Source organism: Arthrobacter sp. B055-34 (assembly GCF_059090425.1).
The window spans coordinates 443514-500234 of the sequence record NZ_JBNHFQ010000003.1 but is presented as its reverse complement, the minus strand read 5'-3'; the positions used below and the strand labels follow the sequence as shown (position 1 = coordinate 500234).

The 56721-nt window shown below is 64.9% G+C and carries 52 protein-coding genes, 1 pseudogene and 3 riboswitches (2 of these 56 running past the window's edge); of the genes and pseudogenes, 30 read left to right on the top strand and 23 right to left on the bottom strand.

Annotation, left to right across the window (positions count from 1 at the left end; translation table 11 throughout):
- The 5 genes from AC5RWO_RS08330 to AC5RWO_RS08310 form a co-directional block, all read right to left on the bottom strand.
- Window positions 1-47, bottom strand: the 5' end (the start) of a protein-coding gene (locus AC5RWO_RS08330; RefSeq protein WP_498730849.1) for an IclR family transcriptional regulator. 772 nt of this gene lie to the left of the window's left edge; only the first 47 of its 819 coding nucleotides appear in the window; its start codon is at window positions 45-47; the stop codon falls past the left edge of the window.
- Window positions 48-145: 98 nt separating this feature from the next.
- Window positions 146-1402: an aminopeptidase P family protein gene (locus tag AC5RWO_RS08325; RefSeq protein ID WP_498730848.1), complete on the bottom strand. Its 1257-nt coding sequence runs from the start codon at window positions 1400-1402 to the stop codon at window positions 146-148.
- A 51-nt stretch (window positions 1403-1453) separates the two neighbouring features.
- Window positions 1454-2854, bottom strand: coding sequence for an MFS transporter (locus tag AC5RWO_RS08320; protein ID WP_498730846.1), 1401 nt, complete (start codon window positions 2852-2854; stop codon window positions 1454-1456).
- A gap of 161 nt (window positions 2855-3015) precedes the next feature.
- Window positions 3016-3489, bottom strand: coding sequence for a nucleoside deaminase (locus tag AC5RWO_RS08315; protein ID WP_498730844.1), 474 nt, complete (start codon window positions 3487-3489; stop codon window positions 3016-3018).
- A 174-nt stretch (window positions 3490-3663) separates the two neighbouring features.
- Window positions 3664-5211 (bottom strand): purine-cytosine permease family protein, encoded by a 1548-nt coding sequence (locus AC5RWO_RS08310; protein WP_498730843.1) that lies wholly within the window; start codon window positions 5209-5211, stop codon window positions 3664-3666.
- A gap of 108 nt (window positions 5212-5319) precedes the next feature.
- Here AC5RWO_RS08310 and AC5RWO_RS08305 point away from each other — a divergent pair, with 108 nt between their 5' ends.
- Window positions 5320-6828, top strand: a complete 1509-nt coding sequence (locus AC5RWO_RS08305) for a PucR family transcriptional regulator (protein ID WP_498730841.1) — start codon at window positions 5320-5322, stop codon at window positions 6826-6828.
- Window positions 6829-6870: 42 nt separating this feature from the next.
- Here AC5RWO_RS08305 and AC5RWO_RS08300 read toward each other — a convergent pair whose 3' ends face one another.
- The gene (locus tag AC5RWO_RS08300) at window positions 6871-7542 is read right to left on the bottom strand and encodes a GntR family transcriptional regulator (protein WP_498730839.1); all 672 of its coding nucleotides are present in this window, start codon (window positions 7540-7542) and stop codon (window positions 6871-6873) included.
- A gap of 136 nt (window positions 7543-7678) precedes the next feature.
- On the opposite strand from AC5RWO_RS08300, the gene glyA reads away from it, so the two are divergent.
- The 10 genes from glyA (at window position 7679) to AC5RWO_RS08250 (ending at window position 20042) form a co-directional block, all read left to right on the top strand.
- Window positions 7679-8977 (top strand): serine hydroxymethyltransferase, encoded by a 1299-nt coding sequence (gene glyA, locus AC5RWO_RS08295; protein ID WP_498730837.1) that lies wholly within the window; start codon window positions 7679-7681, stop codon window positions 8975-8977.
- Entirely contained in the window at window positions 8977-10194 is a 1218-nt protein-coding gene (locus tag AC5RWO_RS08290; protein WP_074699704.1) for a sarcosine oxidase subunit beta family protein, read from the top strand. Before glyA ends, AC5RWO_RS08290 begins: the two co-directional genes overlap by 1 nt.
- Before the next feature lie 14 nt (window positions 10195-10208).
- Window positions 10209-10538 carry a sarcosine oxidase subunit delta gene (locus AC5RWO_RS08285; protein ID WP_498730836.1) on the top strand — a complete coding sequence of 110 codons (330 nt, stop codon included), beginning with the start codon at window positions 10209-10211 and terminating at the stop codon, window positions 10536-10538.
- Window positions 10535-13462: a sarcosine oxidase subunit alpha family protein gene (locus tag AC5RWO_RS08280; RefSeq protein WP_498730835.1), complete on the top strand. Its 2928-nt coding sequence runs from the start codon at window positions 10535-10537 to the stop codon at window positions 13460-13462. Before AC5RWO_RS08285 ends, AC5RWO_RS08280 begins: the two co-directional genes overlap by 4 nt.
- On the top strand, window positions 13455-14084 hold the full coding sequence (locus AC5RWO_RS08275; protein ID WP_498730833.1) for a sarcosine oxidase subunit gamma: 630 nt from the start codon (window positions 13455-13457) through the stop codon (window positions 14082-14084). The genes AC5RWO_RS08280 and AC5RWO_RS08275 overlap by 8 nt, the downstream gene beginning before the upstream one ends.
- On the top strand, window positions 14084-15484 hold the full coding sequence (locus AC5RWO_RS08270) for an L-serine ammonia-lyase (RefSeq protein ID WP_498730831.1): 1401 nt from the start codon (window positions 14084-14086) through the stop codon (window positions 15482-15484). The genes AC5RWO_RS08275 and AC5RWO_RS08270 overlap by 1 nt, the downstream gene beginning before the upstream one ends.
- Entirely contained in the window at window positions 15474-16367 is an 894-nt protein-coding gene (gene purU / locus AC5RWO_RS08265; RefSeq protein WP_498730919.1) for a formyltetrahydrofolate deformylase, read from the top strand. The genes AC5RWO_RS08270 and purU overlap by 11 nt, the downstream gene beginning before the upstream one ends.
- Window positions 16368-16557: 190 nt before the next feature.
- Window positions 16558-17184: a TetR/AcrR family transcriptional regulator gene (locus AC5RWO_RS08260; protein ID WP_498730829.1), complete on the top strand. Its 627-nt coding sequence runs from the start codon at window positions 16558-16560 to the stop codon at window positions 17182-17184.
- Complete coding sequence (locus tag AC5RWO_RS08255) at window positions 17181-18791, top strand: MDR family MFS transporter (RefSeq protein ID WP_498730828.1); 1611 nt, start codon at window positions 17181-17183, stop codon at window positions 18789-18791. The genes AC5RWO_RS08260 and AC5RWO_RS08255 overlap by 4 nt, the downstream gene beginning before the upstream one ends.
- A 93-nt stretch (window positions 18792-18884) precedes the next feature.
- Window positions 18885-20042: an LOG family protein gene (locus AC5RWO_RS08250; RefSeq protein WP_498730826.1), complete on the top strand. Its 1158-nt coding sequence runs from the start codon at window positions 18885-18887 to the stop codon at window positions 20040-20042.
- Window positions 20043-20082: 40 nt separating this feature from the next.
- Here the strand turns inward: AC5RWO_RS08250 and AC5RWO_RS08245 are convergent, their stop codons facing one another.
- Window positions 20083-21198, bottom strand: coding sequence for a VIT1/CCC1 transporter family protein (locus tag AC5RWO_RS08245; RefSeq protein WP_498730825.1), 1116 nt, complete (start codon window positions 21196-21198; stop codon window positions 20083-20085).
- Window positions 21199-21577: 379 nt separating this feature from the next.
- Here AC5RWO_RS08245 and AC5RWO_RS08240 point away from each other — a divergent pair, with 379 nt between their 5' ends.
- On the top strand, window positions 21578-21985 hold the full coding sequence (locus AC5RWO_RS08240) for a YidH family protein (protein WP_498730824.1): 408 nt from the start codon (window positions 21578-21580) through the stop codon (window positions 21983-21985).
- A 2-nt stretch (window positions 21986-21987) separates the two neighbouring features.
- Window positions 21988-22338: a DUF202 domain-containing protein gene (locus tag AC5RWO_RS08235; RefSeq protein ID WP_074699694.1), complete on the top strand. Its 351-nt coding sequence runs from the start codon at window positions 21988-21990 to the stop codon at window positions 22336-22338.
- Window positions 22339-22379: 41 nt separating this feature from the next.
- Here AC5RWO_RS08235 and AC5RWO_RS08230 read toward each other — a convergent pair whose 3' ends face one another.
- Complete coding sequence (locus AC5RWO_RS08230; RefSeq protein ID WP_498730822.1) at window positions 22380-23903, bottom strand: sodium:solute symporter family protein; 1524 nt, start codon at window positions 23901-23903, stop codon at window positions 22380-22382.
- Window positions 23904-24053: 150 nt separating this feature from the next.
- On the opposite strand from AC5RWO_RS08230, the gene AC5RWO_RS08225 reads away from it, so the two are divergent.
- A complete protein-coding gene (locus tag AC5RWO_RS08225) occupies window positions 24054-24629 on the top strand; it encodes a helix-turn-helix domain-containing protein (protein WP_498730821.1) in 576 nt (191 codons plus the stop codon).
- Window positions 24630-24651: 22 nt separating this feature from the next.
- Here AC5RWO_RS08225 and AC5RWO_RS08220 read toward each other — a convergent pair.
- Both AC5RWO_RS08220 and AC5RWO_RS08215 read right to left on the bottom strand, forming a co-directional pair.
- Window positions 24652-25295: pseudogene (locus AC5RWO_RS08220) on the bottom strand (MDR/zinc-dependent alcohol dehydrogenase-like family protein).
- 77 nt (window positions 25296-25372) lie between these two features.
- Window positions 25373-25603: a hypothetical protein gene (locus AC5RWO_RS08215; protein WP_498730820.1), complete on the bottom strand. Its 231-nt coding sequence runs from the start codon at window positions 25601-25603 to the stop codon at window positions 25373-25375.
- A gap of 164 nt (window positions 25604-25767) precedes the next feature.
- Here AC5RWO_RS08215 and speB point away from each other — a divergent pair, with 164 nt between their 5' ends.
- The 3 genes from speB to AC5RWO_RS08200 all read left to right on the top strand — a co-directional run bounded on the left by speB (window position 25768) and on the right by AC5RWO_RS08200 (window position 29398).
- Entirely contained in the window at window positions 25768-26889 is a 1122-nt protein-coding gene (gene speB, locus AC5RWO_RS08210) for an agmatinase (protein ID WP_498730819.1), read from the top strand.
- Window position 26890: 1 nt separating this feature from the next.
- Window positions 26891-28606 (top strand): thiamine pyrophosphate-binding protein, encoded by a 1716-nt coding sequence (locus tag AC5RWO_RS08205; RefSeq protein ID WP_498730817.1) that lies wholly within the window; start codon window positions 26891-26893, stop codon window positions 28604-28606.
- A gap of 114 nt (window positions 28607-28720) precedes the next feature.
- Window positions 28721-29398 carry a hypothetical protein gene (locus AC5RWO_RS08200; protein WP_498730816.1) on the top strand — a complete coding sequence of 226 codons (678 nt, stop codon included), beginning with the start codon at window positions 28721-28723 and terminating at the stop codon, window positions 29396-29398.
- 113 nt (window positions 29399-29511) lie between these two features.
- Here AC5RWO_RS08200 and AC5RWO_RS08195 read toward each other — a convergent pair whose 3' ends face one another.
- Window positions 29512-30327, bottom strand: coding sequence for a FadR/GntR family transcriptional regulator (locus AC5RWO_RS08195; protein ID WP_498730814.1), 816 nt, complete (start codon window positions 30325-30327; stop codon window positions 29512-29514).
- 159 nt (window positions 30328-30486) lie between these two features.
- Between AC5RWO_RS08195 and AC5RWO_RS08190 the strand changes: the two genes are divergently transcribed.
- From AC5RWO_RS08190 to AC5RWO_RS08165, 6 genes are all read left to right on the top strand, one after another.
- Complete coding sequence (locus AC5RWO_RS08190) at window positions 30487-31776, top strand: ABC transporter substrate-binding protein (RefSeq protein WP_498730812.1); 1290 nt, start codon at window positions 30487-30489, stop codon at window positions 31774-31776.
- Window positions 31777-31854: 78 nt separating this feature from the next.
- The gene (locus tag AC5RWO_RS08185; protein WP_498730811.1) at window positions 31855-32808 is read left to right on the top strand and encodes a carbohydrate ABC transporter permease; all 954 of its coding nucleotides are present in this window, start codon (window positions 31855-31857) and stop codon (window positions 32806-32808) included.
- Window positions 32808-33722, top strand: a complete 915-nt coding sequence (locus AC5RWO_RS08180) for a carbohydrate ABC transporter permease (RefSeq protein WP_498637464.1) — start codon at window positions 32808-32810, stop codon at window positions 33720-33722. The genes AC5RWO_RS08185 and AC5RWO_RS08180 overlap by 1 nt, the downstream gene beginning before the upstream one ends.
- Before the next feature lie 23 nt (window positions 33723-33745).
- A complete protein-coding gene (gene dgoD, locus AC5RWO_RS08175) occupies window positions 33746-34891 on the top strand; it encodes a galactonate dehydratase (protein WP_498730809.1) in 1146 nt (381 codons plus the stop codon).
- Window positions 34891-35550 carry a bifunctional 4-hydroxy-2-oxoglutarate aldolase/2-dehydro-3-deoxy-phosphogluconate aldolase gene (locus AC5RWO_RS08170; RefSeq protein WP_498730808.1) on the top strand — a complete coding sequence of 220 codons (660 nt, stop codon included), beginning with the start codon at window positions 34891-34893 and terminating at the stop codon, window positions 35548-35550. The genes dgoD and AC5RWO_RS08170 overlap by 1 nt, the downstream gene beginning before the upstream one ends.
- A gap of 2 nt (window positions 35551-35552) precedes the next feature.
- Window positions 35553-36506 carry a sugar kinase gene (locus tag AC5RWO_RS08165; protein ID WP_498730806.1) on the top strand — a complete coding sequence of 318 codons (954 nt, stop codon included), beginning with the start codon at window positions 35553-35555 and terminating at the stop codon, window positions 36504-36506.
- Window positions 36507-36541: 35 nt separating this feature from the next.
- On the opposite strand, the gene AC5RWO_RS08160 is transcribed toward AC5RWO_RS08165, so the two are convergent.
- Window positions 36542-36970: a very short patch repair endonuclease gene (locus tag AC5RWO_RS08160; RefSeq protein ID WP_498730804.1), complete on the bottom strand. Its 429-nt coding sequence runs from the start codon at window positions 36968-36970 to the stop codon at window positions 36542-36544.
- 140 nt (window positions 36971-37110) lie between these two features.
- Between AC5RWO_RS08160 and AC5RWO_RS08155 the strand changes: the two genes are divergently transcribed.
- Window positions 37111-37977, top strand: coding sequence for a methylenetetrahydrofolate reductase (locus tag AC5RWO_RS08155; protein ID WP_498730803.1), 867 nt, complete (start codon window positions 37111-37113; stop codon window positions 37975-37977).
- A 115-nt stretch (window positions 37978-38092) separates the two neighbouring features.
- Here the strand turns inward: AC5RWO_RS08155 and ligM are convergent, their stop codons facing one another.
- The 5 genes from ligM to AC5RWO_RS08130 all read right to left on the bottom strand — a co-directional run bounded on the left by ligM (window position 38093) and on the right by AC5RWO_RS08130 (window position 44122).
- Entirely contained in the window at window positions 38093-39499 is a 1407-nt protein-coding gene (gene ligM / locus AC5RWO_RS08150; protein WP_498730801.1) for a vanillate/3-O-methylgallate O-demethylase, read from the bottom strand.
- Window positions 39500-39520: 21 nt separating this feature from the next.
- Window positions 39521-40738 carry a formaldehyde dehydrogenase, glutathione-independent gene (gene fdhA / locus AC5RWO_RS08145; protein WP_498730799.1) on the bottom strand — a complete coding sequence of 406 codons (1218 nt, stop codon included), beginning with the start codon at window positions 40736-40738 and terminating at the stop codon, window positions 39521-39523.
- A 92-nt stretch (window positions 40739-40830) separates the two neighbouring features.
- Window positions 40831-41232, bottom strand: coding sequence for a GlcG/HbpS family heme-binding protein (locus tag AC5RWO_RS08140; RefSeq protein ID WP_498730797.1), 402 nt, complete (start codon window positions 41230-41232; stop codon window positions 40831-40833).
- A 206-nt stretch (window positions 41233-41438) separates the two neighbouring features.
- Complete coding sequence (locus AC5RWO_RS08135; RefSeq protein WP_498730795.1) at window positions 41439-42260, bottom strand: M23 family metallopeptidase; 822 nt, start codon at window positions 42258-42260, stop codon at window positions 41439-41441.
- A 5-nt stretch (window positions 42261-42265) separates the two neighbouring features.
- A riboswitch (cyclic di-AMP (ydaO/yuaA leader) is annotated at window positions 42266-42438 on the bottom strand.
- A 307-nt stretch (window positions 42439-42745) separates the two neighbouring features.
- Window positions 42746-44122 (bottom strand): MBL fold metallo-hydrolase, encoded by a 1377-nt coding sequence (locus AC5RWO_RS08130; RefSeq protein WP_498730794.1) that lies wholly within the window; start codon window positions 44120-44122, stop codon window positions 42746-42748.
- Between the two features lie 183 nt (window positions 44123-44305).
- On the opposite strand from AC5RWO_RS08130, the gene AC5RWO_RS08125 reads away from it, so the two are divergent.
- Window positions 44306-44929, top strand: coding sequence for an FMN reductase (locus tag AC5RWO_RS08125; RefSeq protein ID WP_498730792.1), 624 nt, complete (start codon window positions 44306-44308; stop codon window positions 44927-44929).
- A gap of 87 nt (window positions 44930-45016) precedes the next feature.
- Here the strand turns inward: AC5RWO_RS08125 and AC5RWO_RS08120 are convergent, their stop codons facing one another.
- From AC5RWO_RS08120 to AC5RWO_RS08110, 3 genes are all read right to left on the bottom strand, one after another.
- Entirely contained in the window at window positions 45017-45442 is a 426-nt protein-coding gene (locus AC5RWO_RS08120) for a pyridoxamine 5'-phosphate oxidase family protein (RefSeq protein WP_498730791.1), read from the bottom strand.
- A gap of 49 nt (window positions 45443-45491) precedes the next feature.
- Window positions 45492-49055, bottom strand: coding sequence for a TM0106 family RecB-like putative nuclease (locus tag AC5RWO_RS08115; protein WP_498730789.1), 3564 nt, complete (start codon window positions 49053-49055; stop codon window positions 45492-45494).
- A 129-nt stretch (window positions 49056-49184) separates the two neighbouring features.
- Window positions 49185-49511 (bottom strand): hypothetical protein, encoded by a 327-nt coding sequence (locus AC5RWO_RS08110; protein ID WP_498730787.1) that lies wholly within the window; start codon window positions 49509-49511, stop codon window positions 49185-49187.
- 10 nt (window positions 49512-49521) lie between these two features.
- Window positions 49522-49689, bottom strand: a riboswitch (SAM riboswitch).
- A gap of 163 nt (window positions 49690-49852) precedes the next feature.
- Window positions 49853-49975: riboswitch (SAM riboswitch) on the top strand.
- Between the two features lie 67 nt (window positions 49976-50042).
- Between AC5RWO_RS08110 and AC5RWO_RS08105 the strand changes: the two genes are divergently transcribed.
- The 3 genes from AC5RWO_RS08105 to AC5RWO_RS08095 all read left to right on the top strand — a co-directional run bounded on the left by AC5RWO_RS08105 (window position 50043) and on the right by AC5RWO_RS08095 (window position 51697).
- Window positions 50043-50168, top strand: a complete 126-nt coding sequence (locus AC5RWO_RS08105) for a hypothetical protein (RefSeq protein WP_498730785.1) — start codon at window positions 50043-50045, stop codon at window positions 50166-50168.
- On the top strand, window positions 50165-50626 hold the full coding sequence (locus tag AC5RWO_RS08100; protein ID WP_498730783.1) for a PIN domain-containing protein: 462 nt from the start codon (window positions 50165-50167) through the stop codon (window positions 50624-50626). The genes AC5RWO_RS08105 and AC5RWO_RS08100 overlap by 4 nt, the downstream gene beginning before the upstream one ends.
- Window positions 50627-50725: 99 nt before the next feature.
- A complete protein-coding gene (locus AC5RWO_RS08095) occupies window positions 50726-51697 on the top strand; it encodes a LysR substrate-binding domain-containing protein (RefSeq protein ID WP_498730782.1) in 972 nt (323 codons plus the stop codon).
- 49 nt (window positions 51698-51746) lie between these two features.
- Here AC5RWO_RS08095 and AC5RWO_RS08090 read toward each other — a convergent pair whose 3' ends face one another.
- The 3 genes from AC5RWO_RS08090 to AC5RWO_RS08080 form a co-directional block, all read right to left on the bottom strand.
- Window positions 51747-53072: an MFS transporter gene (locus AC5RWO_RS08090; RefSeq protein ID WP_498730781.1), complete on the bottom strand. Its 1326-nt coding sequence runs from the start codon at window positions 53070-53072 to the stop codon at window positions 51747-51749.
- A gap of 11 nt (window positions 53073-53083) precedes the next feature.
- A complete protein-coding gene (locus AC5RWO_RS08085) occupies window positions 53084-54142 on the bottom strand; it encodes an MBL fold metallo-hydrolase (protein WP_498730779.1) in 1059 nt (352 codons plus the stop codon).
- 139 nt (window positions 54143-54281) lie between these two features.
- Window positions 54282-55121: an EamA family transporter gene (locus tag AC5RWO_RS08080; RefSeq protein WP_498730777.1), complete on the bottom strand. Its 840-nt coding sequence runs from the start codon at window positions 55119-55121 to the stop codon at window positions 54282-54284.
- Between the two features lie 179 nt (window positions 55122-55300).
- On the opposite strand from AC5RWO_RS08080, the gene AC5RWO_RS08075 reads away from it, so the two are divergent.
- The gene (locus tag AC5RWO_RS08075; RefSeq protein WP_498730775.1) at window positions 55301-56512 is read left to right on the top strand and encodes an amidohydrolase; all 1212 of its coding nucleotides are present in this window, start codon (window positions 55301-55303) and stop codon (window positions 56510-56512) included.
- A gap of 31 nt (window positions 56513-56543) precedes the next feature.
- Window positions 56544-56721 carry the 5' end (the start) of a YchJ family protein gene (locus tag AC5RWO_RS08070; protein ID WP_498730774.1) on the top strand. Its footprint extends 203 nt past the window's final position, so 178 of the gene's 381 nt are visible here — the first part of the coding sequence; the start codon lies at window positions 56544-56546; its stop codon lies beyond the right edge, outside the window.

Genomic DNA, 56721 nt, shown 5'->3' with positions numbered 1-56721 from the left:
CCGTCGTTTGCGGGTGCAGCTGAACCGGATGCAGATGTATTACTCATGGTGGTGTCCATTCTGGCCCATGGAACGCGTGAATGCGGCGCAGACGGGTGTCCGTCTGCGCCGCATTCACTCCACTTCCGCCTTCGAATGTGTTGTATTAGGCGTTGATGATGTTGTTTTCGGGGCCGAAGCCGAATTTGGTGATGTTTTCGACGGTGCCGTCTTCGCCGATGACGAGGATGTCGTGTTCGCGGTAGCCGCCGGCGCCGGGTTCGCCGTCTTGGACGGTGATCATCGGTTCCATGGAGACGACCATGCCGGGTTCGAGGACGGTGTCGATGTCTTCGCGTAGTTCCAGGCCTGCTTCGCGGCCGTAGTAGTGGGAGAGGACGCCGAAGGAGTGGCCGTAGCCGAAGGTGCGGTTCGGGAGCAGGCCGTGGCCGATGTAGATTTCGTTGAGTTCGGCGGCGATGTCCTTGCAGACGGCGCCGGGCTTGATCAGTTCCAGGCCGCGGCGGTGGACTTCGACGTTGACGTTCCACAGTTGCAGGGAGCGTTCGTCGGGCTGGCCGAGGAAGAGGGTGCGTTCGAGGGCGGTGTAGTAGCCGGAGGTCATCGGGAAGCAGTTCAGGGAGAGGATGTCTCCTTGCTGGAGTTTGCGGGTGGTGGCCCAGTTGTGGGCGCCGTCGGTGTTGATGCCGGACTGGAACCAGACCCAGGTGTCGCGCACTTCGCGGTGCGGGAAGGTCTTGGCGATTTCGTGGACCATGGCTTCGGTGCCGATGAGGGCGACTTCGTATTCGGTGATGCCTTCGCGGATGGCGGCCTTGATGGCTTCGCCGCCGAGGTCGCCGATGCGGGCGCCGTGTTTGATGACCTCGATCTCCTCGGCGGATTTGATCATGCGCTGGCGCATCGCGTCCTGGGAGACGTCCACCAGGGTCGCGCCGTCGAAGGCGGCGGCAATGGACTGGCGGGTCATCAGCGGCAGGGCGTCGTCTTCGACGCCGATGCGGGCAGCCTTCACGCCGTCGCGCTTCAGGGCCTCCTGGAGGCCGTAGTAGAAGTTGTCGCGGCGCCAGTCGGTGTAGACGATGTTTTCGCCGTAGCTGGTGCGCCAGGGCATGCCGGCGTCGATGTTCGCGGTGATGGTGGTCGAGTTGTTCGCGGTGACCACCAGCGCGTAGTTGCGGCCGAAGGTGGTGTAGAGGAAGTCGGAGTAGTACTTGATGCCGTGGTAGCTGGTGAGGATGACGGCGTCGAGTTCCTTCGCGGCCATGATCCGGCGCAGTCCGGTCAGGCGGCGTTCGAACTCGGCGTCCGAGAAGGTGAGCTTCTGCTTGGTGCCGTTGTGGAGGGTCTTCAGCCGTTCGAGTCCGGCGACGGAGTTGGCGGGAGCAGCTGCGATGGTCATTGAATCTCCTAAAGGATGTTGTGTCGTTTTTGACGTGTGCGAGGGAAGCATCTATTCGTGCCGCAATGGCTGATTGCTGGTTTCGCGGGACAGCGCGACGGCGACCAGTGAAATGACGGCGGCGGCCACGAGATAGAACGCCGGCGCCAGATCGTTCGCGGTTGCGGCGATCAGCAGTGTCGCCATCATCGGTGCGGTTCCACCGAAGAGGGCGTTGGAGAGATTGAAGCTCACCGCGAAGCCGCTGTAGCGCACGCGGGTCGGGAACATCTCGGCCAGGAAGCTGGGAAGCGTGCCGTCATTGAGCGTCAGCATGGCGCCGAGCAGGATCTGGACCAGGACTATGACCAGGAAGTTGCCGGTACCCAGCAGGCTGAACGCGGGAATGGTCAGCAGAATGAACAGCACGGAGGCGGAGATGAGGACCTTCTTGCGGCCGAAGCGGTCCGAGAGCATGCCGGTCAGGAAGATGAAGCCGATGTAGGTCAGCAGGGCGATCGTCGTCGCGATGTAGGACTCGGTGGCGCCCAGGCCCAGCTCTTCTGACAGATAGGTCGGCATGTAGCTGAGGATGACGTAGAAGCCGACGGCGTTCAGCAGCACCGCGCCGACAGCCTGCAGCAGCTGGCGCCAGTGAGTGCGGAACATGTCCTTGACCGGTGCCTTGACGGCGTGGTCTTCCTCTGCCAACGCCCGGAAGGCCGGGGTGTCCTCCAGCTTGGTCCGGATGTAGCGGCCGATCAGGCCCATGGGGGCGGCCAGTAGGAACGGCAGGCGCCATCCCCAGTCCTGCATCTGGCTGTCGTCGAGCAGACCGGTCAGCAGCGCTGCGAGGAGCGAACCGAGCAGCAGCCCGGTGGCGGTGCTGGCAGGAACGACGGCGGCATAGAGCCCGCGTCGGTTCGGCGGTGCGTACTCGACGAGGAAGGCGGATGCACCGGCATATTCGCCGGATGCGGAAAAGCCCTGCACAACCCGGATGATCAGCAACAGGATGGGGGCCCAGATGCCGATGGTCGCGTAGCCGGGGATCAGCGCGATGCAGAAGGTAGCCGCGGACATGATCAGGATCGACCAGGACAGGGCGGTACGCCGGCCGATCCGATCGCCGATATGCCCCCAGACAAAGCCGCCCAGAGGGCGCACCAGGAAGGAGATGGCGAAGAGGGCGAAAGTCAGCAGGAGTCCGGTCTGGGGATCAGATTCAGGGAAGAATACGGCGGTGATGGTGACGGCGAGGTAGCCGTAGACGGCGTAGTCGAACCATTCGACGAAGTTGCCGATAAAGCTGGCGGCGATGACTTTGCGGCGGGTATCCCGGCCGACTTTTGCCTCAAGCCGACGTTGGCCGCTGAGGGAGGGGCGGCCGTCGTTGGAGAAGGCCACTGCGGGTGCGTCTTTCGTTCCTGGAACGGGGGCGCTATTGCCTGCCCGAGTTTTGCTCAGTTTCATGGGGAAAACCATCCAGATTTGGTGAAGTTGCATTCACTGCAACAGTGTTGCGTCAACCATAGATGTGCTGTGTGTCACTGTCAACCGTGTCAGACATAGAAAAAGCGCGCCCTTCCCGGAGTTTCCGGGAAGGGCGCGCAACAGCGTTGCTTAACGGCAATCTATTTGAGGTGGTTCATCTGGTTGTCGGTGAGTTCGCCGATGTCTTCCGCCCACAGCTCCGGCTGGGCCCGCTGGAAGTCCTGCATAAGCTGTGCGCACCGCTCATCGTTGAGGACGATGACCTCAACACCCCGTGACCGCAGCAGGTCCAGTTCACCTGGGAAAGTGGCGGATTCGCCCACGACGACGGTTGGAATTTTGAACTGGATGATCGTTCCAGCGCACATCGCGCAGGGGGCCAGTGTGGTGTAGAGAACCGTGTCGGTATAGGTGTTCTGGCGGCCTGCTGCCCGAATGCAATCAATTTCTCCGTGGGCAGTTGGGTCCCCTTGCTGAAACCGCTGGTTGTGTCCCGTGGCGATCAACTGGCCGTTTCGCTCAAGGGCGGCACCGATGGGAATGCCGCCCGTTGACATGCTCTTGCGTGCAGCTTCCACGGCGGCTTCGAAATTGGGTTGTGACAAGGTAGGCATGATGCTCCGGTTCGTTAGTGGGTCGAGGATCTTGTGTTGCGTCTTTAGCGCGGAACGCCTGTACGGCCCGAGCTGGGTGTCAGCTCCGGCCGTACCGGGGGAGAGCGTCAAGTAACGGCAAGCAATAGCCCGCACTCCAAAGGATTACTCAGTGACTTGCTGATGGGAAGGCCGTCAGGATACGCCGCCATAGGTGGCGTCCAAGTGGCGGCCCCGCTCTTGGTCCTTCACTGCGGCGGCGGGCTCCGGCGTGGAGATGCTGGAGATGCTGGCGGCGTAGCGGCGATGAATACGCGGGCCGAGAATTGAGTACACCGTGGCGCTCGTCAGTCCGCCGGCGAGCCAGGACAGGTCCAGTCCGCCCATTGCGACGGCGATGGGTCCCTGCGTGGCGGGGAGGATGCCGTACATGAACAGCCAGGTGGCGAAGATGCCCGCGAACAGGGCGGTAACGCCGGCCCAGTTCACGACGGGCAGCCGGTGGGTGCCGATGGGATCGAAGAGGCGAGTCGGGTCCTGCGGGTGGCGGCGCTCGATGCCGTAGTAGTGGACCAGCATGATGCCTCCCCATGATGCAACCCAGGCGACGAGGCCGATGAGCCAAGAGTCGAGCACAGCTGCGAAGTTGGTCTGGTAGATGAAGAAGATAACGGCGATCAGGGCGAAGACGCCCACAATCAGGTTCAGAACGCGCCGCTTGATACGGACATCGAGGGCCTGGGCTGCCACTGAGAACGTGTAGATGTTCAGGATGTTTGTGGCGATGGGGCCGTGCAGAACCATCAGCAGGACGGGGATGGCCAGGGCTCCGTAGTTTTCCACGATGAGCTGGCCGGGATCGATGCTTCCGCTCTTCGTAGCGAGGCTGGCGCCAAGTACACCGAGCCAAACGACGGGGATGAACTGGCCTAGCACCGAAGCCAGGTACAGGCGCTTCTTCGATGTCTTGGTGCTCACGAAGCGTGAGTAGTCCGCGGCGTAGGTGAACCAAGTGATTCCCCAGCCGATGCCGATGGCGGTCATGACGGCGCTCATGGCAGCGATGCGTTCGGTGCCGGTGAGGATTTCTCCTGCCGGACCGGCGTAGCTCCAGTCGATATCCATGCCGAACCACGCGACAGCGGACATGGCGATGAGGACCAGGATCGTGGGCGGAACGGTCCAGCGTTCGAAGGCAGCGATGGCCTTGTAGCCGAAGAACGCGATCAGGACCTGCAGTCCCATGATCAGTGCGGCAACACCGATCTTCCAGCCGTAATTTTCCTGAGTCGGGTCAACCCAGCCGATGCTCCCGAACAGGGCCATGACCAGGTCGAGGATGATCCAGGTGTTGACTGCGCACCAGCCGATGCCCAGCGTTGCCTGAATGGCTGCCGGTATGTAGTTGCCGCGTCGGCCGAATGCTGCACGTGCGAGGACCATTCCGGTTGCCCCGGTTTTCTGTCCGAGCAGAACGAAGAAACCGAACAGCACCATGCCGATCAAGTTTCCGAGGACGAGAACAGTGATTGTGTCGGCGAAGCCGAGGCCAAGGTTAATTCCGAGTGCTCCGAGAACCCAGTTGATGGGTGCGAGGTTCGCGCCTGCCCAGATCCAGAACTGGCCTGAGACTTTTCGCGTGCGGGAGGACTCGGGAATGCACTGCAGGTCTTGCTCCACATCGTCGTGGGACGAAGAGCCTGCTGCGGGGGAAGAAGGGGTGCCCTGTTGGTTCTGAATCATTGGATTCCTCCGGTGAGTTTTGGGACTGCGTCAATGTTATGTGTGCTGAGTCACATGATCTATATTCGATATGTCGCATAAGCGCTAACGGAAATGGACAGATCGTCAATGAATATCGAGCTCGAAGAGGTGCTCAGCCACGAGGCGTTCCGAAGGGCTGGTCCCCTTGTCCGTGCTGGCGCCGCATCTGTGCCTGGACGTCAGGTGCGGTGGGTCCATTCGAGCGAAGTTATGGATATCGCTCCGCTGCTCAGCGGCGGAGAGCTGCTCCTGACAGGCGGTGTGGAGCTCGCGGCTGCATCCGCGGAACAGCGGCGGCAATACATCCGTGACCTCGCTGCCCGCAGTATCGCGGCCCTCGGCATCGAATCAGGCGGACCATTGAAGACAATTCCCGCCGATCTGATCCAGACTGCCGAGGCGCATGATTTGCCCTTGATTGAACTGAGGAAAGTTGCACCCTTTGTGCAGATCGCCCAGTCAATTAACAGCCTCCTGGTCACCCGGTCGGTGGATCTTCTGCGCCAAGCGGATGTTCTGTCCCAAAACCTGGCAGCAGAACTGGCGAACGGCGGCGGTTTGAAGGAGCTCCTGCAACTCCTGGCCAAGCAGATCCCTGCCGATGTGGCTGTGATGGACGGCGCGGGAACGGTCATTGAGGAGGCGGCGGCGCCGGCTGCCGCCGAACCTCAATCCGAGGTTGAGTTCCCACCGCTCGAATTCGATATCTCCCAGCGCGGTACGGTGACGGCTTCCTTGCGCCTCCGCCCCAAGACGGATGGCGACAGCTCCTGGGCGCAGGTTGTTGGTGAGCGGGCAGCGAGCATCCTGGCGCTGGCGCTGCATGGACGGCACGCACCGGATCTTGTAGACGTAGCGGGCAAGGAGTTGGTGCGATCAATTTTGAGCGGAGTCCAGGGCCAGCGGCTAAGGCAGCTTTGCCGAACCGCTGGCATGGATCCTGACGACCAGTTTGTGGTCGTTCTCGGCAGGCCGCTGGGTGCCGGCTGTCGCTGGGCCGGCGTCGAGAGGCTGGTCCGCAAATACCGGACAAAGGCCATTGTTTATGTCCAGCAGCAAGAAATGGTCGCTGTCGCAGCCCTTCCCGTCAAGGGGTCACGTGCCCGTCGGGCGACGCTATTGTCGGAGCTGAAAGCGGGTGTCGTCGACCAACCCCAGGTGTTGGTGGTCGGTCCTGTGTCGGCGGGGATCGCCGATGCGGCGCGGTCTCTTGCCGAGACGAGGCTGACTTTCGATCTGGCCCCCGCGGGGACGGGCCCTGGTTCCGTTATCGACGCCGATGCCTTCGTGATAGAACGCTTGGCGTCTCAAGCTTCCGGGGATGAAGCAATTCACCACGTGGTGGATGAACTCCTCGGCGGGCTCATTGCACACGATGACGCCCGACGTTCGCGTTTACTCGAAACGTTTGACGAATGGTTGGCCTCCGGCTGCAATACCGCTGAAACTGCGCGGGCCATGCACCTTGAGCGCCAGTCGTTGTACAACCGGCTGGAGAAGATCTTCGAGCTCATCGGCGGGGACCCGCGCGGTACCGACAGGCTGGCCGGGCTTCATTTGGCTGCACGGTTGGGGCGCTACCTCCGTTCGTCCTGAAGCGGATAGGTGCGACCCGCGGATGCCGGCCTTCCGTTGAAACTAGAGAACCTTGCGGATGGTCTCTTCGAAGCTGGTGACGTGTTCCAGCGCCAGGGTGCTGGCTTTGTCTGCGTCGCCGGCAACAATCGCGTCCAGCAGTTCCACATGTTCGGTGATGTGTCCGGCGATCGATGGTACTCGGTCCAGCACCAGGCACCAGATCCGGGTGGCGAGGTTGTCCAGCCGGATGAGGGTTTCTTCCAGATGCTGGTTGCCTGCCGCTTTGTAAATTAGCCGGTGCACGCTCAGGTCGTAGCGCATCAGCGCGTGCTTCTCGGGCTTCTGGCCGTCGAGGCGTTCAATGTCCCGGGCCAGGTTGTGCAGTTCTTCCTTCACCTCGGGGCCGGCCATGCGCGCCGCCCGTCGAGCTGCCAGCGGTTCCAGGGCCTGCCTTAGCTCGGAAACATCGGCCAGAGCGGTGATGTCAACGATGGTGGCAAAGGTTCCTCGGCGCGGGTAGGAGGTGACCATGTGGTCGATTTCCAGACGCTTGAGCGCCTCGCGGACGGGCGTGCGGCCGATACCCATCTCAGCCGCCAGCTGCCCGTCATTGATCGGTTCCCCGGGGCGGATGTCCAGCATGATCAGTTTGTCCCGAAGTTCACGGTAGGCGCGCTCGGCCAGCGAGAGGGACAGGTCGGCGCTGTGCGCCGACTCAGCAATGATGCTCATGGGCTCGCTCCTTGGCTGGGCGGGTTGATTCGGGCTAAATCTTACTGCTGTTGACAGTGTGTGATCACCATCATACTATTGCAATCAGTTCTGATATATCAGATACACATTAGTTGTTGTTCAAAGGAGAGAACGAATGGTGTCTACCCTGACCACCACGCTGGCAACCGCTGACCCAGAGGTTGCCGCAGCCATAGGCCAGGAGTTGGATCGCCAGCAGTCCACGCTGGAAATGATCGCTTCCGAGAACTTCGCCCCGACCGCAGTGATGGAAGCCCAAGGCTCAGTCCTGACCAACAAGTACGCCGAGGGCTACCCCGGACGGCGCTATTACGGCGGCTGCGAGCACGTCGACGTGATCGAGCAGCTGGCCATCGACCGGGTGAAGGAACTCTTCGGCGCCGAGGCCGCCAACGTGCAGCCGCACTCCGGTGCACAGGCCAATGCGGCCGCAATGTTCGCGCTGCTTAACCCGGGCGACACCATCCTCGGCCTGGACCTGGCCCATGGTGGCCACCTGACCCACGGCATGAAGATCAACTTCTCCGGCAAGCTCTACAACGTTGTTTCCTACGGAGTGTCCGAGGAAGACCACAAGATCGACATGGCCGAAGTCGAGCGGCTCGCCGTCGAGAATAAGCCGAAGCTGATTGTGGCCGGCTGGTCCGCTTACTCCCGGCAGCTGGACTTCGCGGAGTTCCGGCGCATCGCCGATCTGGTCGGCGCCTACCTCATGGTCGACATGGCGCATTTCGCCGGGCTGGTCGCCGCCGGACTGCACCCGAACCCGGTGCCCTACGCCGACGTCGTTACTACCACCACCCACAAGACCCTCGGCGGTCCCCGCGGCGGCGTGATCCTGTCCAAGCAGGAGCTGGCCAAGAAGATCAACTCGGCCGTTTTCCCTGGCCAGCAGGGCGGCCCGCTGGAGCACGTCATCGCCGGCAAAGCCGTCGCCTTCAAGATGGCAGCGTCACCGGAGTTCAAGGAACGCCAGCAGCGGACGCTGCAGGGTGCGCGACTGCTGGCCGACCGCCTGCTGCAGGACGATGTGGCCGCGGCCGGCATCAGCCTGGTCAACGGCGGAACCGACGTCCACCTGGTGCTGGTGGACCTGCGCAACTCCGAGTTGGATGGCCAGCAGGCCGAAGACCGGCTGCACCGCGTGGGCATCACCGTCAACCGCAATGCCGTCCCGTTCGACCCGCGCCCGCCGATGGTTTCCTCCGGCCTGCGGATCGGTACCCCGGCGCTGGCTACGCGTGGCTTCGGGGATGCTGAATTCGCCGAGGTCGCCGACATCATCGCCACGGCTTTGACCCACGAACTGACCGAGGAACTGACCTCGGAGCTGCAGGGTCGCGTCACCGTCCTTGCCGGCAAATTCCCCCTCTACCCGAATCTGAATGCTGATACTTCGAACGGAGCACTGTAATGGCTGACCTGCTGCCAGAGCACCCGGATTTCCTGTGGCGGAATCCTGAGCCCAAATCTTCGTACGACGCCGTTATTGTCGGCGGCGGCGGACATGGCTTGGCCACCGCGTATTACCTGGCCAAGAACTTTGGCATGACCAATATCGCCGTGCTGGAGCGAGGCTGGCTGGCCGGCGGGAACATGGCCCGCAACACCACCATCATCCGTTCCAACTACCTGTGGGACGAGAGCGCGGGCATCTACGAGCATTCGCTGAAGCTGTGGGAGCAGCTGCCCGAGGAACTGGAATACGACTTCCTCTTCAGCCAGCGCGGTGTCATGAACCTCGCGCACACCCTGCAGGACGTGCGCGAGAGCGTACGCCGGGTCAACGCCAACGTGCTCAATGGTGTGGACGCAGAGTGGATCACCCCGGAGCAGGTCAAGGAACTCTGCCCAATCATTAACATCGGGGACGACATCCGCTACCCGATCATGGGCGCGACCTACCAGCCGCGCGCCGGCATCGCCAAGCACGACCACGTGGCCTGGGCCTTCGCCCGCAAGTGCGACGAGATGGGCGTGGACATCATCCAGAACTGCGAGGTCACCGGTTTCATCAAGGACGGCAACCGCGTGGTCGGCGTCGAAACCAACCGCGGCCGGATCAACGCCGGCAAGGTGGCCCTGGCCGGTGCCGGACACAGCTCCGTGCTGGCCGAGTTGGCCGGTTTCGAACTGCCCATCCAGTCCCACCCGCTGCAGGCCCTGGTCTCCGAACTGCACGAACCCGTGCACCCCACGGTGGTCATGTCCAACCACGTGCACGTCTACGTCTCCCAGGCGCACAAGGGCGAACTGGTCATGGGCGCCGGCATCGACTCCTACAACGGCTACGGCCAGCGCGGCGCCTTCCACGTGATCGAGGAGCAGATGGCTGCCGCCGTCGAACTCTTCCCGATCTTTGCCCGTGCCCACGTGCTGCGCACCTGGGGCGGCATCGTGGACACCACCATGGACGCATCCCCGATCATCTCCAAGACCCCCATCGACCAGCTGTACGTGAACTGCGGTTGGGGCACCGGCGGATTCAAGGGCACCCCGGGCGCCGGCTTCACCTTCGCCCACACCATCGCGATGGACGAGCCGCACCCGCTCAACGCCCCGTTCGCCCTGGACCGCTTCGAAACCGGGCACCTGATCGACGAACACGGCGCCGCAGCCGTAGCCCACTAGGAAGGAAAACCACGATGCTTCTGATCGAATGCCCCTGGTGCGGGCCGCGCGACGAAACCGAATACCACTACGGCGGCGAGGCCCACGTGGCCTACCCCGAAGACCCCAACCAGCTCAGCGACGAGGAGTGGGCAAAGTTCCTCTTCTACCGCGCCAATCCCAAGGGCCTCTTTGCCGAGCGCTGGGTGCACAGCACCGGCTGCCGGCGCTGGTTCAACGCGGTGCGCGACACCATCAGCTATGACATCAAGGCCGTGTACAAGCCCGGCGAAAAGAAACCACAGATCGACGCCGGCAACGTAGCCGGCGCCAAGGTCCAGTCAGTTGAAGGAGGAGCGAAGTGACCGCCCCCAGTGCCAACCAGTCCCAGCGGCTCGCCGCTGAAGCCAGCACCGCTGCGCGGATCGACCGCACCAAGCCCCTGGACTTTACGCTCGACGGCGAGGTCTTCAGCGGCTTCGCCGGTGACACCCTGGCATCGGCAATGCTCGCTGCCGGCAAGGTCACGGCAGGAAACTCGCTCTACCTCGACCGTCCCCGCGGCATCCTCTCCGCCGGCGTGGAAGAAGCGAACGCCCTGGTCAAGATCAGCGCCCGTTTCGAAGGCCACGTGGACGAGTCCATGCTGCCGGCAACCACCGTTGAGCTGACGGACGGCTTGGATGCCAAGCTGCTCCAGGGCCTGGGCCAGCTGGACCCGCGCACGGACAAGGCCGTGTACGACCGTAAGTACGTCCACACCGATGTCTTGGTTGTCGGCGCCGGCCCCGCCGGACTGGCCGCCGCCCGCGAAGCTGCCAAGAGCGGCGCCCGCGTCATCCTGATGGACGAGCAGCCCGAAGCCGGCGGCTCGCTGCTGTCCGGCCGGGACGAGGTCATTGACGGCCTGCCCGCGCAGGACTGGATCGCCCGGACCACCGCCGAACTGGCTGCCGCCGAGGAGGTCACCTACCTCTCGCGGACCACCGCGTTCGGCAGCTACGACAGCAACTTCGTCGTCGCCGTGCAGCGCCGCACCGACCACCTGACCGGCGAACTTGGCGCCGGCGTCTCCCGCGAACGCATCTGGCATGTCCGCGCCAAGCAGGTGGTACTCGCCACCGGTGCGCACGAGCGCCCGATCGTCTTCGCGAACAATGACCGTCCCGGCATCATGCTGGCCTCCGCCGTGCGCAGCTACCTGAACCGCTACGCAGTTGCGGCCGGACACAATGTTGTTGTTGCCACCACCAATGACTCTGCCTACAAGCTGGTCGCCGACCTGCAGGCAGCCGGCATCGGGATCGCGGCCGTGGTCGATTCCCGGCCCGAGGTCGCCGGCGACGCAGCCGAGGCCCTGGCCTCCGCGGGCATCCGCCTGATCACCGGCAGCGCCGTGGTGGACACCGAAGGCAACAACGACGGCGGAAGGATCAGCGCCGTCGTCGTAAGCGCTTTGGACGCCGACGGGCAGCTGACCGGCGAACCGGAGAAGATCGAAACGGATCTCCTTGCCGTCTCCGGCGGCTGGACCCCCGTGGTCCACCTGCACAGCCAGCGTGAGCGCCAGCTGAAGTGGGACGAGGCGCTCGCCGCGTTCGTCCCCGGCCGCGAGGTCAAGGACCAGCAGACCGCCGGTGCCCTCAACGGCAACCTGGATCTGGCCGGCTGCCTCGAGGAAGGCGCCCAGGCCGGTGCCGAGGCCGCCACCCGGGCCGGCTTCCGCGCCAACGCGCTGGTTCCCGCTGCCGCACCCGAGACCTTTGCCCCGATCCGCCCGCTGTGGCTGGTTCCGGGACTCGAAGGCGATGCCGCCGGCTGGAAGACCCACTTTGTGGACTTCCAGCGCGACCAGACCGTGGCCGACGTGCTGCGTTCCACCGGTGCCGGCATGCGCAGCGTGGAGCACGTGAAGCGCTACACCTCGATCAGCACCGCCAACGACCAGGGCAAGACCTCCGGCATCAACGCCATCGGCGTTATCGCGGCGGCGCTGAACAACACGGACATCGGCAGCATCGGCACCACCGCCTACCGCGCCCCGTACACGCCGGTGGCCTTCACGGCACTGGCCGGGCGCCAGCGCGGGGAGCTCTTCGACCCGGCGCGGCTGACCTCGATCCATCCGTGGCATGTGGCCCACGGCGCCTTGTTCGAGGACGTCGGACAGTGGAAGCGCCCCTGGTACTTCCCGCTTCCGGGCGAGGACATGGATACGGCCGTGCTGCGCGAATGCGCCGCCGTGCGTGAGAGCGTCGGCTTCATGGACGCCACCACGCTGGGCAAGATCGAGATCCGCGGCAAGGACGCCGGTGAGTTCCTCAACCGGATGTACACCAACGCGTTCAAGAAGCTCAAGCCGGGGCTGGGCCGCTACGGCCTGATGTGTACCCCTGACGGCATGATTTTCGACGACGGCGTGACCCTGCGCCTCGACGAGGACCGCTACTTCATGACCACCACCACCGGCGGCGCCGCCAAGGTGCTGGACTGGCTGGAGGAATGGCTGCAGACCGAATGGCCCGAGCTGGACGTGGTCTGCAACTCCGTCACGGAGCAGTACACCACCGTAGCCGTGGTGGGTCCGAAGTCCCGCGCCGTGATCGCCAAGCTGGCGCCGGAGCTGGATCTGGACAACGACGCGTTCCCGTTCATGGCGTTCAAGGAGACCACGCTCGCGTCCGGCATTCCGGCGCGCGTCTGCCGGATCTCGTTCTCCGGCGAGCTGGCGTTCGAGATCAACGTGTCCTCCTGGTACGGCCTCAAGGTCTGGGAAGACGTGGCCGAGGCTGGCGCGGAGTTCAACATCACCCCGTACGGCACCGAAACCATGCACGTGCTCCGCGCCGAAAAGGGCTTCATCATCGTCGGCCAGGACACGGACGGCACCGTCACCCCGCAGGACGCGGGGATGGAATGGGTGGTCTCCAAGGCCAAGGACTTCGTGGGCAAGCGTTCCTACTCTCGTGCGGACAACGTTCGCGAGGACCGCAAGCAGCTGGTGGGCGTCCTGCCGGTGGACAAGTCGTTCCGCCTGCCGGAGGGTGCGCAGCTGGTCAACCAGGGTACCCGCATCGCCCCGGCCGAAGCCCCGGTGCCGATGGAGGGCCATGTGACCTCCAGCTACCACAGTGCCGCGCTGGGCCGCAGCTTCGGACTGGCCCTGATCAAGAATGGCCGCAACCGCATCGGTGAGACGCTGCAGGCCCCGCTCGGCGGGCAGCTTGTGGACGTTGTCATCGCAGAACCCGTACTTTACGATCCCGAAGGGAGCCGTCGTGATGGCTGAACAGGTATTGACTGACATTGCAGCTCTGCGCCGCAGTCCGCTGGCACATCTGGAAGACGCAATCCGCGAAGGCGCCGTGTCCGGCGAACGGGGCGTGAGCCTGCGCGAGATCCCGTTCCTGAACATGGTCGGCTTGCGGGCGGAGCCGGGTTCGGCCGGGGCCAAGGCCCTGGAGGCCGCTCTGGGCCTCTCGCTGCCGGCAGTCCACGGACAGGTGACGGGCGCCGTTGACGGGACCGCCCTGTTGTGGCTGGGCCCGGACGAGTTCCTGCTGGTCGGCCCGGAAGGCTCCAACGCCACCGCGGCGCTGACCGAGGCCCTTGGTGCCGAGCCGGGCGCCGTCGTCGATGTGTCGGCGAACCGCACCACGCTGGAACTGACCGGCCCCTCGGCACGCGCCGTGCTGGAGAAGGGCTGCCACGTGGACCTGCACCCGCGGGCCTTCACCCCGGGCACCGCGGTCATGACCCAGCTCGGCCCGGTACCGGTGCTGCTGTGGCAGACGGCTGAGGAAGGCGGAGCGCAGACCTACCGGATCCTGCCGCGCGCCTCCTTCGCGGACTACACCGCACGCTGGCTGCTGGACGCCATCACGGAGTTCGCCTCACCCGAGGTACCGTAATGGCGCTCAGCGCACTGGATCTGTTTTCCGTTGGCATCGGCCCCTCCTCATCGCACACGGTGGGGCCGATGCGGGCGGCCAAGCGGTTCACCGACGGCTTGGTCCGGGACAGGCAGCTGAACGCAGTTGCCCGCGTCCGGGCCGAGCTGTTCGGCTCGCTGGGCGCCACCGGCTTCGGCCACGGCTCGGACAAGGCCGTGGTGCTGGGCCTGCAGGGCCAGGACCCGGAGACGGTGGATACGGACACGGCGGACGCGCAGGTCCGCGACGCCGTCGCCGCGCGCAAGCTGGCGGTGGCCGGTGAGCATCAGGTGTCCTTCGACTGGGACGCCGATGTGATCCTGCACCGCCGCAAGGCCTTGCCGGCGCACCCGAATGGCATGACCTTCTTCGCGTACGACGACGCCGGGGACCTGCTGCGCGAACGCACCTACTATTCAGTGGGCGGCGGCTTTGTAGTGGACGAGGATGCGGCCGGAGCGGACCGGATCGTCGAAGACTCCACCGTCCTGCCGTACCCGTTCACCACCGGCGCCCAGCTGCTGGCGCACTGCCGGACCGAGGGCCTCTCCATCGCGCAGGTCATGCTGGCCAACGAGCTCACCTGGCGCAGCGAAGCCGAGCTGCGCTCGCAGCTGCTGCACATCTGGGCGGTCATGCAGGAGTGCGTGGAAAACGGCTGTACCCGCACGGAGGAGAGGTTGCCCGGGGGACTGAAGGTCCGCCGTCGTGCTCCTGAACTGCGGCGCAAGCTCCGCCAGATCGAGACGGCGGCCGCCACCAGCGGCAGCCCGCAGTCGGATCCGCTCTGGGCAATGGAGTGGGTCAATCTTTACGCGCTGGCGGTCAACGAGGAGAATGCCTCCGGCGGCAGGATTGTTACCGCTCCGACCAACGGAGCGGCCGGCATCATCCCGGCCGTGCTGCACTTCTATACCCGGTTCGTCCCGGGTGCAGATGACGACGGCGTGGTGGAGTTCCTGCTCACGGCGGCGGCAGTGGGTATCCTCTTTAAGGAGAACGCGTCCATCTCCGGTGCAGAAGTCGGTTGCCAGGGCGAAGTGGGCTCGGCCTGCTCCATGGCCGCCGGCGCGCTGTGCGCGGTGCTGGGCGGGACACCCGAACAGGTTGAAAACGCTGCCGAAGTGGGCATCGAGCACAACCTGGGGCTGACCTGTGATCCTGTGGGAGGACTGGTGCAGATTCCCTGCATCGAGCGCAACGCGATCGCCAGCGTCAAGGCGATCAACGCCGCGCGGCTCTGCCTGCAGGGCGACGGTGAGCACAAGGTCTCCCTGGACCAGGCCATCAAAACGATGCGCGAGACCGGCAAAGATATGAAGATCAAGTACAAGGAGACCTCCCGTGGTGGCTTGGCCGTCAACGTCATTGAGTGCTGAACAACAGCCCGCACCGGGCGCCGAAGCGGCGTCCGAGCTGGTGCTGACCCTGGACTGCCGGGAGGCGCCGGGCATTGTGCACGCCGTCAGCGGCGTGCTGCTGGAACACGGCTGCAACATCGTTGAACTCAAGCAGTTCGACGACAGACGCCTGGGCCACTTCTTCATGCGGGTCCATGTGGCCTCCTCGACCGGAGAGATGCTGGACGAGGAAGCCCTGCGCAAAGACTTGGGGCCGGTGGCCGAACGTTTCGGGATGAGCTGGGAGCTCGACCGGCACGGGGCCAAGCGGCGCGTGATGATCATGGTCTCCAAATTCGGGCACTGCCTGAACGACTTGCTCTTCCGCGCACGCACGGGGGAGTTGCCTGTGGAGATCGTCGCCGTAGTGTCCAACCACCGCGACCACCAGCGGCTGGTGGAGTGGCACGGCATCCCGTTCTTCCACATCCCGGTCACCCCGGACACCAAGCCGGAGGCCGAGGCGAAGCTGCTGGAACTGGTGGACCGGTTCGAGGTGGACCTGGTGGTCCTGGCCCGCTACATGCAGGTGCTCAGCGACTCGCTGGCCACCCGGATGGCCGGCCGCGTGATCAACATCCACCACTCCTTCCTGCCCAGCTTCAAGGGTGCCAAGCCGTACCATCAGGCCTACGATCGCGGTGTCAAAACCGTGGGCGCCACCGCGCACTACGTCAACAGCGAGCTGGACGAGGGCCCGATCATCGCCCAGCAGCTGGTGGACGTGGACCACACCTTCGGCCCCGAGGACCTGGTCGCGGCCGGGCGCGACACCGAATGCAAGGCGCTCTCCAACGCGGTGAAGTGGCACTGCGAAGGCCGCGTCATCCTGCACGGAAACCGGACCGTAGTGCTGCGCTAGCACGATCTGATCTGACCTGACCTGACCTGACCTGACCCGGCGCGGCCTGCGGCACCGCGGGCAAACAACGACGGCGGCTCTCACCTTCTGAGGTGAGGGCCGCCGCTGCTGTTTAACCGGCCAACGTGACCTTCTGCACTCCTGAAACTTTGCAGTTGTGTATTTTTGCAGCGACTGCAATAATGGTTCGGTGAGTCAACTACTTTCCCTGCGGGACCGCAAGCGCGCCGAAACCTGGGCCGCACTGCACCTGTCCGCATCCGGTACAGCCCTGGACAAAGGCCTGGAATGCGTGACCGTGGACGCCGTCGCCGCGGATGCGGGCGTTTCCCCTCGCACCTTTTTCAACTACTTCGCTTCCAAGGAAGACGCCGTCCTTGGGCTGCAGGAACCCTTCGTGGACGAGTCCATGCTGGCGGACTTCGACGTTGACGGGGACCTGCTGGCAAGCGTGAGCCATCTGATGCACGCCGTCACCCGGACCATCCACGGCGGCGCCGACGAGAACGGCAACCGGTGCCGCGAGGTCATCTGCCGGTATCCGCAGCTGATGCACCGCCGGTTCCAGTACGTCGTCAAGGTGGAGCAGCTCGTCACCGATGCCGTCGCCGAACGGCTCGCCCAGTCGAGCAGATGGGCCACCGCCCCGGCCGGCTACAACGTAGAGGACGTCGCCAAGATGCTGGTCCTCGTCGCCGGAGCGGGGCTTCGCTTTGCCATCCAAAAAACCATTTCCCACCCCACCCGCGAATCGCAGTCCGAGGCCCTCGACCAGGGCATGGAACTGATGCGCAACATCCTGAAGGAACTTCTGTGAGCAAACCCGCAACTGTCGAAAGCGGCGCGCAGCACGGCAAACTGGCGCTGGTCTTTGTGGCCCTGGTGATGGCCATGCTGCTTGCCGCCCTGAACCAGACCATCCTGGGCACAGCGCTGCCAACCATCGTCGGCGAACTCAACGGCGCCAACCTGATGTTGTGGGTGATTACCGGCTACATCCTGGCCTCCACCATCATGATGCCGATCTACGGCAAGCTCGGCGATCTGATCGGCCGCAAGTCCCTGCTCATCGGGGCGATCCTCGTCTTCCTGGCCGGGTCCATCATCGGCGCGCTGGCCCTCGACATGACCTGGCTCATCGCCGCCCGCATCGTCCAGGGCCTGGGCGGCGGTGGTCTGATGATCCTCTCGCAGGCCATCATCGCGGACGTGGTGCCCGCCCGCGAGCGCGGCAAGTACATGGGCTGGATGGGCGGCGTCTTCGCCTTTTCCTCCGTGGTGGGCCCGCTGATCGGCGGCTGGCTGACCGAGGGACCGGGCTGGCGCTGGACCTTCTGGTTCAACGTGCCGGTTGCTGTGCTGGCCCTGTTGGGCGCGATCTTCTTCCTCAAGACACCGCCCAAGACCAGCCGGCCCAAACTCGATATCTGGGGCATCCTGCTGATGGCCGCCGCCACCACCGGACTAGTGCTGGTCAGCAGCTGGGGCGGCAGCACCTACGACTGGTCCGATCCGATCATCATCTCCCTGATCGCCGGCACGGTGCTGGCCGCGTTCCTCTTTGTTCTGGTGGAGCGCCGCACCGCGGAACCGATCATCCCCATGGAGCTGTTCCGGGACCTCAACTTCAACCTGACCACCATTTCCGGCCTGCTGGTTTCGGTGGCGATGTTCGGCGCCATCGGCTACATGCCTACGTATCTGCAGATGGCTACCGGGGCCACCGCCACCGAGGCCGGTCTGCTGATGATCCCGATGATGGGTGCGCTGCTGGCCGCCTCCGTGATCTCGGGCTCGCTGGTGTCCAAGACCGGCCGCTACAAGTGGATGCCCATTGTCGGTTCGGCCATCCTCGCGGTCGCCCTAGTGCTCATGGGGCTGGTCCACGCCGATACCGCCGTCTGGCATATCTGCCTGAACCTTGGCCTGCTGGGCCTGGGGCTGGGCCTGAACATGCAGATCCTCGTGCTCATAGTGCAGAACTCGTTCCCCGCGCGGCAGGTGGGAACGGCGACGGCGGCCAACAACTTTTTCCGCCAGATCGGCGCCACGCTCGGTTCCGCCGTCGTTGGTAGTCTCTTCGCCTCGCGGCTGGTGGGTTTCCTGACCGAACGGCTGCCGGCTGATGCCGTTGCCGCCACCGGTGGTGGCAACTCGCTGACCCCGGAAATGGTCCACGGCCTGCCCGAGGCCATCCAGACGCAGATCGTCGAGTCCTACAACGAGGCGCTGATGCCGCTGTTCGCCTTCATGTTCCCGCTGGCCCTGGCTGCCGCCGTGCTGTGCCTGTTCATCAAGGAGAAGCCGCTGGCCACCTCGCTGGAGCCGGATGTGATGCCGGAGGCGCTCGCGGAGGGCAACGTACTGATCACAGCTGACGACGACGGCGGGGCGGCCCGGCAGGCCGAGCCCAGCCGACGCTGAACCACGGCTGAAGCACGGCTGAACCGCGGCTGATTCACCGCTGACGGTCCGGCCGGCGGTCCGCAGCCGGGGCCCGATGACTAAGCTTGCTCCATGGGCGCATCACCTGCACTGCATAAAGAGCCGCGGGTCCTCGAAATCGAGACCCTCGAGCAGTTCGACCGGCTCGTGGCGGAGGGCGCGAAGACGCTGCGGGCCGGGGCCGGGCAATCCTTGAACGGGTGGCACTTCCAGTCGGTGGACCTGCGGGAGCGGACCAGTGTGCTGCGGGACCTGGATCCCTCCGGCGCGATCTTCCTCGGCTGCGACTTCGAGCCCGGGGTGGAGGAGTGGCTGCGTGCCCGCGGCGCGCTGCTGTTCCCCGTTCTTCCCGGTATCCCGTTCGATGCCTACCGGGCCGCGGTGTATACGCCCTCCGAGCTGTTCGATGGCCTGGCCGCCGCAGAGTACGAGGCGACGCCTGACGCGCTCATCTACGCCTGGTCCACGCAGCCGGCTGCCCGGGTGAACCTCGACGCCACTCTCGCGGCCAGCCTGCATGACCACGCCGTCGGCGATGCCATGGATGCGTTGTTCGACGGCCCGGGCTTCAACGGCCGGAAAGTGGTCGGCGTGATGGGCGGGCACGCTGCGGAGCGCGGGAGTAAAACGTACGACGACGCCGCCCGCCTGGGCAGGCAGCTCGCGAATGCCGGGTGTGCAGTGGCGACCGGAGGCGGTCCGGGCGCGATGGAGGCCGCCAATCTCGGGGCTTACCTGTCATCGGCGGAGGACAGCGCTTTCGCCCAGGCGTTGGCCTCGCTGGCCGAAGTGCCTTCCTTCCGCCCCTCCGTAACGGCTTGGGCCAGGGCGGCGGCGCGGGTCCTCGAACAGCACCCCGACGGCGTCGTTAATCTTGGCATTCCGACTTGGCACTACGGGCACGAACCGCCGAATCTGTTCGCCACGCACATCGCCAAGTACTTCGCCAATGCCATCCGGGAGGCCGTGCTGCTGGAGCGGTGCAATGGCGGCATCGTTTTCCTGCCCGGCGCCGGCGGAACAGTGCAGGAGATTTTCCAGGACGCGTGCGAAAACTATTACGCGACGCCGGAGCAGCTCTCGCCGATGATCCTGGTGGGCGCCTCGTACTGGACTGACGAGCTTCCCGTATGGCCGCTGCTGCAGTCGCTGGCACGCGGACGGGCGATGGAAGAGGCCATCCACCTGGTTGATTCGGTAGAAGCGGCGGTGCAGCTCACGCTTCCGTAGCACCCCTGGCGCAGTCCCCGCCAGCCGAGGTGCAACAGCGTCAGGCGACCCCGGTGCCGAACAGCAGGCCCATAAGGTAGGTTGCCAAGGCTGCCCCGAAGCCGATGCCCAACTGCCGCATCGCCCGTTTGAACGGCGAAGCCCCGGAGAGCAGGCCGACGATTCCTCCGGTCACGAGCAGCGCCAGGCCAACAAGAACCAGCGAGACCAGTATGGCCGGCAGGCCCTGCAGGCCGAAAATGTACGGCAGGATCGGTACCAGCGCGCCGCTGGAGAAGAACAGGAAGCTGGAGATGGCTGCATTCCAGCCGGTCCCGATCTCCTGGTACTCGACCTCCTCAACTCCGGGGTGCAGGGACAGGCTGGGATCGCAGTCGCAGTTCAGGTAGCCCATCCGTTCCGCGGCCCGGTGCTCGGCAGCCTCGAGGGTCATGCCGCGGGCCCGGTAAACCAGGACCAGTTCGTTGGATTTCAGATCCAGGTCCGGAGCCGCCGTCAGGGTGATCTGGGTGGGTTTTGTCGCACTGAGCAGTTCACGCTGGGAACGAACGGAAACGTACTCGCCGGCGCCCATGGAGAGCGCCCCGGCCAGCAGGCCGGCAATGCCGCTGAACAGGATGAAGCCGCTGGAGACGCCGGTGGCGCCGATGCCCATGATCAGGGCGAGGTTCGAGACCAGTCCGTCGTTGGCGCCGAAGACCGCGGCACGGAAGTTGCCGGATAGCCGTGCGCGGCCGCGGGTTGCGAGGCCCCGGATGACCTCTTCGTGGATCAGTTCGTCGGCGGCCATCGCATTCGTGGCGGCCGGTTCGGAGCTGTAGGGGGAGCGGCCCTCGGCCCGCTGCGCCAGCGCCATGACAAAGACCGAGCCGAACCAACGCGCCATGGTGCGCAGCAGGCTGCGCCGGAACGATGGGCGCGCAGGTTTGTCCGCGTGCTCGCCGAGCAGGTCGCGCCAGTGCTGTTCGTGCCGGCCCTCGGCTTCGGCCAGTTCCAGCAGGATGGCTCGTTCTTCGCCGTGGCGGCGGCGGGCCAAGTCCCGGTAGATGGCCGCTTCGGCTCGTTCGTCGGCCAGATACCGGCGCCAAAGTTTGATGTCCCGGCTCGACGGCGGGGCCTGGCTGGATTGGGTGGGTCCTTCGCGGGAAGGGCTCATGGTGGCGCTGCTCCTGATCATGGACCGGAGACGGGATGGCTCCGGTCAGTTATACGGCAAACTGACCGAAGGTCTCGCTCGCCCGAAGCCTGCCGGATTGATGCAGGATCAGGTGGACTGCCGGGCCAATCGTGCTGGCCAGTATGTCGACAGGCCTCCACGCCGTTCCATGACAGGGCTTCCCGATAAACCGGAAATTCCCCGACAAGCGGTGGAGCTACTCCCCTTCGCAGCCTCCATCATACCTTGGCGGGTCCCGAAGGTCCCGGAGCCAGGGGGTTAGCCAGCACACACAGGCGTTCATGAAGGATAGGTCGGGGAAGTGTCATGGGGGAGCCGCGATGCCGGGATGAACACGGGCCGCCGTTAGGATGGAGCCGTGGCTACCTCGGCATCTCCTACCCCGGATCCCGCATCCGGGCGCAACAAGTTCTCCACCCGGCTGCTGCGCGGCGGTACCGAACCGGATCCGCGTTTTACGCTGGCCAACGAGCGCACCTTCCTGGCCTGGATCCGCACTTCGCTGGCGCTGTTGGCCGGCGGCATCGCCGTTGAGGCGTTCACCACCGAACTGTTCATCACCGAGGTCCGCAAGACCGTGGCCATCCTGCTGCTGGTCCTGGCCATGGTGATCGGCGCCGGCGCCTTCTTCCGGTGGCTGAACGTGGAGCGGGCCATGCGGCAAAAAACCCCGCTGCCCCTGCCACTGATCGCGCCCATCCTTGCTGTCGGCGGGGCAGTTGTCGCGGCGATCCTGGTGGTCTTCGTTGTCCTGCGGCCCCTCTGACCATGGCTCTGCGCCGCGGTCCCGCACCCGAACATAACGACGCCGGACTCCAGCCTGAGCGCACGTCGCTCGCCTGGGGCCGGACTACTATGGCCATGGTGGTTGCCGCCGCGATCTTCCTGCGCTGGATGCCGCACCATGGCTGGTTCGCCGGGATCCTCGTAGCCGTCACGCTGGTGACGGCCCTGGCCATCAACCTCACCCAGAAAATCCGGTACCACCGCGCTGTCCGCGGCATTGCGAGCGAAACGGTCCATGCCGACGTCGTTGGTGTCCTTTTTACTTCCGCCAGCGTCTTCGTCCTGGGTGCACTGGGCATTTACACGGTGTTGTTCCTGCCCGTGGGCGGCTAGCCAGCGGGCAGGAACAACAGGTCCAGCAGGAGCAAGGCAGGTCAGCGGCTGTGGGCGTCTTCCGGGCCTTCCACCGGGACTTCTTCCGAAACGGCGCCGGCAACCCGCAGGTCCCAGGCCTCGCGCACGGCCGGGTCGGTCGGCTTGGTTGCCAGGGATACCACTATGTAGGCGAACAACGAGGCGATCAGGCCATAGTAGATCGGCTCGTTAGCGTAGATGCCGTCGTACTGGTTTTCCGCGTTGACCTCGAGGATGATCATGGTGGTCAGGGTGACCACGCTGCCGGCGGCCATGGACGCCGCGGCGCCGAGACCGGTTCCGCGCTTCCACACCAGGCCGCCGAGAATGGCGATGAGCAATCCGCCGACCAGGATGTCATAGGCGATGGTCAGCGCGGCGACCACATCCTGCACCAGGATGGCCAGCACGATCGCCAGGACGCCGAGGCCGAGGACGTACCAGCGGCTGCCCTGCACATCGTGCTCCGGGTTTTCTCCGTGCTCGTGGTGGGCCGGCTTGCCGAACCAGGAGCGGACAAAGGGCACCACGTCTGCCTTCGCCACGGTGGCGGCGGCAATCAGCGTGCCGGAGGCGGTGGACATCATTGCGGCCACGGCGGCGGCGAGCACAATGCCGCCGATGCCGATGGGCAGCAGGTTCATCGCGACGTCCGCATAAACGTCGTCCTGGTTCTCCAGACCCGGAATGACGACGGCGGCCGCCATGCCTATCAGGGCGCCGGCGGCACCGTAGAAGATGCAGTAGATGCCGGCGGTCGCGCCGCCCCAGCGGGCAACCCCCGGAGTCCGCGCCGTGAAAACGCGCTGCCAGATGTCCTGCCCGATCAGCAGGCCCAGGGTGTAGACCACGAAGTAGGTGATGATGGTCTGCGCGCCGATGCCGCCGATGTCGAAGAAGGACGCGTCAACGCGCTCGCGGATCCCGCCCAGTCCGCCGGCCGCGTTCCAGGTGAACGGCAGCATGAGCAGGAAGACGCCGATGGTCTTGATGACGAACTGCGCCATGTCCGCCAGTGTGATGGACCACATGCCGCCGATGGTGGAGTAGATGAGCACAATGGCGCCGCCCACGGTGATGGCCAGCCAGCGTTCCCAGCCGAAGAGCACCACCAGGATGGTCGCGTAGGCGCCAGTCGACGTGGCGCACAGCATCAGGGTGTACGCCAGCATGACGATGCCGGAGACCTTGGTGGCGCTGACGCCGTAGCGCAGGGTTAGCATCTGGGCCACCGTGTAGATTTTCAGTTTCTGCAAGGTCGGCGCGAACAGCAGGCTCAGCAGCAGCACGCCGGTGCCGATGGCCACCACCAGCCACATGCCGGAAAGCCCGAACGTGTAGCCGAGACCCACGCCGCCGACGGTGGAGGCACCGCCGAGAACGACGGCGGCCATGGTGCCTGTGTAGAGCAGCCCGCCGAGTCGGCGGCCGGCCACGAGATAATCGCTATTGTTCTTGGTGCGGGACTTGCCCCACCAGCCGAAAAGCAGCATTGCGGCCAAGTAGGCGACCACAATAATGACGTTGATGAATTGTCCATCCATGGGAAGAAGCTCCTGGAAGCAGGAAATGAAGAAATTGCCTGTTAGGCAACAAGTGTTGAGTGCTAGGCTAATTGTGATGTGCCCGACACGTCAAGATATTTCGAAGATCCGGGGGAGTAGCCCTCTCCGGCCGCGAGAAAGAGTTGCTCAGTGAAAGCACTGCCTGTTGAGCCCAGCAATGCCCCGGTGGCGATCGGATCCCGGATCCGGGCGGCGCGGCAGGAACAGCGCATGACCATAGAGCAGGTCGCGGACTCCACCGGTTTGACCAAGGGCTTCCTGAGCCGGGTCGAGCGGGACCTCACCTCGCCGTCGGTGGCTTCGCTGGTGACGTTGTGCCAGGTGCTGGGCATCTCCATCGGCGACTTGTTCCTGATGCCGGAAACGCATTTGTCCCGGGCGGGGGAGGGGCCGCGGATCAGCCTCGGCGGCCAGGGCATCAGGGAAGAGCTGCTGACCGCTCGGCATGAGCGCCGCCTCCAGATCATTCGGGCGGTCATTGAGCCCCGCGGGCGGGGCGAATCCGAGCTGTACTCGGTGGACTGCGAAGTGGACGTCCTGCATGTCATCGCCGGTCAGATCACGCTGATCTTCACGTCCGAACGCTACGAACTCAATGCGGGCGACACCATCTCCTTCTCCGGGCGCGAGCCGCACAGCTGGATCAACGAGACGGACGAGCAAGCCATCGTTACCTGGACTTTGGTCCCGGCCGCCGCGCGGTAATTCTGCTGGCCGAGGCCTGCGGCTACTCCTGCTGCAGGTCGATGACCACCTTCACATCGTCGTCGCGTTGTTCGAAGGCCTGGGCGAAGTCTTCGAGCTGCGTCCGTCGGGCGATCAGGCGTCCGAGCCAGGCCTGGTCCGCCTGTGCCAGCGCTTCTGCGGCCTGGAGATAGTGGCGGCGGTTGGCGTTGACCGTGCCGAACACGACGTCGTTCTCCAGCACCGCGGTGCGGTTGAGCTGGCCCAGGTCGACCGGTGTCCGTCGTCCGGTTCCGGACACGCCGGTGAGGCAGGTGATGGCGTTGTTTGCGCTGCAGCTGATGGTGTCGAGCACCACGGAGGGAACCCCGGTGCATTCGAGAAGCACATCAGCTTTCACGCCGGAATCGGGGAGCGGGTCCGTTGGAACACTGCGCCGAGTTCCTTCACCAGGCCCGGCTTGGGCCCTTCGTTGACCAGATCGTAGACGTGGACTTCCAGCCCGCGCTGCACTCCCAGTAGCGCGGCCAGAAGGCCCGCGGGTCCCGCGCCGGTTACCGCGACGACCTCGGGGTCGAAATAGGCGCGTGCGCCAATGCGTTCGATCTGCTCCCAAGCCTTCGCCACAATGGTGGTGGGTTCCAGCAGCACGCCGACTTCGGTCAAGGAGGCGTCGAGCTTCACCATCGCGTCCGGCTCGGCCCGCCATTGCTGCCGAGCGAACCCGTCCAATGACTTAATGCCGTGCTCGGTATATTGCCGGTTCAGGCACATGCCGCCTCGCGGGCCCGGCCCAGATTCTCATGCCCCAGGACCAGATGCTCCCAGCCTTCCGGCGCCGAACCGTATTCGGCGGCGATGATCTCCCGGTCCGTCCCGCAGAGGCCGACGGACAGCGCGTCGACAAGGACCGCACCGTCGCCGGGATCCGGTTCCGCCACATCCCGCAGGGCGAGGGAATCTTTGACGCCGGGTGCAACCGTCAGTGCCTGCAATGATGCCTCCTGAGCCGGTGCCGCAACTTCAGCTTTCTGTCAGGCTATACATGCCCCTTTCCTGTTGGCCAGAGGACGCCGGCCTTGACTGAGACGCTGACCACAATTAGCCTATTTCAAAACACTTGATGCTTATTGGGCAACTTTTTCTCAGGAGAGACCACATGGAAGAACTCCGCGTCGAGGCCAACGGCAAGCTCGGCCCCATCGATTCATCACGGATTCCGCGCTTTGCCGGCGCCGCCACCTACGCCCGCCTCCCGCGTCTGGACCAGGTGGCCCACGCCGATGTCGCCGTCGTCGGTGTTCCCTTTGATTCCGGGGTTTCCTACCGCCCGGGGGCGCGCTTCGGCGCCAACCATGTCCGTGAAGCCTCGCGGCTGCTGCGCCCGTACAACCCGGCCTGGGACGTGAGCCCATTTGAAAGCCTGCAGGCCGCCGACGCCGGGGATATGGCGGTCAACCCGTTCAACATCAACGAGGCGATCGAGACCATTCAGCAGAACGCGCTGGATCTGACCGAAAACGGCACCAAGCTCATCACCCTCGGTGGGGACCACACCATCGCCCTGCCACTGCTGCGCGCCGCCGCCGAGCGTGCCGGCCAGCCGGTGGCCATGCTCCACTTCGACGCACACCTGGACACCTGGGACACCTACTTCGGCGCCGAGTACACGCACGGTACCCCGTTCCGCCGCGCGGTTGAGGAGGGCATCCTGGACACCGAGGCCATCTCGCACGTGGGCACCCGCGGCCCGCTCTACGGCAAGAAGGACCTGGACGATGACCACCGTTTCGGCTTCGGCATCGTGACCAGTTCCGACGTCTACTACCAGGGCGTCCGCGAAGTGGTGGCCAAGCTGCGCGACAGGATCGGCGACCGCCCGCTCTACATTTCGGTCGATATCGACGTGCTGGATCCGGCGCACGCGCCCGGCACCGGGACGCCCGAGGCCGGCGGCATGACCAGCCGCGAACTGCTGGAGATCATCCGCGGCTTCCGCGGCATGAACCTCATCGGCGCCGACGTCGTGGAAGTGTCGCCGGCGTACGACCATGCGGAAATCACCGGCGTCGCTGCCAGCCATGTGGCCTACGATCTGTTGACGCTGATGGCCGCGAACGCCGCGGACAGCCAGAACAACGACGGCGGCGCTTCCGTTGGGCGTGGCGCTTCCGTTGCGCGCGGGGGAGCGGACCGGCGCGGGCCCCAGGCACGGGGCGAGACGCCGCCGCACGGGGATCCGCTGGCCGCCAAGGCGCTGCGCGGCGGGGAAGGCTCCTGACATGGCGCAACCCAGTACCGGCGGTGCCAGCACCGGCGAAACCCTTGTTGCGGCCCGCAATGGCGGGGACCTCGTCGTCGAAACCCTGAGCGCCCTGGGTGCAACCACCGTGTTCGGCATTCCGGGCCAGCACGCGCTCGGGCTCTTCGATGCCTTGAGCCGGTCCAACCTGCACTTTGTTTCTTCCCGGGTGGAGAACAACTCGGCCTTCGCCGCGGACGGCTTTTCCCGCGCCACCGGCGACGTCGGCGTGCTCTTCCTCTCCACCGGACCGGGTGCGCTGACCTCGCTGGCCGGACTGCAGGAGGCCTACGCCACCGGCGTGCCGATGGTGGTGGTGGCCAGCCAGATTCCGCTCGAAGGGCTCGGCGCCCGGCGCAAGGGCATGCTGCACCAGCTCGATGACCAGAAGGCCTCCGCCGCCAACGTCACCAAGAGCCAGCGGCTGATCCAGCACGCCTCCGGCATTCCGTCCGCCATCCAGGACGCCTGGACCGAGGCCATCTCCTCGCCGCAGGGCCCGGTCTGGGTGGAAGTGCCGCAGAATGTCCTGCTGGATCCGATTATGGTCCCGCCGGTCGAAGACGCGCTCGCCGAAGCGTTCGACAATCCGCCGCGGACCGAGCTGGTAAAGGAAGCGGTGAAGTGGCTCGCTTCTGCCGAACGCCCCGCCATCATCGCCGGCGGCGGGGTGCGCCGGGGCAGGGCCGAGCCGTGGCTGCGCTCCATTGCGGAAAAGCTGCGTGCCCCCGTGGTCTGTTCACCGGGCGGCAACGGGGCATTCCCCTGGCGGCACGAATTGTCGCTGCAGTCCTGGGTGGAGGACCGCTACGTCACCGATGTCCTGGAAGACGCAGACGTGTTGGTGGTGGTCGGGTCCTCGCTGGGCGAGGTGACCAGCAACTACTTCACCTTTGAACCGCGCGGCCGAATCATCCAGATCGATGCCGAACCCCGGGTGCTCGAATCCAACCGGCCGGCTTTGGGCATCCGGGCCGACGCGGGCCAGGCCCTGCAGGCGCTGGCCGAAGCGCTGATCGCCTCGGCCGCGACGCAGTCAGAGCCCGCGTTCTCGCCGGACTGGCACGGCAAGTCCCCGGAACAGCTGGTGAAGGAAACCCTGGCCAATGTGCAGGCTCGCCTCGATGCCCAAGACCTGGCCAAGGAGCGGCAGTTCATGGCCGACATCCGCGAGGCGGTTCCGGATGATATGCAGACCTTCTGGGACATGACAATTTCCGCGTACTGGGCGTGGAGCTGCTGGGATTCGCGTGAGGGTCAGTTCCACTCCGCGCAGGGCGCGGGTGGGCTCGGCTTCGGCTTCCCGGGGGCCATCGGCGGTGCCGTCGGCCTCGCCAGCAAGGGACTGCCGGCACGCGTGCTGGCGGTTTCGGGCGACGGCTCCGCGATGTACTCCATTAGCGAGCTGGCCACCGCCAAGCAGCACAATCTCCCGGTTACCTGGCTGATTGTTGACGACGGCGGGTACGGCATCCTGCGCGAATACATGGAGGACGCCTTCGGGCAGGCCACCGCCACCGAGCTCGCTCGGCCGGACTTCGTGAAGCTGGCCGAAGCCTTCGGGGTTCCGGCACGTCGGGTGGAGCCGGGGAATGTCCGCCAGGCCCTCGAGGAGAGCTTCGCTGCGGACGGACCCAACGTCGTCGTTGTTGAGACCTTGCTCAAGATGTTCGCCCCGACGCACCTGGCAACCTGAGGGAGGCGGGATAGAACTCCCCATCGAGGACTTCCGGCGATTCGGTTAGACTCGCCGGAGGGGGCGGCGGAAGATGCTGCTTCCGTATCACCCGCACCTAGCTCAGGGGAATCCTTGTCTAACCAGTCTCCCGAAAATCCGTCGAACCAGCCGCAGGAAGGCGCAAACCAGCCGGCCTCGAACTACCCGTCGAACCAGCCGTACGGCCAGGCGCCGCAGCAGAATTCACCATATGGCCAGTACCCGGACCAGGGCGGCTACGGCTACCAGGCGCCGGTGCAGGAAAAGAAGGGCCTGGCCATCACGGCGCTGGTGCTCGGTATTGTCGCCCTTGTGTTCGGTGTGATTCCCGGTATCGGCTTCCTCAGCTTCATCCTTGGCCCGCTGGCGATCATTTTCGGCATCATCGCGCTGATCAAGAAGCAGAAGAAGGGCCTGTCCATCACCGGCATTGTCCTGGGCGCGCTCGGCGTGATCGCAGCCATCGTCATTACCGCGGTCATCGCCACGATTTTCAGCAACGCGGTCGGTGACCACACCGTGCAGTACAAGGTGACCTCGGAAGGGCCTGCAGCCGTGGTGTACTTCGACGGTGCCCAGCCGGTGGAGGAGCAAATCGACGGGGACTGGGAGGAAGAGATTTCCTACAACGGGCTCCCGATTGGCGCCGTCAGCGTCACGTCCGAAAGCGGCACCGTGACCTGCGAAATCATCATGGACGGCCAGAGCGTTGCCACGAACTCCGGCAGCGGCCAGGTTGAATGTACCTCGGGTGACGGGGCCGCCCAGTAGCGGTCGGCACCACCAGAACGAGCAGCCCTTCCCACGCGGGAGGGGCTGCTTTTTTGGTCGAGTGAGGGCCGGGTCGGCGCGGGCCCCGGGCAACCGGCTGAGGCGCCGCACTCTTATTCGGCCGGCAGCGGCTCGCCGGGATGATCCTGCGCCCATAGGCTGCTCATTTCCTCGATTGCCTGCTGCATGATGTGCAGCATGGCCGAGTGTGCCTCATCCGGCTTGCGGCGCTGGATCGCGCTGGCGACGTCGGCATGCAGTTGCAGGGCCTCGTCGCTGGGATGGTGCGGCATGAGCCCGTACTGGGTCCGGCCGGAGAGTACCTCAGCGACCAGTGAGTCGAGCTTGGCGAACATCTCGTTGCCCGAACTCTGCAGCACCAGCCGGTGGAACTCGATGTCCAGGGTCAGGAACTCTTCGGAGTCGCCGGCCTGACCCGCGGCCCACATTTTGGCGGCCAGACCCACCAGGTCCGAGGCGCCCGACAATGGAGCGCGTTGCGCGGCGAGCAGCGCGGCCTGGGGTTCGACGGCGCTGCGTAATTCGGTGAGCGAGCGCAACTGCTTCAGCCGTCCATTGGTGGCCAGGCGCCAGCGGATGACCAGCGGGTCGTAGAGGTTCCAGGCTGTGGCGGGCTGGATGGTCACGCCCACCCGGCGGCGTGATTCGACCAGGCCCATGGAACCGAGGATGCCCAGTGCCTCCCGGATCACCGACCGGGAAACGTGGTAGCGCTCTTCCAGTGCGTCGCTGCGCAGGACCTCGCCCGGATGCAGGCTTCCCCCGCAGATTGCCATGCCGAGCTGTTCCAGCACGCGCCCCTGCAGGCCGGAGGCACCCGATGTCGGCGAGGACGCTGGCGACGCGGCTGGCGTCGAGCCCGCGCCCGGCCCTGCCGACGCGTCAGCCATCGCTGTGCGCTCGCTCATTGTGCCGCCTGCCTTTCGCCACTCATCTTTTAATTCAACCATGCCTCTTGAATAAATATGATCTAAGTCACTATTGTTCAAGTAATCGGCAGATGTAAAGAGGCATCTGCTGCGGGTCCGTCACAGTCGATCAGGGCCCCATCCAGAAACGGAGTCAGCGTGAAACGACAGAATGTAATGCGCGCTACGGCGGTGGCAGCCCTGCTCTCCCTCGGGCTCACAGCTTGCGGCAGCGGAGGCGGGGGCAGCGAAGAAGCTTCCAGTACCGTGCGGGTGACTCTGGCCAACCATGTGTGGACAGACATCATTAAGGAAGCAATTCCGGAATTCGAAGCGGAGACCGGCCTCAAGGTCCAGCTCACCCAGTTGGGCGAAGACCAGCTCTCGGACCAGTACAACGTGAAGCTCAACGCCGGCACGGACGAGATCGACGTGATGATGTACCGGCCGCTGCAGGAGGGCAAGCTCTTCGCGCAGAACGGGTACCTGGCCGATCTCACCGAGCGGGTCGAGGGCAACGCGGAATGGGACTGGTCGGACTTCCAGTCCGGTCCGGTCGAGGCCACCACCTTCGAGGACAAGGTGGTGGGCGTGCCGCTGATCACCGAGCGCGAGGTGCTCTACTACCGCAAGGACCTGCTGGAAAAGGCCGGCATTGAGGTCCCCAAGACCCTCGAAGAGCTGGAAGCCGCAGCCAAGCAGATCAAGGAAGAGAACCCGGACACGGCGGGCTTCGTCGCCCGGACAGGCCGGTCCGCGGCAGTCACGCAGTTCTCCTCGTACCTGTATTCCTTCGGCGGGGACTTCATTGACGATTCCGGCAAGTCGGCCATCGGCACTCCCGAGGCCAAAGAGGCCTACGACTATTACGGCCGGATGATCCGCGAGTACGGGCCGGAGAACGTCAGCACGGACATGAGCTGGCCCGAGGCCATGGCCATCTTCACCCAGGGCGGCGCCGCGTTCTACACCGAGGCGGACAGCCTCTACAAGAACGCCACCGATCCCGCGGACTCCAAGGTGGCGGACACGGTCGGCTTCGCGCCCATGCCCGAGGGCCCGGCAGGATCCAAGCCGTACAACGTTCCCTCCTGGGGTCTGGCGATCAACGAGGCCTCGGCCAACCAGGACAACGCGTGGAAGTTCATTGAGTGGGCCACCAGCAAGGAAAAGACGCTCGAGGTCCAGAAGGCCGGCGTGCCCGGACCGCGTTCGTCCGTCTGGGAGGACCCGGAAGGCATCTCCACCTACCCGAAGGACCTCGCGGAGGCCATTGCGGTCAGCGCCGAGAACGGGGTTGGCTATGACCGCCCGCTGGTGGTCTCGGTAGCCGAGGCCCGCGAAATCGTCGGCGATCCGATCGTTGCCGCCATCACCGGCGCGGATGCGGCCAAGGCCGCGGAAACCGCCAACACGTCGTTCGAGGCCTTCCTCGAAGACGAAAAGTAGCCGAACCAAAGGCTGACGGAGAACGACGGCGGCAACGCACCGCCGTCGTTCTCCCACCACTCCAACCCAGGGTGAGAGATGACTGCACTATCCACTGACACCACGCAGCGCGGGCCCGCCGCCAAGGGGCCGAAAAAGACCGGCTGGCAGACCTACTCGGACTGGGCCAACGACCACCGCAAATGGCTTTTCGCCGCCCCGGCGATGGTCTTCGTGGGCATCCTGATTGTCTTCCCGCTGGCCTGGACCCTCTACCTGAGCCTGACGGATGCCTCCGGCTCCGTCCGTGCCGAATCCGACTTCATCGGGCTCGAGAACTACGCGGAAGTCCTGACCGATACGCAGCGGTTCTGGCCCGCCGTCGGGCGCACCTTCTACTTCACCATCGGCGCGCTGGCCATCCAGATGGTGCTGGGCATGTGCATCGCGCTGCTGCTCTGGCGGCCGTTCAAGGGCGAAAGGTTTGTCCGCGTGGTGATCCTGCTGCCGCTGGTGGCAACCCCCGTGGCAGTGGGCATGATGTGGCGGCTGATCCTGGACCCGAACATCGGGTTCGCCAACCAACTGCTGGGATTCTTCGGCCTGCCCGGCCAGCCCTGGCTCTCCAGCCCGGAGACGGCACTGACCACGCTGCTCTTTGTGGATGTGTGGCAGTGGACGCCGATGGTGGTGCTGATCCTGCTGGCCGGGCTGACGTCCCTGTCCGATGAACCGGACGAGGCCGCGCGGATCGACGGCGCTACCGCCTGGCAGCGGTTCTGGTACGTGACGCTGCCGCTGATGATGCCCACCGTGATCGTGGCGGTGCTGCTGCGCGGGATCGACGCGCTGAAGACCTTCGACATCCTTTATGCCACCAAGGGCAAGGGCGGTGGTTCCTTCAACGAAGTGGAAACGCTGAACATCTACGCCTACGGCCTCAGCTTCGACTACATGGACTACGGAGTGGCCTCGGCCGTGCTGATCCTGTTCTTCATGATCATCGTGGCCTGCATGTGGCTCGTGACCTTCCGCCGGAAGGGGAGCAAGTAATGAACGCCCTGACAGATACCCAACGCAACGCAACTACGGCAGCCGATGGTTCGGGCAACGGAACCGGCGCCGCGAAGCCGGCCGCCCGCCGTCGTAAGCCGATCCGTACCCGCGCCTACAAGTGGTTCCGGGTGGTGGCGCTGGTGGCGATTGTGCTGACCTTCCTGGCGCCGCTGGTGTGGATGCTGCTGGCCTCGCTGAAGACCAATGTGGACATCTACGACGCGTCCAAGGCGGTCATCTTCAGCCCCACGTGGGAAAACTACGACAACGTCCTGGGCCGGAACAACTACTTCACCTTCATCTTCAACAGCTTCTGGGTGGCCTTCGTGTCCACCGCGCTGTCCCTGATCATCGGGATTCCGGCAGCCTACTCGATGAGCCGGTTCGCGATGCGCCGGTCCGCGCTGGTGGTGCTGATGGCGCGCATCATCCCGGGTGTCTCGCTGCTGGTGCCCTGGTACTACGTGTTCTCGAACCTGCGGATGGTCGGCGGGTACGAGGTGCTGATCCTCTCGCACATGTTCGTTGCCCTGCCGCTGATTGTCTACATCATGATGAGCTACTTCGACTCGATGCCGCTGGAACTGGAGGAGGCGGCGCAGGTGGACGGGCTGACGCCGATCGGCGCGTTCACCCGGATCACGCTGCCGCTGTCCGTGGCGGGCATTGCCACCGCCGGCATCCTGTCCTTCATCTTTTCGTGGAACAACTTCATGTTCGCCTTGGTGCTGTCCGGGGCCAACACCAAGACACTGCCCGTGGCCATCTTCAACTTCGTTTCCTACGCCTCCATCGACTGGGGTGGCCTGATGGCCGCGGCCACGGTGGTGACGATTCCGATCATGATCATCGCCCTGTTCACGCAGAAGTACATCGTTTCCGGCCTGACCGCCGGCGCCACCAAGGGATAGGCAAGGGGATGGGAGCGCGGCCGATGCGCATCGTCAAGGTTGAGACTTTCCTGGTGCCGCCGCGATGGCTCTTTGTCCGGGTCGAGACGGACACCGGCATTGTGGGCTGGGGCGAGGCCACCTGTGAGGGCCACTCGGAGACCGTGCGGACCGCCGTCGCGCAGTTTGCGGAGGTGCTGCTGCAGTCGGATCCGCTGCGGATCGAAGACCACTGGCAGGTGATGACCAAAGCCGGTTTCTACCGTGGCGGCCCCATCCTGGCCAGTGCTGTCTCCGGGATCGACCAGGCGCTGTGGGACATTGCCGGCAAGCACCTCGACGTGCCGGTGCACCAGCTGCTGGGCGGCCACGTGCGGGACCGTATCCGCGTCTACGGTTGGGTGGGCGGCGATGACCCCAACGAGGTCAAGGACCACATCCTCGAGCAGCTCGACGCCGGACTGACCGCGGTCAAAATGAACGCCTCGGGCAAAATGGGCAGGCTGGGCACCGTGGCGGAGATCGACGGCGTGGTCGCGCGCGTGGCGGCGGCCCGGGAAGTCTTGGGGGAGCACCGGGACGTGGCGGTGGATTTCCACGGCCGCTTCACCCTGGCCAACACCCGCCGGGTGGCGCCGCTGCTGGAACCGCTGCGCCCGTTCTTCCTGGAAGAACCCGTGGTGCCCGAAAACTCACACCTGATCGGCGAGCTGACCCGCTCCACGACCATCCCGGTCTCCACGGGGGAACGGCTGTACTCCCGGCAGGAATTCCTGCCCGTGCTGCAGGCCGGCATCGCCGTCGCCCAGCCGGATCTTAGCCATGCCGGCGGCATTTCCGAAGTCCGCCGGATTGCCTCCCTGGCTGAGGTCTTCGATGTCCAGCTCGCCCCGCACTGCCCGCTCGGCCCGCTGGCGCTGGCCGCCTGCCTGCAGGTCGGCTTCGCCACGCCCAATTTCCTGATCCAGGAGCAGAGTATCGGCATCCACTACAACCAGGGCGCCGAGGTGCTGGACTACGTGCTGGACAAGACGCCGCTGAAGTTCGTGGACGGGCATATTGAACGGCTGACCGGACCCGGCCTGGGTATCGAGATCGACGAAAACGCGGTGCGGGTGGCCGACAAGCTGGAGCACCAGTGGCGCTCGCCGCTGTGGCGCCACGCCGACGGCTCCCACGCGGAATGGTGATGATGATGCAACCGACCCCTTTGAAACCTGATGACCTGGTCGCCGGACTGCGCGAGGCCCGGCTGCTGGCCGTCATCCGCGGGAACGACGCCGATGCCTCCATTGCCGCGGCCCTCGCCTTGGTGGAGGAGGGGGTCAAATACCTGGAAGTCGCGATCACCACTCCGGATGCCCAGCGGGTGATCGAGACCGTGTGCGAGCACGCCGGTCCGGATGCCGTCATTGGTGCCGGAACGGTCTTGACCGTTGACGACGTCGCGGCGGTCCTGGGCGCCGGGGCGAAGTTCATCCTGACCCCGTCGCTTGCGCCGTCCGTCGCTGAAGCGGCCGAACGCGGCGTCCCGGTCATCGCCGGTGCCTTCACCCCGAGCGAGTGCTACCGGGGCATGGAACTTGGCGCCTCCGCCATCAAGCTCTTCCCCGCCTCGGCCGGCGGCCCGGAGTACCTCAAGGCAGTGCGCGATCCGTTCCCGGACATCCCGTTCATCGCCATCGGCGGCGTGGGGCAAGCCGAAGCGGTGGAATACTGGCGGCGCGGCGCGCTCGCCGTCGGTGTCGGCGGCCCGCTGGTCGGCGATGCCGCGTCCGGCGGAGACTTGGCGGAACTGCGCAGCCGGGCGCGCGCCTACCTGCAGCTGGCCGCGGACTCCCGGGGCTGACGGTGGAGCCTGTTGATGTCCTGACTTTCGGCGAATCCATGGGCTCGTTCCGCCACACCGGCCTGTTGCGGATGGGCGGCAGCGCACAGCTGTGCCTGGCCGGTGCGGAATCCAACGTAGCCATCGGTCTGTCCCGGCTGGGACACACCACACGCTGGGCCGGGCGCTTGGGGCAGGACGAGATCGGTGCCTTCGCACTGCGGCAGCTGCGCGCCGAAGGCGTGCTGACGGATGCGGTCAGCCATGATGAGCACCGGCCCACGGGACTGATGCTGCTCGAGCAGCGGACGGCGGAGCTGGCCCGCGTGCAGTACTACCGGGCGGGCTCTGCCGGTTCCGCCTTGACCGTTGACCTAATCCGTCCCGCCGTGGCAGCCGGCACCCGGATCCTCCACTTGACCGGCATCACGCCTGCACTGTCGGCCAGTGCCGCCGAGGCGGTGCTGTGGGCCGTCCAGGCTGCGCGGGATGCCGGCATCCTGGTCTCCTTCGACGTCAACTTCCGCGCCAAACTCTGGACGGCGGAGCAGGCGGCCGAAACGCTGCCTGCCATCGCCGCGTGCGCCGACGTCGTCATTGCCTCCGAGGACGAACTGGCGCTCGCGGTCCCCGAAGCTCATGACGGCGAGGCCGCGGCTGCCGCCGCGTTGGCTGCCGTGGGTGTGGATCAGGTCATCATCAAACGCGGGGCGGACGGCGCCACGGGCTGGATCGATGGGCAACCGCATCATGTGGCGGCCCACCAAGTCGTCGTACGGGACACTGTCGGAGCCGGGGATGCCTTCACCGCCGGCTACCTGTCGGGCCTGTTGGACGGGCTCGATGTGCAGGCGCGGCTGGAACGCGGAGCGATTCTGGGCGCGTTCGCCGTCGGCTATCCGGGGGACTGGGAGGCGCTGCCCACGCGTGCGGAACTGCGGCTGTGGGAACAGCAGGCCGGGACCACGGTGAGGTGAAAAGGCTGCCGGACTGGCTGGCAGGAGTACCGCATCTAGCCCAGGAACCCGATGAGCCGTTCTTCCAGACTGCCCAGGTCGCTGGACTTCTTGAACTCGCACTCCCACACGGTCAGCACGTCCCAGCCTGCCGCGGACAGTTCCTGACGCTGCGCCGCGTCCCGGGCTGCGGTCCGGGACCGCTTGGCCTGCCAGAACTCCGTATTGGACTTGGGCTCGTGCTGGCCTACCTTGCAGTTGTGCGCATGCCAGAAGCAGCCATTGACGAAAATGACCTTGCGGCGGCCCGAAAAGACCAGGTCCGGCCGCCCGGGAAGCTTGGCCCCAGCGGCGGAGCCGTGCAGCCGGTACCGATAACCCCTGGCATGCAGCAACCGGCGGACAATGAGTTCCGGTTTGGTGTTCTTGCCGCGGATCCTGGACATGTTGGCGCTGCGCTGCTCGGGGGTGAGCGAATCGGCCATGCACCCATTTTAAGCTGCGGGACAAGGCCGGCCCAATGGAGTCCACAAACCCCTATGCAGATAGTTATTGAGCGATAGAATCGAAGCACTGTCGCCGGCACCCGCGGTCTTCGGCGAGATCTGACGGAAGAAGGAACGCTATGGCCAACTCCAGTCCCACAAATCCCGACGCCGTGCGCTCGCTGCTTGAGGACTTCTCCCTGGAGATGACCGGCAAGGATGTGCCGGCGCTGGAAGAGGCTGCCGCTTTCATCCCGCCGGGCACCCGGATCTCGGTGACCTTCCTGGGCAACGAGGACCTGCCGATGCGGGTGGGCGCGGCGGCTGCCGTCAAGCGGCTGGGCTTCGTCCCGGTTCCCCACATCTCTGCGCGCAGGCTGGCCTCGCAGGCGGAGCTGGAGGGGTTCCTCGACGCGTTGGCAACGGAGGCGGCCCCTGAGGACGTGTTTGTGGTCGGCGGTGACCCCGCCCAGCCCGAAGGACCCTATGAGGACTCCCTCGCTCTCATCCGGACCGGGCTACTGGGTAAATATGGTTTCAAGCGCGTGAGCATCAGCGGCTACCCGGAGGGGCATCCCGACATTAGCGACGAGGTGCTGTGGCAGGCACTCGCGGACAAGTATGCGGCGCTGCAGGAACTGGGTCTGGAGTGCTCGATCATCACGCAGTTCGGGTTCGACGCCGACCCGGTTTTCGCCTGGCTGTCGGAACTGCGAAGGCGCGGTGTGCAGGCCCCGGCAGAGATCGGCGTGCCCGGGCCTGCCGGCGTCAAGCGGCTGCTCAACTATGCGCGCCGTTTCGGAGTCGCTTCCTCCGCAGGGATTGTGCACAAGTACGGATTCTCGCTGACGAACCTGCTCGGCACGGCGGGCCCGGATAAGATCATTAAGGAATTCGCGCAGCGTCACAACGAGGCCGAGCACGGCCGGATCCTGCTGCACTTCTACACCTTCGGCGGGCTGAAGACTACGGCGGAGTGGGTCCGCGAGTTCCGCGCCGGCGGATGAACGCGCCGAGGGATGAACGCAACGGGTGGCGGGCACCTGGCCCGCCACCCGTCGTCGTACTTCGGAGTATTCACCGGCGGAGCCAGGATGATGTTCCAGGCCCCGCCGGTTCCGGTTAGCTCTTCTGGCCGGAGCGCCAGCCGCCCTGGTAGTCCTTCCGGACCGTCTCGGAGTATGGCACCGGGCTGACCACGGCGCGCACCTCGAGCTGCTGGTGCGGCTCCACCGTGGTCTTGCGGGTGCCGCCGTCCGGCTCGCCCCAGATGACCTTCAGTTCCGTTCCCTCCGGCACGGACGGATCCACGGTGGCCAGCGAGAGTGCACGCCGCTCGTTGGCGCTGTATCCGGTGAACATGGACAGGCCCACGTTGGTGCCGTCCGCATCGACCACGGCGTCGTAGTTCGAGGAGCCGTAGTTAGCCAGCGGCAGGTCGAAGTACTTGTACGGCGTGCCTTCCGTATCGAACAGGGACGCGAAGATCTTCGCCATGTCCTCTGGATTCCACGCCAGCGTGACCTTCTTGCGCTGGGTGGCCGGATCGATCTTCTCCAGCGCCTCGCGGCCGATGAAGTCATGGTCGAACTTCACGAACGAGCCGTAACCCAGCTCCCACGGCGTCAGATAATAGTCCTCGATCTTGTCCGCAACGAAGCTGCCGGCTACCGCGTTGGTCGCCTCGTAGCTGTCCGCACCTAACCATTCGCGGTAGGGCCGCATTTCTTCGCCGGTGTAGATTGCCGGCAGCGGCGACGGGATCCAGCCCGACTCCAGCGTGTTGGACGGATAGGCGCGCGAACCCACGGCCAGCATGCCGAACTCCTGGCCGATCTGCAGGATCGTGTCGCGGGCCTTGTCATAGGTTTCGTACGGCCCCCACAGCTCCAGTCCGGGCGCACCGGCCATCCCGTGGCGCAGCGTGCGGACCTGCGCGCCGGCCAGGTTCATGTGGTCCATGTTGAAGAACTTCAGCTGCTCCACCGGGCCGCCGTTGACTTTCTCGATGATCTGCCAGGCGTTGGGCCCCTGGATCTGGAAGCGCCAGTACTTGCGCTTTACCGGCTGGCCCATCGGGCGCGACGGCGAGCGGCGGTCGACGACGATCTCGGCATCGTAGCCGCCGGTCTCGCCATGGTAGAGCAGCCAGTTGGCCGCCGGGGCACGGCCCACGTAGATGTACTCGTCCTCAGCCTCGTGGAAGAGGATGCCATCGCCGATCACGTGCCCAGCCGGCGTCGTCGGCACATACTGCTTGGCCTTGTTGACCGGGAAGTTGGCCACGCTGTTGATGGCGGTGTCGGAAATCAGTTTCAGCGCGTCCGGACCCTTGATGAACAGATTGTCCATGTGGTGGGACTGATCATAGAGCACTGCCGTCTCGCGCCAGGCCCGCTGCTCGCTGCGCCAATTGGTGAATTCAGGGGCGACCACCGGGTAGATGTAGGCGCCGAGCTGGGAATTGCGCAGCAGTTCAACGGTGTTGCCGGAGGCGTCCAGGACTTCCTGCAGATTCTTCGCATTCATCGTTGCTGTTCCTCTCCTCGATCAGTTCTTGACGTAGCCGTTCGGGTTCAGGACGTACTTGGTTGCGGCGCCGGCGTCGAATTCGGCGTAGCCCTTGGGTGCGTCGTCGAGCGGGATGGCCTTGGCGTTGACGGCCTTGGCGATCTGGACCTTGTCGTGCAGGATCGCCATCATCAGCTGGCGGTTGTATTTCATGACCGGGCACTGGCCGGTGGTGAAGGACAGCGATTTGGCCCAGCCGGTGCCGAGGCTGATGGAGAGCGAGCCGTGCTGCGCGGCTTCATCCGCCGCCCCGGGATCGCCGGTGACGTAGAGTCCGGGGATGCCCAGCGCTCCGCCGGCGGCGGTGATGTCCATCAGCGAGTTCAGCACGGTGGCCGGCGCCTCGTGCGAGGCGTCCTTGCCGTGGCCGCGGGCTTCGAAACCAACGGCGTCGATGCCGCAGTCCACTTCGGGCACACCGAGGAGCTGCTCGATCTGGTCCTTCGGGTCGCCCTGGGACACGTCCACGGTTTCGCAGCCGAAGCTGCGTGCCTGCGCGAGGCGTTGTTCGTTGAGGTCGCCCACGATTACGACGGCGGCGCCGAGTAGTTGTGCGCCGGCTGCGGCAGCGAGGCCGACCGGGCCGGCACCGGCCACGTACACGGTGGAGCCGACTCCGACGCCGGCGGTGACGGCGCCGTGGAAGCCGGTGGGCAGGATGTCGGAGAGCATGGTCAGGTCCATGATTTTCTCCAGGGCCTGGTCGCGGTCCGGGAACTTCAGCAGGTTCCAGTCCGCGTAGGGCACCATGACGTATTCGGCCTGGCCGCCGACCCAGCCGCCCATGTCCACGTAGCCGTAGGCGCTGCCGGGGCGGTCGGGGTTTACGTTGAGGCAGATGCCGGTTTTGCGTTCCTTGCAGTTGCGGCAGCGGCCGCAGGAAATGTTGAACGGGACCGAGACAATGTCGCCGGTCTTGATGAATTCGACGTCGGGTCCGCATTCGATGACTTCGCCGGTGATTTCGTGTCCGAGTACCAGGTCGGTCGGGGCGGTGGTGCGGCCGCGGACCATGTGCTGGTCCGAGCCGCAGATGTTGGTGGTGACTGTTCGCAGAATGACGCCGTGGGGGACCTTGCGGCCGATGTTGGCCGGGTTGATCCCCGGGGCGTCTCTGAGTTCAAAGGTGGGGTAGTCGGTGTCGATGACCTCGACTTTCCCTGGTCCTTTATAGGCAACGGCTCTGTTTCCTGACACGGGGCATGACTCCTTATTCTGGACCGCACGGTAATAGTCATCACGCTAGCGGACTTCACTCACTATGGCTATAGGTACTTCGGGCGTAGTCGTCAGAGTGCTCCGGCGCCTGCTTCCGCGACGGTTTGATCCTGCTCACCGCTGCCGCCGCTGACGCCAATCGCGCCGACTACCTGGCCGTCTCGGCTGAGCGGCACGCCACCAGCGAAAATCATGATCCGGCCGTTGTTGCTGGCATGGATGCCGTAGAACTGGTTGCCCGGCTGCGAGTTGTCGCCTAGGTCCTTGGTTTGGATGTCGAAGGCACGGGAGGTGAAGGCCTTGTTGATGGAGATGTCGATGCTGCCCAGCCAGGCGCCGTCCATCCGCACGTGGGAGATGAGGTTGCCGCCGGCGTCGACCACGGCGATGTTCATCGGCTGGCCAATTTCTTCTGCGCGGGCTTCGGCGGCAGCAATGATGCTGCGGGCATCTGCAAGGGTAAGCGTGTTCATTCTTGTCTCCTAGCGCTGGTTCCGCCGGCATGGCGCGGCTCGACTCGGCACTGGCGCGGCTCTGCGCCAGTGTTGGATGCGGCGGGTACGCCCCACGCTAGTCCTCTTGCCCAGTGGTGACTAGGGACAAAAAACGGGGCCGTGCGGCTCATGCCGCACAGCCCCGTCCGGGTCCGGCCGTAAATCCGCCGAGGCGGATGGTGAGGCTAGAGGTATTTGGCCGGGTCTACTTCCTCGCCGTCGACGACGACCTCGAAGTGCAGGTGGCAGCCGGTGGAATTGCCGGTGGTGCCCAGATCGGCGATCGAATCGCCGCTCGAGACCTTCTGGCCCTGGCTGACGCCGATGCTCTGCAGGTGGTTGTAAGTGGTCTTCATGCCATCGCCGTGCTCAATGACGATGCGGTTGCCGTAGCCGACGGCGCTGGAGGAAGCTTCGACGACCTTGCCGGCTCCGGCAGCCTTGACGTCGGTACCGCAGGCGAGGGCGTAATCGGAGCCGTTATGGAACTCCCCGGCTGCCCCTGTGACAGGGTTGATCCGGTAGCCGAAGCCCGAGGACTGATTCAGGTCGGCTACGGGGGAAGCCAGGCCGCTGGCGGCGGTCTCTTTGGCAGCAGGCTTGGACTCCTTTTTCGGCTTGTCCTTGGCATCATCGGCCTTCTCGACGGAGGCAGCCTTAACTTCGGTCTTCGGCTCAGCCTTCTGCTCTGGAGCAGCCTTGCTGGTCACTTCGATGCGCTCGAACTTCATCTCGCTGTCCTGTGCTGCAGTCACCGGGGCCGAAGACGTGCTGGCGGCGCTGACGGTGCTCAGGTCTTCGTGACCGGAGACCGCCTGGGCGGTGGGAACAGCGGCCAAGGCAATGATGCCGGTGGCAGCCAAGGCCAAGCCGGCCTTCTGGGAGGTGCTGGAAAAGCGGCGCTTCGAGGCGCGGCGACGGCCTTCGCCGTCTTGGTTCCGCACGGCGGTCAGCAGGGAAGTATCTTCGGCGCGACGGCGGCCGCGCACAGGCTTATTGGTCTGCAAAGGGGAGGTCCTCTCATATGCGCCTGCGAAGTTAGCTGTCGGATTCGAGAGAGAGTTCACTCGGTTCGGTCAGCGGCAAACAATGTGCCTTCGATGTTGCTGACAGAACTTCACCCCAAGGCGCCCCCAAGCGCCGTGTGTGGTTCCTCCGCCCCTGCCTGGGAAGAATTGAATTGACTGATCCGCTGACAGGGCTAGGCGTACGGATCAGGCTCTTACCATTGGTTGCGTAAGAATGCCTTTAAAAAGTATCGTGTCGGCGTGTCTTGTTACAAATCCGTTATGTGTGTTTGTAGACACACGAAGCTCCGATGGTGTAACAGATGGGCCGATTGCACGGCATCCAGCACGAGCAGCGCTGAAGCTTTAGCCGGGTTGAAGGTGTTGTTTCACCGCTACGGCCGTGGTGGCTAGCCGGTCGCATGGCGTCGCCGCACCGTCTTGCGGACGCACGTTGCCGCTCGCTGGAAGGAGCGCTCCGTGAATTACGCAGCCTGGTGCTGCCTGGCCCAGGCGTTATAGCCGCCCGCAACATCGGCGACATCGGTATAGCCGAGCGCCTTCAGTGCGCTCGCGGCAACGCTGGAGCGCCAGCCGCTGGCGCAGTGCACCACGATGCGCTTGTCTGCCGGCAGCTCGTCGTGGCGTAGCGGCAGTTCGGCCAGCGGAATGTGCTGGGTTCCGGGAATGGCGCCGTCCTCCCGCTCCCCGGCATTGCGGACATCGAGAACCACCGTTTCCGGGTCGGCCAGGGCGCTGTCCAGTGCATCCGCCTGGACCCGGTCCGTGCTGCCTGCCAGCTGAGGCTGCGCCGCGAGCAGGTCGGGAAGATTCGGGATGAAACCGACCACTCTGTCGCAACCAATTCGGGCAAGACCCAGTTGGACTTCGGCTTCCTTGCCCGGCTCGGCCACAATGACGATCACGTCGCGGTGGTCGAAGAACATGCCCGCCGTTTCCTCAAAGCGCCCGTCAATGCCCACGTTGATGGAGCCGGCCAGATGGCCTGCGGCGAACAGTTTCGGCGGCCGCGCATCAAGAGTCCGTGCCCCTGAAGATAATGCACGTTCCAGCGCATCCTCCGGGAGTGCCGCTGGATGCAGTCTGCTTGCCATCACCGGATGCCTGCTGCGGTTCAGTCTGGCGTCGGTGGCAAAGTACGTCGGAGCGGACGGTTGGCCGCTGGTGATCAGGTCCACGAACTCGTCCTCGCTCATCGGCTGGACGGAAGGGTTCGCGGCCTGCTGCTGCCCGATCGTCGATTCGCGCTCGGCCGAGAGGTTCTTCCCGCATGCGCTTCCTGCGGTGTGCGCGGGGAGCAGTCGCACGCTGCGATCAAGCTTCATCAGGTCATCATGCACCGAGTGATAGAGCGCGCGGGCCAATTCCACGGGATCAGCGCCGACGGATGCGGCAAGGTCAGGTCGGCCCACATCGCCGATGAAGAGGGTGTCTCCGGTCAGAGCCGCATGCGGTGTTTTGTCCGTTGCGCGCTCGCGGACCAGCACGGTGATGGACTCCCAGGTGTGGCCGGGGGTCTCATGGATCTCCAGTTCGACCTCACCCAGCGAAATCTTTTCCCCATGGTGCAGTTTGCGGAAGTCGTAGGCTGCTTCCGCCCGTGCGCCGAGCCCGATCCACGCTCCGGTGGCGGCGGCCAGTTCGAGGTGTCCGGCCACAAAATCGGCATGGAAGTGGGTGTCGATCACGCCCACGATGGTGAGGTTGTTTCGGGAGGCGTCGTCCAAGTACTGGTCGATGTCCCGCTGCGGGTCCACGACAACGGCTTTTCCGGTGGTCTCGTCCCCGATCAAATAGGAACTCAACGATAGTGAACTGAGGTGGTATTGATTCAGGATCACCGGTCCTCCTGGCGGGAGAAGGCCCTTGCCGGGGGTCTTGTCGGATGATGGTCATCCCAGTGTGGCACCGTTTCTGTGCGCGCAACAGGAATAGCATCCCTCCGGCAGGAATAATCCGGCAGTGCTCTCAGTTGTGAAGATAGATGCAATCGCATGAACAATAAGGACATGAAGGAGAAACCGGTGTCAGAGCGCAAAATCGTGGTGTTGTCCGCAGGGCTGGGCGTACCGTCTTCCAGCCGGCTGCTGGCGGATCAGCTGGCAAAATCCACCGTTGACCGGTTCCGGCAAGAGGGTGCCGATACCTCGGTGAAGACCTTCGAGTTGCGTGAGTACGCCGTGGATATCGCCAACAACATGGTGGCAGGCTATGCCGCGCCCAGACTCCAGGAGCTGATCGATGCGGTCACCGCGGCAGATGCGCTGATCGCTGTCACGCCGGTCTTCAGCGCCTCCTATAGCGGCCTCTTCAAGTCCTTCTTCGATGTGATTGACAAGGATGCACTGGCCGGAAAGCCGGTACTCGTTGGCGCGACCGGCGGCACTGCGCGCCATTCGCTCGCCCTCGACTATGCCATCCGCCCGCTCTTCAGCTACCTGCGCGCTCGCACGACGCAGACCGTGGTGTTCGCTGCACCCGAAGACTGGGGTGGCGTGGACGAGGCTGGCGGCGGCATCGTGCGCCGGGCAGGCCGTGCAGCAGCGGAACTGGTTGCACTGGTCCAGGATGTACCTGCCGAGGAGCAAGGCCGCGGCGGCATCGAGTCAATGAGCTTCGAAGAAATCCTCGCCAACGTCGGCCGCTGACCGCTAGCTCAAATACACCGTCGATATGCGGCAAGTTGACGACGGCGGCAGGTTGCCCGGGCGAATCACGTCTGGGCAACCTGTCTGTCAGTAGGGCTCCGGCTGGTCACCCAGATTGAAGTGACGGCCGTTGAGCTGCACTGGCTTGAGCTCAATGTAGAAATCCTTGAGCGTGGGAATCCAGGACTTGAGCCCGAGCTTTTCGGCAGCCTCGATTTCATTCCCGGACTGCAATACCCGTGCGGTTCCTTTGATCACGACGCTCCATGCCTCATCGCTGGTGATCCCGTCCGTTTCGAATATGACGTTCTCGTTGATCGTGACTTCAGCCAGCTTGGTGCCTGGTGCGCTGCGCATCAGCAGCTTGCCGTCGTGGGCGAGGTAGTTGATAGGGAAGATATCCGTCTCCCCGGCGGCAGTCAGGACAATGCGGCCGTGTTGGGTCTTTTCCAGCAGCTTCCAAGATTGCTCGTCGGTGAGTTCTAGGACCGGTTCATCGTGTTGGAACATCATGCACCCATTCTTCTACGCTGCGTCCGCAATCACTGTCCCCAAGTGGGGCTCAGTCCGGCAGGCACAGTCCAATGAAGGCGCCCAGTTCTTCAAGTCCCTCCGGCTTACTGGGGAGGTAGCTGGTCAACTCCCGGGAACGGACGATGACCGCCCGCCACTGCCCGCGGGAAACAGCTACATTGGTCCGATTGCGGTTGAGTACGAATTCCATTCCGCGCGGGGCTTCGGACGGTGCCGATACTGCCGTCGACACGATCACCACCGGAGCCTCCTGGCCCTGGAACTTGTCCACGGTTCCCACCCGGACGCCGCCCAACCCGGCTGACTCAAGCTGGTGCCGGATCAGCTGGACCTGGGCGTTATAGGGTGCCACCACCAGAATGTCCGGCGGACCCAGCGGCCGGGTTGTGCCGCCGTCCGTCCAGTGCAGACCGAGGTGCCGCTGGACCTGCCGTAGAACTTCAGCGGCTTCCTCGGCCGACGAGGTCGAATTTCCCTGATGCTCCAGCAGGATGCATTCCACTCCCGCTGGCACGCCCTGCAGCTGGCGCCGGTCCGCCGCAGGTGCGCTGTGCAGGCGGCCTTCATAGGCGAGCCGCGAGACTGCGGTACATAAAGCCGGGTGCATCCGCCACGTGAGCGCGAGGAAATAGCCCAGCTCCGGCGGAAGTGTGGGGTGCCCGGCCGACAACCAGCCCAAGGCGGACGTGTCTACCGGTTCCGGATGAGTGGCCTGGGTGACCTGCGGCAACTGCTGCGGATCTCCCAGCAGGAGCAGGCGCCGCGTCGCGCGGGAGACGGCCAGGGTGTTGGCCAGCGAAAACTGTCCGGCCTCGTCGATAACCAGCAGATCCAGCGACCCTGGCGGAACTTTGCTGCCGGTCATCGTCCAGGCTGTGCCGCCGACCAGCGCCCCGCCCGGTTCGGTGAGCAACCGTTCCACCTCGGCGTCCGTGCGGTTCCGCCACGGGACGTTCTCCGCATTGAGCTTCTTGGCCACCCGCTCCAGCGGGACGCGGCCCTTCTCCACCGCGGCCTTCATCATGTTTTCCACGACGGCGTGAGACTGTCCGACCACGCCCACCTTCCAGCCCTGCGCAACCAGCCGACCGATGACATGCGCGCCAATATGCGTTTTGCCGGAGCCGGGCGGCCCTTGGACGGCCAGGTAGGAACGGTCCAGTGCCTGGACGGCGGTGGTGATCGCGTCGATGTAGCCGTCCGGCTCCTGTTCAACGACCGGTAGCGACGCCAGGTTGCGCAGTCGCGGCGGAACCCGGCGGAGCAGATCGAGTGCCGGATGCGGCGGCAGCTGTGGCAATCCGCTGCTCACCAGTCCGGCAAGGTCCGCCAGCGCCTGCTTCAGCGAGGTGGTGGCCGGCGGCTGGTTCGGCGACAGTGCCATCGGCAGCTGGTCATATGGATCCGCCTTGGACGGCAGCCGCTCCTGGACCAGCAGGACATCCTTGTCGCCGGCCGCATCCAACTCGATGACCTGCGTTTCGAAGCAGTAGCTGCGCTGGTCGACGCCGGTGTCCCTGGCCTGCAGGAAGTCCGGAAACGGCCGGTCGTAGAGCCGGCACAACGAGGTGCCTTCCTTGATGGTCGAGCCGGGGGCCAGCGTTCCGGTCAACCGGAGCACGCGGACAGGATTCCGCTTCCCCGGCGGCACGGCCCACTCCTCAACAACCTCCGCGTCCTGCACGATGAACACGTCCCTCGTGTCTGCCCAGTCCGGCACCGGCGCGTTCAGCCGGTCGAAGTGGCTCCACCAGAACTGCTTGTCCTCGCGGCGGTGGTAACCGACCGCCGCGGCAACCATGGCGATGGCCTGGTCATCATCGGACAACGGCTCGCCGGTATGCGCGGCCTTGTCCGCAGCGGCCGCCACATGGTCCAGCAGCCGCTGCTCGTCCTGGGACGGCTCGTCCGGAACCTCAGGTGCTGTCCCGCCGTCGACTGCGGCAACGCCATCGGCGGTCGAGCCGGGCTGGATGCCACGTTCGGCCGCCAGCTTGAGCAGCCAGTTACGCAGCTCGAGTGTGGAGACGCAGTCGTACTCGTTGTAGTCGCTGATTCCGGCGAGGATCTTCGCCGCCTCATCGGCCCGGCCGGCATCACGTGCCTCGCAATAGTGGGCATAAGCCACCACCGAGGCCCCGGCATCCGTCACATCACCGCTGCGCAGGTTATCGCCCATGTACAGCGGCTCGAGCTTCTTGATGCTGTAGGAGTTCTCCGAGATCCGCAGGCTGTTGCGCACCGTGTCGTAGAGGTCAACCAGCACGCCTTCGCGCAGCAGCCCGTCCACGGCGTCCTCGCCCAGGACATGCTGTAGCGACAGTCGGCGCAGGGCTGCCTTTTCGTAGTTGGCGTAGTGGTAAATGTGCAGGTCTGGATACCGTTCGCGCCGTTGTGCGACGTAGTCCAGGAAGTTGGCCAGGGCTTGGCCTTCCTCCGCACGGTTGTGCGCCCAGAACGGCAGGAACGGCGGCTTGTCCTGCGGGGAGACCGGGTTCTCCACCACGCCGAAAAGGTACTCGAGGCCCCACGTGCCGGCGGCATCCTGCCAGAGCGGATCCCCCTCGAAGTCGAAGAAAATGTCACCCTGACTGGGGCGGGGGAGCGCGGCCAGCGCGTTTTGCTCCAGCACCCGGTAGGAGACCTTATGGGATTCACCGTCTTTGGCCGTGAATTCGACCGATCCGTCCGGCTCTTGGACGCCGGTCTGCATGCGCGCCTGATCCCGCAGCCTGGCTAACGTTCCGCCGGAGTCTTCGCCCGCCGGCAGCGGCATGGCGGCGAAGTCATCGATGGTGCGGATCCCGTCTGCCATCAGCTGGCGCCGGCGCGTGGTGCTCATGTGTGAAACCAGCAGCAGGTCCCGGTGCAGTTTGACCTGCTCGGAGCAGTAATCGCAGCGGCCGCAGGCGGTGTAGCGTTCGTCATTCCAGGCCACGGGATCCGGCTGCCCACGGTGCTGGCCGGTGATGGCCAGGAACCGGGTCCGGCGCTCCTTGAAGGCGGGCAGGATGTCCGTCAGGCTGTGGTTGCTGCGCACGCCGTTACCCAGCACCAGTGTGACCGTGGGGGAGGGCGTGATTCCGGCTTTGGCGAGTTGGTCGCCGTAGGCGGCAAGCTGCAGCAGGGCGGTCACCTTGGCATGGCGGGCCAGCTTGGTGTCATACACCGCGTAACGCAACGTCCCGCCGTCGTTCTCCTTGACGAGGAAATCCGAGCGGCCATGGAAGCTGCCGTCAAAAAACGCTGCCTGGAACACGACATCAGCCCCGGCCTCCAGGGCGGTAATGGATTCGGCGTGCTTGGCAGTCAGCTCCGGGCGGGTGTAGCCGCTGGTTTCGGCAATCTCCACCACGCCGGCCCCGAACCGGTCCTTGAATTCCTGCAGCACCCGGTGCTCATGGACATCGCCGAGCACCGCCGTCCGCTCCAGCATCTCGTCCGGAGCGAAGACGGCCTTGGGTGTGCGGCCCAGCTTCTCGTCCAGCTTCCGCAGCAACTGGTACTCGCAGCCGGCAGCGACCACCAGGTCACTGGCGGTGAAGACCAGTTCCGGTGCGGCGCCGGCTGATTCGGATTCAAGCAGGAACACAAGGCCTCCCGGGCTGACGGTGCCGCCGGCGTCGGAATCCCTGAGCTGATTTCCGGCGTCCGCGGTTGTTGATAGACGTAATTGACTTCTACCAGCCCGGTCTGACAATTTATGACGGTGCTGCGGCGGTTACCTGTCCGCAGGGTCCATTTCCATCCGCACCAGCGAAAAGAATCGGTTGCCAGCGCCGCTGCGGGTGCTGGGAATGAGCAGTTTCGCGTACTTCTCACACCACTGGGCGGTGCCGTCGGAGTCCAGGGCGGCCTTTTGCACAGCGTCGATGTCCTCTGAGAAGAACATCTTCTGTACGCCCTGCTGGCAGAACTGCACCAGGCTGAGCTGGGCTTCAATGTGGATCCGGACATCCACCCATTCGTCAAAGATGCTTTCGTCCGGAAGGCTCGCGGCCTGGTCGGTGTGCTTGCGGTCGTGTTCTGTTGAGTATGTATTCATCATTTCGTTCTCTCGATAGTTCTTGCCCGCACGGGTCCCCCTTAGAACCTCGTCGTTCTGCGAATATGCAGGCCGCTTCGTCATCCGAACCACCCACGAACATGGGGTTGGTGCGTGACCGGTCGGAGCCTTGGCAACACCACCGGCTAGCCGATTGTGTTGCCCGTCACATCTCGTGAAGCACTCCTACTATATGGTCACGGACGCAGATAGCCAAACGATTGCCCACAGGTAAACATCCGGATTGGGCTAAATGTCGCTTCGAGTCGCTGGTTCTCGTCCTGTTACACAGCATGAACAACAGTGCGTGACGCGACGCCGAACCCGTGGCATACTCTCAACAGCTTCAGGAACTGCGGTCGCTAAGCTCCGACTTGGCCGCATACCAACCCCACGCTCTATGGGTGGTTCGGATGACGAAGCGGCCTGCATTCGCCGTTGGCAGATGGTGCGGGCAAGAGCACGCGAAAGGACCGGTGCCCGGCACCGTTTTTCATGACCAGTATTTCCCCTGCACGCCAGGATCTGCGCGTAATGAGCCTCAATGACTACGAGCACGTAGCAGCCGCCCGGAAGGATTTTGTCGATTTCCTCCTCCGCACCGGCCGCGCTGCCGCCGCTCGGTCTGCCGCCGCCAACCCGATCAACACGGGCTCGTGAGGGAGCAAGCCGGCCTGCTGCTCGATACGGATGTGGTGACGGAGGTGCGTAGCGCGGAGCCGCACGCCGCCGTCGTCGATTTCCTGCAGCAGCGCCGACACCTGCGCATCTTCATCTCCGCGCTGACCGTTGGGGAACTGCGTGCCGCGCATGCCCAGCAGGAAACTGCGTCAAACAACGACGACGGCCGCTGGCTTGCGGAGCTGACCAAGCGTTTTGAGGGCTTCATCCTGCCGGTGGACCTGAAGGTCGCGACGGTCTGGGGGCCGATGTCCAGCCGCCCGGATGTTCCGGCCGTGGAGTCGCTGATCGCGGCCACGGCCGTCCGGTACTGCCTGACCGTGGTGTCCCGCAACGTTGCCGGCTACAGCAAGCTTGCCGTGCCGGCCATCGATCCGTGGCAAGTGGGCAGGTACGCCGTGGCGCAGACTGCGGCTCCGGACCATAAGCCCGGATAACGCGCGGTGCTGAGCCAGGGTGGGGAAACAGCGTGGGGAGCCTGCTAAAAAACCGCCAGGGGAACTGTGGAAGCGGGTGGAACTGGATAGGCTTTCCTTATGTTCCGGTACACCTTGCGTCAGATCCAGTACTACGTGGCCGTCGCTGAATCCGGCTCCATCAGCGGCGCTGCACAGGCCTGTCATGTGTCGCAGGCGGGAATGTCGCTGGCCATCAACGAGCTGGAAAAGGCCGTCGGGACCCAGCTCATCGTCCGGCGCAAGGCGAAAGGTATTACCCTGACCACTGCCGGGCGGGGCTTCCTCAAGGACGCGCAGGTGCTCCTGCGCGAAGCCGAGGAGATCCAGGCCCGGATCGAGGAACGGCACGGGGAACTGGCCGGGCCGCTGGCGATCGGCTGCTACACCACGCTCTCGGCGTTCTGGGTTCCGTTGATGACGGCGGGTTTCGCGGCGCCGAATCCCAAACTGGAGCTGACCATCACTGAAGGGGCGGCCGATGAGCTGCAACTGCAGATGCTGGAGGGCAGGCTCGACGCCGTGCTGACCCACACGCGGCATGTCACCGGCGGCGCAGAAATGCGGGTGATCAAGGAAGGTCGGCCCTACATCCTGCTGGGCGCGGAGCACCGGTTGGCCGACCGCGAGAAGATCGCGCTGCCGGAACTCGCCGAGGACGACATGGTGCTGCTGGACATCCCCTCGGTGCGCGACAACCAGCTGCCGAACCTGCGCGACGCCGGGCTGGACCCGAAAATCGCGTGGCGGTCGACCAGTTTCGAAGCGGTGCGCGGGATGGTAGCCCGCGGGCTGGGCTATACGGTCCTGGTCCAGCGGCCTCCGCTGGATGTCAGCTACGAAGGGTTGCCGCTCGTCTGCGTTCCCATCGACGGGCATATCGGCCACAGCGACATCTGTTTCGCCTACCCTGGGCGCCAACGGTTAAGCCGGCGCTTGACCGCGCTGATGGATTATTGCGCCCAAAGCGTCGACGCCGGCGACAGGGCAGCTGGGCGGCAGAGCAGCGGCGAGGCAGGGCTGACCGGGCGGCCGAACCGAAACACCGCTTAACCAAGCGGTGCCGGCTCCCGCAGGAACCGGCACCGCCGTCGTCGTACTTTTATTTCATTTCACTGCTCAGGTCCATGTTCTTGCCTTCCTTGGTGGCCAGCACACAGACGGCCGCCACGACGAAGGACAGCAGCCAGACCAGGCCGACCAGCCACAGCTCCCCGCCGGCGATGATGACCAGGCCGGAGGCGATCATCGGCGTGAAGCCAGCGCCCAGGGTCGAGGAAGACTGGTAGGTCAGCGAGGCGCCCGTGTAGCGCATCCGGGTGGGGAAGAGCTCGGCCACGAAGGCGCCGAACGGCCCGAAGATCACGCCCTGGATGATGCCGTTGGCCAGGAACAGGCCGATGGCGAAGCCCCACAGCGTGTCGGTCTGCAGCAGCCACAGGATGGGGTAGGCCAGGACGGCTCCGGCGATCATGCCGGCCAGCATGACCGGCTTGCGGCCGTACTTATCGCTCAGGCGGGCCGCGAACCAGATGGCCACGATGGTCAGGGTGGCGCCGACAGCCTTGATGTTGAGGACCGAGGTCGTGTCCACGCCGGCCTCGATGATGTAGGAGACCGCCCACACCGTCATCAGGCCCTGCACGGTGTAGGAGCTCATGCCGGCCAGCACACCCAGTACCAGGTTCTTCGGGTACTTGGTGACAACCTCGACGAACGGGATCTTCTTCTTTTCCGCAGTTGCTTCGAGTTCCAGGAACAGCGGCGTTTCGGCAACCTTGAGCCGGATGACCAGGCCCACGGCGATCAGCACGAGGCTCAGCAGGAACGGGATCCGCCAGCCCCAGCTCATGAACGCTTCCTCGGGCAGGGTAGAGAAGGCCGAAACGGTCAGCGTGGCCAGCACGGCACCGGCGGGACCGCCCATGTTGGCGAAGCTGGCGGCGAAACCGCGGCGCTTGGCCGGGGCGTGCTCGAGGGCAACCAGCATGGCTCCGCCCCATTCACCGCCGACGGCGAGTCCCTGGACAAGCCGCAGCACCACCAGCAGGATGGGCGCCGCCATGCCGATCTGCGCGGTGGTGGGCAGCAGACCGATCAGCGTAGTGCCCGCACCCATCAGGGTCATGGACACGATCAGTACGGTCTTGCGGCCGATCCGGTCGCCGAAGTGGCCGAAGATCGCCCCGCCCAGCGGACGGGCGACGTAACCGACGGCGAGCGTGCCGAAGGACATGAACAGCCCGACGGCGGGGGAGACGTTCGCGAAGAACACCTGGTTGAAGACGATGGACGCGGCCATCGCATACAGGATGAAGTCATAGAACTCGATGGCGCTGCCGATGAAGCTGGAGGCCAGGATACGGCGCATCTGCTTCGTGTTCAGGCTCTCCGAGATGGAGGATGCCTGGGGCTGCGGGGGAGTCATGGTGTTAGCACTCATTGGACAGTAGCCATTTCTTCCAGAATACGGTCAGTGGAGTCAGTACCGAAGGGAATAACGTCCAGATCGTTCGGAACGTAGAAGCGGCCGCCGAAGTCGGCGCCGGCGCTTTCCCACACGGACACGGGGGTGGTGCCTGGTACTAGATGGTGCAGGGCCAAGGCTTTTGCCCCTGCGCGGTTGGCCAGTGCGACTGCTTCAGCGGCACTGGTGTGCGATTTCTTGTGGTGGTCGATGGAGGCCTGGCCGGTGGAATTCGCGGCCGAACCATAGGCACGCTGCACCCAGTCAAAATCGATGGCCTCGTGGAGCAGCAGGTCGGTGTCCGCTGCGAGGCGGACCAGGTTCTCGCACGGTGCGGTGTCGCCGGAGATGGTGACGGAGCCGTGCTCGGTGTCGAACCGGAAGGCGAAAGCGGGGGCGATCGGCGGATGCTTCACCAGCGTGGCCGCCACCGTGACGTTTTCGTCCCGGTAGATCTCGAAGCCCTCCATGGCGGGAGTGGGATTATCGTTCGGGTGGTAACCACTCGCCGTCGGGATTTGGATGTCCTCGGGCACGAAGTAGTCGAAGGGCGAAGGCCGCAGCGCATCCAGAATGCGGTCGTTCAGGTCCGTGGCGTAGGCAGCCATGAGATGGGTGAACATCGCCTTGGTGCCGGGCGTCGGGTTCTCCGGAAAAACCGGCGAAGGCGCGACGGCGGCACGGGCGGAAACCGGGGGAAGCTCGCCGCGGTCGCCGGGGCCCATGATCCTGATCTGGTGCTGGTTGTCCTTCAGCGTGAACATGCCGAAGATCGCCAGGCTGCCCAGGTCGATCGTGTGGTCCGAATGAAGGTGCGTGATGAAGATGCCACGCAGCGAGTTGACCGGAAGCCCGGCGAGCATGAGCTGGCGTCCCACGCCGTGCCCGGCGTCCACCAGGTAAGTGCTGTCGCCAACAACGACGGCGGTGGCGATCCCCGAGCGCTTCCCGGCATTCTCGCCGGTCCACCAGCGTGGACCGCCGGCGGTGCCAAGGGTGACGACGCGTGGCGTCAGATCCGTACCGGTCATGTTGCAGAACTCCTTGTGTTGCTTATCACTTCCTATCGATAATCCGGTATCTGCAATGACCTGTAAAACTGTTTAAACCGGAGATCTAAACTGGTTTTGCTTATGTTTGGCGCGAGGCTAGCCCAAGCGACGAGGCCGACTAGCCCATGGTGATGAGGCCGACGGCCGCGCCGGCACTGACCAGCCCGACCAACTGCCGGGGGGCCAGCCGCTCCCTGAGTACGGTGATGCCCAGGACCACGGGGAGCACCGGATAGAGGGACGAGAGCACCACCGCGATGCTCATCAACTGCAACTGGGCCGCGAGCATGTAAAGCGTCAGGGCCAGCGCGGCCATGCCTCCGATCAGCGCGGCAGCCAGGACGGTTCGCGCCCCGATGCCGCGCAGCTTGGCGGCGGACGGCCGGGCGAGCGGCAGGATGGCCAGCGCAGCGGCGACCCGGCCGGCAACAATAGGCCACAGTCCTGCTTCTGCCCCCACCTGCGCCAGGGCGATGTACTGCAGTGCGATTCCGATGCTCGAGAACAGGGCATCGAGTGTGCCGGCAGCGCGTGAACCTTGCGGGCCGTTCTTGGTGACCGAGATCAGCCACAGTGCCGGGATGGCCAAAGCGATTCCCAGCCAGGCCGGGACGGTGGGACGATCACCTAGGACCGTTACGCCGACAAGGACGGGAAGGGCGGTGCCGCCAACGGCTACGAAAGGAACGACGACGCTCATGCTGCCGTGGCTGAGGCCACGGTAAAGGAACACCATGCCCATGCCCGTCCCGATGCCGGACACTGCACCCCAGGTCAGGTCCGCCAGCTCGACGGACGGTGCCGGGAAGAGTGGCGCGGCGCCCACGCTGAGCAGCAGCGCGCCCAGCTGGCCGATGAGGGCGATCGTTGTTGGATCTGCCCGTCGCGACAACAAACCGCCGACGAAGTCCGCGACGCCGTAAAAGAACGCCGAGCCCAGGGCGAACAGAATTGCCACGGCTCAGGCTGTCCATGCCGAATACTGCATGCCTCATGCAACCATCAGCAGCTGCCTATGGCAACGGCCCCAGTGGCATCGATGAATCACCGGAAGGCGCCGTCGTCGTTCTTGAAAGGTCCTTGAAAACCGGGTTCCGTTCCTCTATCGCGGATCCTTCATTGTTCCTACACTGCAGTATGGGCATCGATGTTGAGCAGCTGTACCGGGACCTGCATGCGCACCCCGAGCTTTCCTTTCAGGAGCACCGGACCGCCGGGATTGTGGCTGAGCATCTTCATGCCTTGGGCTTCACCGTGCACCCCAGCATCGGCGTCACCGGTGTTGTCGGCATCCTCACCAACGGCCCGGGCGGGACAGTCCTGCTGCGGGCGGACATGGACGGCCTGCCCGTAGAAGAGGCGACAGGACTTGACTATGCCAGCACGGCCCGTGGTGTTGATCAGGACGGCAAGGACGTACCGGTCATGCATGCCTGCGGCCATGACGTCCACGTCGCCTGCCTCCTCGGGGCCTTGGAGCGGCTCGCGGACGAGCGCGCAAACTGGCAAGGAACGGTCGTCGCGGTTTTCCAACCGGCCGAAGAGTCAGGCGGCGGGGCCCAAGCTATGGTCGACGCCGGCCTCTTCGACCTTGTTCCCCGCCCGGAGGTGGTTCTCGGCCAGCACGTAGCACCATTTCCCGCGGGTTGGATCGGCATCAGGCCCGGCGTCGCCATGGCCTCGGCGGATTCGATCAACATCACGATGTTCGGAGCGGGCGGCCATGGTTCCAGGCCGGAAACAACCGTCGACCCGGTGGTCATGGCGGCTGCGACAACCATGCGGCTCCAAGGGATTGTTTCGCGGGAGCTGGCCGCCGGCGATTCGGCGGTTCTGACTGTCGGACAGCTCCACGCCGGAACCAAGAACAACATCATCCCTGCGGAAGCCACCTTGGGAATCAGCCTGCGCACCTTCGATGAGCCGGTCCGGACGAAGATGGTCAATGCCATTGAGCGGATCGTCCGAGGCGAAGCATCGTCGTCGGGCGCCGTCAAGGACCCGCTGATCAGCTACGACGAACACTTCCCGCTGACCCGCAACGACGAACAGGCAACCCTTCGAACGACGGCGGCACTGGGCAACGTTTTTGGCCAGCGGATTATTGATCCCGGTCCGATCTCCGGAAGCGAAGACGTCGGAGTGCTAGCCACAGCTGCCGGGGCGCCGCTTGTTTTCTGGTTTGTCGGTGGCGCCGACCCGTCCTTGGCCGAAACCTTGGCAACCACTGGCAGGCTGCCCGAGGACATTCCGTCGAATCACTCGCCGCATTTCGCTCCGCTTATCCGGCCGACTCTCGGCCTCGGGATTGATGCGCTGGTAACCGCGGCGCGTGAATGGCTGAATTAGCCAATGGTGAAGCGGCGGGGATAATGGGCGGGTGAAATCTATACTTTGTCCCTGCCAGAGCGGGCAGGAGTATGCCGAATGCTGCGGCCGGTTCCACCGAGGTGACGCCGCGGCCGGCACAGCGGAGGAACTTATGCGGTCCCGCTATTCAGCTTTCGCCGTCGGCGCCGAAGACTACCTACTAAAGACCTGGTGCGTCGAGACCAGAC

Excerpts from the sequence above, each read along its gene's own strand:
- AC5RWO_RS08160 (WP_498730804.1), bottom strand. The coding sequence starts at position 36,970 with ATGGCCGATTCGCTCACCCCCGAGCAGCGCAGCGCCAACATGTCCAGG.
- AC5RWO_RS08315 (WP_498730844.1), bottom strand. The coding sequence starts at position 3,489 with ATGCCTACCTTGTCACAACCCAATTTCGAAGCCGCCGTGGAAGCTGCA.
- AC5RWO_RS08305 (WP_498730841.1), top strand. The coding sequence starts at position 5,320 with ATGAATATCGAGCTCGAAGAGGTGCTCAGCCACGAGGCGTTCCGAAGG.
- AC5RWO_RS08140 (WP_498730797.1), bottom strand. The coding sequence starts at position 41,232 with ATGAACACGCTTACCCTTGCAGATGCCCGCAGCATCATTGCTGCCGCC.
- ligM (WP_498730801.1), bottom strand. The coding sequence starts at position 39,499 with ATGAATGCGAAGAATCTGCAGGAAGTCCTGGACGCCTCCGGCAACACC.
- AC5RWO_RS08095 (WP_498730782.1), top strand. The coding sequence starts at position 50,726 with ATGTTCCGGTACACCTTGCGTCAGATCCAGTACTACGTGGCCGTCGCT.
- AC5RWO_RS08205 (WP_498730817.1), top strand. The coding sequence starts at position 26,891 with ATGGCGCAACCCAGTACCGGCGGTGCCAGCACCGGCGAAACCCTTGTT.
- AC5RWO_RS08285 (WP_498730836.1), top strand. The coding sequence starts at position 10,209 with ATGCTTCTGATCGAATGCCCCTGGTGCGGGCCGCGCGACGAAACCGAA.
- AC5RWO_RS08325 (WP_498730848.1), bottom strand. The coding sequence starts at position 1,402 with ATGACCATCGCAGCTGCTCCCGCCAACTCCGTCGCCGGACTCGAACGG.
- AC5RWO_RS08270 (WP_498730831.1), top strand. The coding sequence starts at position 14,084 with ATGGCGCTCAGCGCACTGGATCTGTTTTCCGTTGGCATCGGCCCCTCC.
- AC5RWO_RS08230 (WP_498730822.1), bottom strand. The coding sequence starts at position 23,903 with ATGGATGGACAATTCATCAACGTCATTATTGTGGTCGCCTACTTGGCC.
- AC5RWO_RS08075 (WP_498730775.1), top strand. The coding sequence starts at position 55,301 with ATGGGCATCGATGTTGAGCAGCTGTACCGGGACCTGCATGCGCACCCC.
- AC5RWO_RS08195 (WP_498730814.1), bottom strand. The coding sequence starts at position 30,327 with ATGAGCGAGCGCACAGCGATGGCTGACGCGTCGGCAGGGCCGGGCGCG.
- AC5RWO_RS08110 (WP_498730787.1), bottom strand. The coding sequence starts at position 49,511 with ATGATGAATACATACTCAACAGAACACGACCGCAAGCACACCGACCAG.
- dgoD (WP_498730809.1), top strand. The coding sequence starts at position 33,746 with ATGCGCATCGTCAAGGTTGAGACTTTCCTGGTGCCGCCGCGATGGCTC.
- AC5RWO_RS08275 (WP_498730833.1), top strand. The coding sequence starts at position 13,455 with ATGGCTGAACAGGTATTGACTGACATTGCAGCTCTGCGCCGCAGTCCG.
- AC5RWO_RS08085 (WP_498730779.1), bottom strand. The coding sequence starts at position 54,142 with ATGACCGGTACGGATCTGACGCCACGCGTCGTCACCCTTGGCACCGCC.
- AC5RWO_RS08235 (WP_074699694.1), top strand. The coding sequence starts at position 21,988 with ATGGCTCTGCGCCGCGGTCCCGCACCCGAACATAACGACGCCGGACTC.
- AC5RWO_RS08245 (WP_498730825.1), bottom strand. The coding sequence starts at position 21,198 with ATGAGCCCTTCCCGCGAAGGACCCACCCAATCCAGCCAGGCCCCGCCG.
- AC5RWO_RS08180 (WP_498637464.1), top strand. The coding sequence starts at position 32,808 with ATGAACGCCCTGACAGATACCCAACGCAACGCAACTACGGCAGCCGAT.
- AC5RWO_RS08155 (WP_498730803.1), top strand. The coding sequence starts at position 37,111 with ATGGCCAACTCCAGTCCCACAAATCCCGACGCCGTGCGCTCGCTGCTT.
- AC5RWO_RS08250 (WP_498730826.1), top strand. The coding sequence starts at position 18,885 with ATGGGCGCATCACCTGCACTGCATAAAGAGCCGCGGGTCCTCGAAATC.
- AC5RWO_RS08090 (WP_498730781.1), bottom strand. The coding sequence starts at position 53,072 with ATGACTCCCCCGCAGCCCCAGGCATCCTCCATCTCGGAGAGCCTGAAC.
- AC5RWO_RS08105 (WP_498730785.1), top strand. The coding sequence starts at position 50,043 with ATGAGCCTCAATGACTACGAGCACGTAGCAGCCGCCCGGAAGGATTTT.
- AC5RWO_RS08185 (WP_498730811.1), top strand. The coding sequence starts at position 31,855 with ATGACTGCACTATCCACTGACACCACGCAGCGCGGGCCCGCCGCCAAG.
- AC5RWO_RS08290 (WP_074699704.1), top strand. The coding sequence starts at position 8,977 with ATGGCTGACCTGCTGCCAGAGCACCCGGATTTCCTGTGGCGGAATCCT.
- glyA (WP_498730837.1), top strand. The coding sequence starts at position 7,679 with ATGGTGTCTACCCTGACCACCACGCTGGCAACCGCTGACCCAGAGGTT.
- speB (WP_498730819.1), top strand. The coding sequence starts at position 25,768 with ATGGAAGAACTCCGCGTCGAGGCCAACGGCAAGCTCGGCCCCATCGAT.
- AC5RWO_RS08320 (WP_498730846.1), bottom strand. The coding sequence starts at position 2,854 with ATGAAACTGAGCAAAACTCGGGCAGGCAATAGCGCCCCCGTTCCAGGA.
- AC5RWO_RS08300 (WP_498730839.1), bottom strand. The coding sequence starts at position 7,542 with ATGAGCATCATTGCTGAGTCGGCGCACAGCGCCGACCTGTCCCTCTCG.
- AC5RWO_RS08310 (WP_498730843.1), bottom strand. The coding sequence starts at position 5,211 with ATGATTCAGAACCAACAGGGCACCCCTTCTTCCCCCGCAGCAGGCTCT.
- AC5RWO_RS08120 (WP_498730791.1), bottom strand. The coding sequence starts at position 45,442 with ATGATGTTCCAACACGATGAACCGGTCCTAGAACTCACCGACGAGCAA.
- AC5RWO_RS08170 (WP_498730808.1), top strand. The coding sequence starts at position 34,891 with ATGATGATGCAACCGACCCCTTTGAAACCTGATGACCTGGTCGCCGGA.